The organism is Bacteroides mediterraneensis, assembly GCF_016900355.1.
Taxonomy (GTDB): domain Bacteria; phylum Bacteroidota; class Bacteroidia; order Bacteroidales; family Bacteroidaceae; genus Phocaeicola.
Genome location: NZ_JACJKA010000026.1, coordinates 1 through 55,302 on the forward strand (window position 1 = coordinate 1; position 55,302 = coordinate 55,302).

Annotated in this window: 50 protein-coding genes, 2 tRNA genes and 1 rRNA gene; 28 read left to right on the forward strand and 25 right to left on the reverse strand. The window is 45.8% G+C overall.

Annotated elements, in window-relative coordinates; translation table 11 throughout:
* The first annotated feature begins 1 nt into the window (after position 1).
* Positions 2-112 (forward strand): 5S ribosomal RNA (gene rrf, locus H6A28_RS12385).
* A gap of 298 nt (positions 113-410) precedes the next feature.
* Here the strand turns inward: rrf and nagA (H6A28_RS12390) are convergent.
* Positions 411-1,580 carry an N-acetylglucosamine-6-phosphate deacetylase gene (nagA, locus tag H6A28_RS12390; protein WP_204480647.1) on the reverse strand — a complete coding sequence of 390 codons (1,170 nt, stop codon included), beginning with the start codon at positions 1,578-1,580 and terminating at the stop codon, positions 411-413.
* Between the two features lie 23 nt (positions 1,581-1,603).
* The gene (nagA, locus tag H6A28_RS12395) at positions 1,604-2,770 is read right to left on the reverse strand and encodes an N-acetylglucosamine-6-phosphate deacetylase (protein ID WP_204473558.1); all 1,167 of its coding nucleotides are present in this window, start codon (positions 2,768-2,770) and stop codon (positions 1,604-1,606) included.
* 380 nt (positions 2,771-3,150) lie between these two features.
* Here nagA (H6A28_RS12395) and H6A28_RS12400 point away from each other — a divergent pair, with 380 nt between their 5' ends.
* The 13 genes from H6A28_RS12400 (at position 3,151) to H6A28_RS12460 (ending at position 13,537) form a co-directional block, all read left to right on the forward strand.
* Positions 3,151-3,687, forward strand: coding sequence for a YceD family protein (locus H6A28_RS12400; protein WP_204473560.1), 537 nt, complete (start codon positions 3,151-3,153; stop codon positions 3,685-3,687).
* Positions 3,688-3,703: 16 nt separating this feature from the next.
* Positions 3,704-3,889: a 50S ribosomal protein L32 gene (gene rpmF / locus H6A28_RS12405; RefSeq protein WP_007565939.1), complete on the forward strand. Its 186-nt coding sequence runs from the start codon at positions 3,704-3,706 to the stop codon at positions 3,887-3,889.
* A gap of 107 nt (positions 3,890-3,996) precedes the next feature.
* Complete coding sequence (locus H6A28_RS12410) at positions 3,997-4,998, forward strand: beta-ketoacyl-ACP synthase III (protein WP_204473781.1); 1,002 nt, start codon at positions 3,997-3,999, stop codon at positions 4,996-4,998.
* 75 nt (positions 4,999-5,073) lie between these two features.
* Positions 5,074-5,955: a GTPase Era gene (gene era, locus H6A28_RS12415; RefSeq protein WP_204473562.1), complete on the forward strand. Its 882-nt coding sequence runs from the start codon at positions 5,074-5,076 to the stop codon at positions 5,953-5,955.
* Positions 5,956-5,988: 33 nt separating this feature from the next.
* On the forward strand, positions 5,989-7,302 hold the full coding sequence (gene der, locus H6A28_RS12420) for a ribosome biogenesis GTPase Der (RefSeq protein ID WP_204473564.1): 1,314 nt from the start codon (positions 5,989-5,991) through the stop codon (positions 7,300-7,302).
* 136 nt (positions 7,303-7,438) lie between these two features.
* Positions 7,439-7,522, forward strand: a tRNA-Leu gene (locus tag H6A28_RS12425).
* A gap of 239 nt (positions 7,523-7,761) precedes the next feature.
* Complete coding sequence (locus tag H6A28_RS12430; RefSeq protein WP_204430216.1) at positions 7,762-8,670, forward strand: hypothetical protein; 909 nt, start codon at positions 7,762-7,764, stop codon at positions 8,668-8,670.
* A 234-nt stretch (positions 8,671-8,904) separates the two neighbouring features.
* A complete protein-coding gene (locus H6A28_RS12435) occupies positions 8,905-9,192 on the forward strand; it encodes a helix-turn-helix domain-containing protein (protein ID WP_204430215.1) in 288 nt (95 codons plus the stop codon).
* Between the two features lie 5 nt (positions 9,193-9,197).
* A complete protein-coding gene (locus H6A28_RS12440) occupies positions 9,198-10,271 on the forward strand; it encodes an AAA family ATPase (protein ID WP_204430214.1) in 1,074 nt (357 codons plus the stop codon).
* A gap of 163 nt (positions 10,272-10,434) precedes the next feature.
* Positions 10,435-11,364 carry a toprim domain-containing protein gene (locus H6A28_RS12445; protein ID WP_204430213.1) on the forward strand — a complete coding sequence of 310 codons (930 nt, stop codon included), beginning with the start codon at positions 10,435-10,437 and terminating at the stop codon, positions 11,362-11,364.
* 156 nt (positions 11,365-11,520) lie between these two features.
* A complete protein-coding gene (locus H6A28_RS12450; protein WP_204430211.1) occupies positions 11,521-11,904 on the forward strand; it encodes a MobC family plasmid mobilization relaxosome protein in 384 nt (127 codons plus the stop codon).
* The gene (locus tag H6A28_RS12455) at positions 11,870-12,799 is read left to right on the forward strand and encodes a relaxase/mobilization nuclease domain-containing protein (protein WP_204430209.1); all 930 of its coding nucleotides are present in this window, start codon (positions 11,870-11,872) and stop codon (positions 12,797-12,799) included. Before H6A28_RS12450 ends, H6A28_RS12455 begins: the two co-directional genes overlap by 35 nt.
* A gap of 6 nt (positions 12,800-12,805) precedes the next feature.
* Entirely contained in the window at positions 12,806-13,537 is a 732-nt protein-coding gene (locus H6A28_RS12460) for a hypothetical protein (protein WP_204430206.1), read from the forward strand.
* 92 nt (positions 13,538-13,629) lie between these two features.
* Here H6A28_RS12460 and H6A28_RS12465 read toward each other — a convergent pair whose 3' ends face one another.
* The 5 genes from H6A28_RS12465 to H6A28_RS12485 form a co-directional block, all read right to left on the reverse strand.
* On the reverse strand, positions 13,630-14,274 hold the full coding sequence (locus H6A28_RS12465; RefSeq protein WP_204430205.1) for a DUF4377 domain-containing protein: 645 nt from the start codon (positions 14,272-14,274) through the stop codon (positions 13,630-13,632).
* 119 nt (positions 14,275-14,393) lie between these two features.
* Positions 14,394-15,086, reverse strand: coding sequence for an SIMPL domain-containing protein (locus H6A28_RS12470; RefSeq protein ID WP_204430203.1), 693 nt, complete (start codon positions 15,084-15,086; stop codon positions 14,394-14,396).
* A gap of 20 nt (positions 15,087-15,106) precedes the next feature.
* The gene (locus H6A28_RS12475; RefSeq protein ID WP_204430201.1) at positions 15,107-17,269 is read right to left on the reverse strand and encodes an XAC2610-related protein; all 2,163 of its coding nucleotides are present in this window, start codon (positions 17,267-17,269) and stop codon (positions 15,107-15,109) included.
* Positions 17,270-17,530: 261 nt separating this feature from the next.
* Positions 17,531-18,673, reverse strand: coding sequence for a PDDEXK nuclease domain-containing protein (locus tag H6A28_RS12480; RefSeq protein WP_204430198.1), 1,143 nt, complete (start codon positions 18,671-18,673; stop codon positions 17,531-17,533).
* A 25-nt stretch (positions 18,674-18,698) separates the two neighbouring features.
* The gene (locus tag H6A28_RS12485; protein ID WP_204430196.1) at positions 18,699-19,928 is read right to left on the reverse strand and encodes a site-specific integrase; all 1,230 of its coding nucleotides are present in this window, start codon (positions 19,926-19,928) and stop codon (positions 18,699-18,701) included.
* Between the two features lie 317 nt (positions 19,929-20,245).
* On the opposite strand from H6A28_RS12485, the gene H6A28_RS12490 reads away from it, so the two are divergent.
* From H6A28_RS12490 to trxA, 6 genes are all read left to right on the forward strand, one after another.
* Positions 20,246-21,178 carry an acyltransferase family protein gene (locus H6A28_RS12490; protein WP_204473566.1) on the forward strand — a complete coding sequence of 311 codons (933 nt, stop codon included), beginning with the start codon at positions 20,246-20,248 and terminating at the stop codon, positions 21,176-21,178.
* Between the two features lie 104 nt (positions 21,179-21,282).
* On the forward strand, positions 21,283-21,768 hold the full coding sequence (locus tag H6A28_RS12495; protein WP_204473568.1) for a ferritin: 486 nt from the start codon (positions 21,283-21,285) through the stop codon (positions 21,766-21,768).
* Positions 21,769-21,927: 159 nt separating this feature from the next.
* Complete coding sequence (locus H6A28_RS12500) at positions 21,928-22,608, forward strand: hypothetical protein (protein WP_204473569.1); 681 nt, start codon at positions 21,928-21,930, stop codon at positions 22,606-22,608.
* Positions 22,609-22,638: 30 nt separating this feature from the next.
* A complete protein-coding gene (locus H6A28_RS12505; protein ID WP_204473571.1) occupies positions 22,639-23,208 on the forward strand; it encodes a cob(I)yrinic acid a,c-diamide adenosyltransferase in 570 nt (189 codons plus the stop codon).
* 63 nt (positions 23,209-23,271) lie between these two features.
* Positions 23,272-23,493 carry a DUF2795 domain-containing protein gene (locus H6A28_RS12510; protein ID WP_002558131.1) on the forward strand — a complete coding sequence of 74 codons (222 nt, stop codon included), beginning with the start codon at positions 23,272-23,274 and terminating at the stop codon, positions 23,491-23,493.
* 209 nt (positions 23,494-23,702) lie between these two features.
* Positions 23,703-24,182, forward strand: coding sequence for a thioredoxin (gene trxA, locus H6A28_RS12515; protein WP_204473573.1), 480 nt, complete (start codon positions 23,703-23,705; stop codon positions 24,180-24,182).
* 82 nt (positions 24,183-24,264) lie between these two features.
* Here the strand turns inward: trxA and H6A28_RS12520 are convergent, their stop codons facing one another.
* The 4 genes from H6A28_RS12520 to H6A28_RS12535 form a co-directional block, all read right to left on the reverse strand.
* The gene (locus H6A28_RS12520; protein WP_204480648.1) at positions 24,265-26,943 is read right to left on the reverse strand and encodes a 4-alpha-glucanotransferase; all 2,679 of its coding nucleotides are present in this window, start codon (positions 26,941-26,943) and stop codon (positions 24,265-24,267) included.
* A 158-nt stretch (positions 26,944-27,101) separates the two neighbouring features.
* Complete coding sequence (gene gyrB, locus H6A28_RS12525) at positions 27,102-29,066, reverse strand: DNA topoisomerase (ATP-hydrolyzing) subunit B (RefSeq protein ID WP_204473576.1); 1,965 nt, start codon at positions 29,064-29,066, stop codon at positions 27,102-27,104.
* 162 nt (positions 29,067-29,228) lie between these two features.
* Positions 29,229-29,483, reverse strand: coding sequence for a 30S ribosomal protein S20 (gene rpsT, locus H6A28_RS12530; RefSeq protein ID WP_072543621.1), 255 nt, complete (start codon positions 29,481-29,483; stop codon positions 29,229-29,231).
* A gap of 43 nt (positions 29,484-29,526) precedes the next feature.
* Positions 29,527-29,598 (reverse strand) — tRNA-Glu (locus H6A28_RS12535).
* A 422-nt stretch (positions 29,599-30,020) separates the two neighbouring features.
* Between H6A28_RS12535 and H6A28_RS12540 the strand changes: the two genes are divergently transcribed.
* Together H6A28_RS12540 and recO are read left to right on the forward strand one after the other, a co-directional pair.
* Positions 30,021-30,542 carry a hypothetical protein gene (locus tag H6A28_RS12540; protein ID WP_204473577.1) on the forward strand — a complete coding sequence of 174 codons (522 nt, stop codon included), beginning with the start codon at positions 30,021-30,023 and terminating at the stop codon, positions 30,540-30,542.
* Between the two features lie 28 nt (positions 30,543-30,570).
* Entirely contained in the window at positions 30,571-31,296 is a 726-nt protein-coding gene (gene recO / locus H6A28_RS12545; RefSeq protein ID WP_204480650.1) for a DNA repair protein RecO, read from the forward strand.
* Between the two features lie 82 nt (positions 31,297-31,378).
* Here recO and H6A28_RS12550 read toward each other — a convergent pair whose 3' ends face one another.
* From H6A28_RS12550 to rsmH, 13 genes are read right to left on the reverse strand one after another with little or no spacing between them, the layout of a single operon-like run.
* Positions 31,379-31,828 (reverse strand): GatB/YqeY domain-containing protein, encoded by a 450-nt coding sequence (locus H6A28_RS12550; protein WP_204473579.1) that lies wholly within the window; start codon positions 31,826-31,828, stop codon positions 31,379-31,381.
* Between the two features lie 40 nt (positions 31,829-31,868).
* Entirely contained in the window at positions 31,869-33,179 is a 1,311-nt protein-coding gene (gene ftsZ, locus H6A28_RS12555) for a cell division protein FtsZ (RefSeq protein WP_204473580.1), read from the reverse strand.
* Between the two features lie 24 nt (positions 33,180-33,203).
* Entirely contained in the window at positions 33,204-34,781 is a 1,578-nt protein-coding gene (gene ftsA, locus H6A28_RS12560; RefSeq protein ID WP_204480652.1) for a cell division protein FtsA, read from the reverse strand.
* A gap of 3 nt (positions 34,782-34,784) precedes the next feature.
* A complete protein-coding gene (locus H6A28_RS12565) occupies positions 34,785-35,522 on the reverse strand; it encodes a cell division protein FtsQ/DivIB (protein WP_204473582.1) in 738 nt (245 codons plus the stop codon).
* Positions 35,519-36,895, reverse strand: coding sequence for a UDP-N-acetylmuramate--L-alanine ligase (locus H6A28_RS12570; protein WP_204473584.1), 1,377 nt, complete (start codon positions 36,893-36,895; stop codon positions 35,519-35,521). The genes H6A28_RS12565 and H6A28_RS12570 overlap by 4 nt, the downstream gene beginning before the upstream one ends.
* The gene (murG, locus tag H6A28_RS12575; RefSeq protein ID WP_204480653.1) at positions 36,885-38,015 is read right to left on the reverse strand and encodes an undecaprenyldiphospho-muramoylpentapeptide beta-N-acetylglucosaminyltransferase; all 1,131 of its coding nucleotides are present in this window, start codon (positions 38,013-38,015) and stop codon (positions 36,885-36,887) included. The genes H6A28_RS12570 and murG overlap by 11 nt, the downstream gene beginning before the upstream one ends.
* A 38-nt stretch (positions 38,016-38,053) precedes the next feature.
* A complete protein-coding gene (locus H6A28_RS12580) occupies positions 38,054-39,304 on the reverse strand; it encodes an FtsW/RodA/SpoVE family cell cycle protein (protein WP_204473587.1) in 1,251 nt (416 codons plus the stop codon).
* 33 nt (positions 39,305-39,337) lie between these two features.
* The gene (gene murD / locus H6A28_RS12585) at positions 39,338-40,669 is read right to left on the reverse strand and encodes a UDP-N-acetylmuramoyl-L-alanine--D-glutamate ligase (protein WP_204473589.1); all 1,332 of its coding nucleotides are present in this window, start codon (positions 40,667-40,669) and stop codon (positions 39,338-39,340) included.
* A 4-nt stretch (positions 40,670-40,673) separates the two neighbouring features.
* Positions 40,674-41,942: a phospho-N-acetylmuramoyl-pentapeptide-transferase gene (gene mraY, locus H6A28_RS12590; protein WP_204473591.1), complete on the reverse strand. Its 1,269-nt coding sequence runs from the start codon at positions 41,940-41,942 to the stop codon at positions 40,674-40,676.
* Positions 41,943-41,960: 18 nt separating this feature from the next.
* Positions 41,961-43,418, reverse strand: coding sequence for a UDP-N-acetylmuramoyl-L-alanyl-D-glutamate--2,6-diaminopimelate ligase (locus H6A28_RS12595; protein WP_204480655.1), 1,458 nt, complete (start codon positions 43,416-43,418; stop codon positions 41,961-41,963).
* A 6-nt stretch (positions 43,419-43,424) separates the two neighbouring features.
* Positions 43,425-45,548, reverse strand: coding sequence for a penicillin-binding protein (locus H6A28_RS12600; RefSeq protein ID WP_204473595.1), 2,124 nt, complete (start codon positions 45,546-45,548; stop codon positions 43,425-43,427).
* A complete protein-coding gene (locus H6A28_RS12605) occupies positions 45,545-45,904 on the reverse strand; it encodes an FtsL-like putative cell division protein (RefSeq protein ID WP_204480657.1) in 360 nt (119 codons plus the stop codon). The genes H6A28_RS12600 and H6A28_RS12605 overlap by 4 nt, the downstream gene beginning before the upstream one ends.
* A gap of 2 nt (positions 45,905-45,906) precedes the next feature.
* The gene (rsmH, locus tag H6A28_RS12610; protein WP_204473599.1) at positions 45,907-46,821 is read right to left on the reverse strand and encodes a 16S rRNA (cytosine(1402)-N(4))-methyltransferase RsmH; all 915 of its coding nucleotides are present in this window, start codon (positions 46,819-46,821) and stop codon (positions 45,907-45,909) included.
* Positions 46,822-47,088: 267 nt separating this feature from the next.
* Here rsmH and H6A28_RS12615 point away from each other — a divergent pair, with 267 nt between their 5' ends.
* Both H6A28_RS12615 and H6A28_RS12620 read left to right on the forward strand, forming a co-directional pair.
* On the forward strand, positions 47,089-47,907 hold the full coding sequence (locus tag H6A28_RS12615; RefSeq protein ID WP_204480659.1) for a 1-acyl-sn-glycerol-3-phosphate acyltransferase: 819 nt from the start codon (positions 47,089-47,091) through the stop codon (positions 47,905-47,907).
* Between the two features lie 24 nt (positions 47,908-47,931).
* Positions 47,932-48,921 (forward strand): GNAT family N-acetyltransferase, encoded by a 990-nt coding sequence (locus tag H6A28_RS12620; protein ID WP_204473603.1) that lies wholly within the window; start codon positions 47,932-47,934, stop codon positions 48,919-48,921.
* A gap of 5 nt (positions 48,922-48,926) precedes the next feature.
* Here H6A28_RS12620 and H6A28_RS12625 read toward each other — a convergent pair whose 3' ends face one another.
* Positions 48,927-50,258: a deoxyguanosinetriphosphate triphosphohydrolase gene (locus tag H6A28_RS12625; RefSeq protein WP_204480661.1), complete on the reverse strand. Its 1,332-nt coding sequence runs from the start codon at positions 50,256-50,258 to the stop codon at positions 48,927-48,929.
* 139 nt (positions 50,259-50,397) lie between these two features.
* On the opposite strand from H6A28_RS12625, the gene dut reads away from it, so the two are divergent.
* The 4 genes from dut to H6A28_RS12645 are packed head-to-tail and all read left to right on the forward strand — an operon-like array spanning position 50,398 to position 54,767.
* Positions 50,398-50,832: a dUTP diphosphatase gene (gene dut, locus H6A28_RS12630; RefSeq protein ID WP_204473606.1), complete on the forward strand. Its 435-nt coding sequence runs from the start codon at positions 50,398-50,400 to the stop codon at positions 50,830-50,832.
* A gap of 13 nt (positions 50,833-50,845) precedes the next feature.
* A complete protein-coding gene (locus H6A28_RS12635; protein WP_204473607.1) occupies positions 50,846-52,633 on the forward strand; it encodes a tetratricopeptide repeat protein in 1,788 nt (595 codons plus the stop codon).
* Positions 52,630-53,463 carry a DUF4292 domain-containing protein gene (locus H6A28_RS12640; RefSeq protein ID WP_239465356.1) on the forward strand — a complete coding sequence of 278 codons (834 nt, stop codon included), beginning with the start codon at positions 52,630-52,632 and terminating at the stop codon, positions 53,461-53,463. The genes H6A28_RS12635 and H6A28_RS12640 overlap by 4 nt, the downstream gene beginning before the upstream one ends.
* A complete protein-coding gene (locus tag H6A28_RS12645; protein WP_204480663.1) occupies positions 53,460-54,767 on the forward strand; it encodes a murein hydrolase activator EnvC family protein in 1,308 nt (435 codons plus the stop codon). Before H6A28_RS12640 ends, H6A28_RS12645 begins: the two co-directional genes overlap by 4 nt.
* Positions 54,768-55,302 lie beyond the last annotated feature (535 nt).

The window sequence follows — 55,302 nt, forward strand, 5'->3', positions numbered from 1 at the left end:
TTAAGGTGACTATGGCGCGAAGGTTCCACCTCTTCCCATTCCGAACAGAGAAGTTAAGCTTCGCCACGCCGATGGTACTGCGTACAAGTGGGAGAGTAGGTAGTCGCCGTTTTAGATAGAGCCTCGAAGTAGAAATACTTCGGGGCTTTTTTTGTGCCCTGACGGGAACGGGAAACGGAAGGTTCCGAATGATGACCGAAGGAGTCCTCGGGCGGTGTGCGTCTGTCACGGCGCTACTGCCATTTCCTTTGGCCTGTATGGTTGGTACACTCTCTTCCCTGTGGGGACGTCCGATAGCCTTTAGAATGTGATTCTGTAGAATCTGAAGAGTGAAGGGGAAATAAGACATAAAAAAACTCCGGACTTCACAGCCCAGAGTTTTTACGATTGATTTCTATAATATAATTAGGTTAGTGAATCATTGTATTCGTGTCTTCTACAATTTTTCCATAGGAGAATACGCATCTTACATTGATGTCTTTGTCCAAGATGACAATGTCTGCATCTTTCCCTTTTTGTAGGGTACCTTTATAGGCTCCTATACCAATCAGGTTGGCTGGAGTTTCAGAAGCCATTCGTACGGCATCAGCCAAAGGTATAGCAGCTTTTTTCACCATGGTTTGAACCAATGTTTCCATCGTGGCCAAACTTCCGGCTAAAGAGGAATGATCGGCCAGTTTGCATACACCATTTTCTATGATGTATCTTGGGTCATTGAGCGGTTCTCCTGTGTAGGCTGCATATTTCAGGGCATCGGTTACCAGGCAGGTTTGCTCTACCCCTTTCAATTTGTAGACCAGTTTGAGAATCGTAGCTGGTAGGTGGATTCCATCGGCGATTACCTCTACACTCATTCCGTCGGTGAGGTACACACTTTCTACGGTGCCTTCGTATTTGTATTCACGGCGTTTGTGGAATCCCGGCATGGCATTATAGAAGTGAGCTGCATGAGTGAATCCGGCTTCGAAAGCTGCTTTGATTTCTGGATATTCTGCTTCGGTATGGGTGATTGCAGTCAGGATACCTTTTGAGGTAGTATATCTGGCAAAATCGTGGGCTCCTGGCAGTTCAGGACTGATGTCCCAGCGTTTGATGCATTGCGTACTTTCAAGTAACGGGATGTATTCTTCCGGATCAGGATCTTTCAGAAATTCTTCCCATTGTGTTCCTGCCATTTTCTTGTTCAAATAAGGACCTTCTATGTGCATTCCTTGTATGGTGCTTCCTTCTTCTTTCATCAATTCCTCGCATGTGGTCACTGCACGTCGGATATTTTCGAAGCTGGTGGAAGAAAGAGTGGGAAAAATGGAAGTAGCTCCATGTTTCAAATGAGCCTGTGTGGCTTTCTGAAAAGCTTCGACAGTTCCTTCTGTGAAGTCGTGTCCGCCACCTCCATGTGCATGCATGCTCACGAAGCCGGGCACGATGTACATACCTTTGGCATCGATGACGGTAGCACCGATGACAGCCAGGTCGCTGTTGGTGACTTCCAAAATTTTTCCGTCACTAATGAGTACGGAGCCATCTTTCATCCATCCTTGTGGAGTAAGAATATGGCCGTTTATAATTTGTGTCAGCATAATTGTCGAATGTTTTTAAGTGGTTAAAAAAGTGTGTTGGTACCTTCTACCAGTTTTCCCATCGCCCATACGGCACGTACATTGAGGTCTCGGTCGAGGGCCATGATGTCGGCATCTTTTCCTCTTTCAAGGGTACCTTTCCGGTCAAGCACACCCATAATGCGGGCTGGAGTTTCAGAAGCCATTCTGACCGCATCTTCCAAAGGAATCTCTGCTTTTTGAACCATGGTACGAATCAGGCGGTCCATGGTGGCGATACTTCCAGCCAGTGCAGAACGGTCGGCCAGTTTGCAAACGCCATCTTCGATGATGACGCGCGGGTCGAAGGCTTCTTTACTGTCGCTTGCGGCACATGCCAATGCATCGGTGATTAACGCAGTCTTTTCTACTCCTTTAATTTTGTGTACCAGACGCAGAATGGTAGGTGGTACATGAATGCCGTCGGCAACTACTTCCACGGTCATGTCGTCCATCAGGTAAATACTTTCTACAGTACCTTCGTATTTGTATTCACGGCGCTTATGGAATCCCGGCATAGCGTTGTAGAAGTGAGTGGCATGTGTATAACCTGCCTGGAATGCGGTATAGATGTCTTCAAATTCAGCTTGTGTGTGACCTACTGCAGCCAACACACCTTTTGATGTGATGTATTTACCAAACTGCATGGCACCCGGAAGTTCGGGAGCTGCATCCCAACGTTTGATGCAGTGGGTTTCTTCCAACAGTGGAATATATTCTTCCGGATCTGGATTCTTGATGTTTTCTGGCATCTGTCCGCCTGCCATTTTCATATTAAAATAATGTCCTTCCAGGTGAAGTCCGAGAACCGGGCTGTCTGGTTCACTCATTAATTTTTCCGTAGTAGCCGCTGCGGCACGGATCATCGGAATGGTAGAAGAAGAAAGGGTGGGGAAGATGCTGGTCGTTCCATGCTGCATGTGTGCCTTGACTGCAGTACGGAAAGCGTCTTCACTGCCTTCCATGAAATCGCGTCCGCCTCCTCCGTGCACATGGATTTCAACTCCTCCTGGTACGATATACATACCTTTGGCGTCGATCAGTGTAGCACCTACGATAGCCAGATCGCAGTTGGTTACTTCCAGAATTTTGTTGTCTCTGATTAGTACGGAACCGTCTTTCAGCCATCCTTGCGGGGTTAAAATACGGGCATTAATTATTTGAGTTAACATATTGAATAAGGTTTGATATCTTTGATATGTGCTGCAAATTTAATTAATTTGCTAATAAATTGTATGGCGGATAATATATTTATTTATGATTTAAGGGTTAATTAAATTAAAAGTGCATCTGATTTTCCGTCGTGCAGTAAAAAATGAATGGATTTGCGTCCGTTTCCCTTTTGTCAGGCTGATTTATGCATTTATTTATACCTATTTTTAATATAGAGAAATGGAAACTCGAAAGTGCGAAGTATGTTAAACAAGCATTTTTAATAAATAAAAAGCGGAAAGATTAGATGAAATGAATTATTATTTGTATCTTTGTCGCCCGATTTATATGGTATTGCGACTTGGGAAAACTTAGTACATACAAGATCGAATTAAAGAACATGACGGAAAACTCAGCTGATTATGAGTTCTCTTTGACCAATCAGTTCTTTACGGATATTGATGCTCCAGAAATCCACAAAGGAAAGTTGCAGGCGCAGCTGAACGTAAAAAAGACGATGGGGGTCTATGTCCTTACTTTCCATATCGAAGGTTCCGTAATTGTGCCTTGTGACCGTTGTCTGGATGACATGGAATTGTCGGTGGTGACAGACGATACCTTGAAGGTGAAATTAGGAGCTGCATTCTCGGATGAGGAGGATATGGTAATTGTACCCGAGGAAGACGGTTATATTAATGTCGCGTGGTTTATGTACGAGTTTATCGCATTGAGTTTACCGATGAAGCATGTACATGCTCCTGGACAGTGCAATAAAAGTATGATGGGAGCCTTGAACAAACATCTACGCACTTCGGCTGAGGAGGAAGGCGAGATGGATGATTTCCTCTTGGAGGAAGAAATGGATGAGGAATTGCCTGAATCCCGAGAAATAGATCCGAGATGGAACGAATTGAAGAAAATATTAGATAATAATTAAATAAAAGTTTAGAAAAATGGCACATCCTAAAAGAAGACAATCAAAAACGAGAACTGCGAAGAGAAGAACTCATGACAAAGCAGTTGCTCCTACGTTGGCTATTTGCCCGAACTGCGGTGCATGGCATGTTTATCACACAGTATGTGGGGCTTGCGGTTATTACAGAGGTAAGCTGGCTATCGAAAAAGAAGCTGCTCTTTAATAACTTGACGCTTTGCTGAACATCTTTGCATGTTCCAGGAAAATTAAAGCCGGAGAGCCATTTCGGCTCCCCGGCTGTTTTTTTATAGGCCACGAAATTAAGAAATGATGGAAAAAATAAATGCAGTAATTACCGGAGTCGGTGGGTATGTACCTGATTATGTATTGACAAACGAAGAATTGTCGAGAATGGTTGATACCAACGATGAGTGGATTATGACCCGTATCGGGGTAAAAGAAAGACGCATCCTGAACGAAGAAGGTTTGGGAACTTCATATATGGCTCGTAAAGCCGCTAAGCAGTTGATGCAGAAAACGGATTCAGATCCGGCTTCTATTGATTGTGTAATTGTAGCGACGACAACTCCTGACTATCATTTCCCTTCTACTGCTTCTATTCTTTGCGATAAACTGGGATTGAAGAACGCATATGCGTTCGATTTGCAGGCTGCTTGCAGTGGTTTCTTGTTTGCGATGGAAACGGCTGCCAGCATGATTCAGTCAGGCCGTCACAAGAAAATTATCATTGTGGGCGCAGATAAGATGTCTTCCATGGTGAACTATTCAGACCGTGCCACTTGTCCGATTTTCGGAGATGGTGCTGCGGCTTGTATGGTGGAAGCTACTACAGAAGATTATGGTATTATCGATTCTATCTTACGTACGGATGGTAAAGGACTTCCGTTCCTGCATATGAAAGCAGGTGGTTCAGTTTGTCCTCCTTCTTATTTTACCATTGACAACAAGATGCATTATTTGTATCAGGAAGGTAGAACCGTGTTCAAATATGCAGTGTCAAACATGTCTGATGTAACCGCTCAGATTGCGGAAAAACATGGTTTGACCAAAGACAACATTGACTGGATTGTTCCCCATCAGGCAAATTTGCGTATCATTGATGCGGTTGCTTCTCGTTTGGAAGTTCCATTGGATAAGGTGATGATTAATATCCAGCGCTATGGTAATACCAGTGCAGGAACGTTGCCCCTTTGCCTTTGGGATTATGAAAAGCAGCTCAAGAAGGGCGACAACATTATCTTCACTGCGTTTGGTGCTGGATTCACTTGGGGTGCCAGCTACGTGAAGTGGGGTTATGATGGAAATAAATAAACAAAGAATTAACACTACAGATAAAAAACGCATCCCAATCGATGCGTTTTTTTGTCTGTGAACGAATATTTACTTATGCACAAAGCCGGATTTGTGAATATTGTGGGTAATCCGAATGTCGGAAAATCCACTTTGATGAACTTGCTGGTGGGGGAACGTATCTCCATCACGACTTTCAAGGCTCAGACAACGCGTCACCGTATTATGGGAATTCTCAATACGGACGACATGCAGATTGTCTTCTCTGATACTCCGGGTGTATTGAAGCCCAATTACAAGCTTCAGGAGTCTATGCTGAACTTTTCGGAATCAGCGTTGGTGGATGCGGATGTGTTACTGTATGTCACCGATACAATTGAGAAACCCGATAAGAATGCGGAGTTCATGGAAAAGGTACGTGCTTTGAAAGTACCTGTTTTGTTGCTGATAAATAAAATTGACCTGACGAATCAGGAGAATTTGGTCAAGCTGGTGGATGAGTGGCACGAGATGTTGCCGCAAGCGGAAATTATCCCGATTTCGGCTATGGCAAAATTTAATGTCGATGTGGTGATGAAACGTATCAAGGAACTGCTGCCCGACTCTCCTCCTTATTTTGGAAAAGACCAGTGGACGGATAAGCCAGCCCGTTTCTTTGTGACGGAGATTATCCGCGAGAAAATTCTGCTGTATTACGACAAGGAGATTCCTTACTCCGTAGAAGTGGTGGTAGAACAGTTCAAGGAAGATGCCAAGAGTATCCATATCAATGCCGTGATTTATGTGGAACGTGAATCGCAGAAAGGCATTATCATCGGGCGTCAGGGAAAAGCCTTGAAAAAGGTGGCTACCGAGGCTCGTAAAACGTTGGAGCATTTCTTCCAGAAATCCATTTATCTGGAAACCTTTGTCAAGGTAGATAAGGACTGGAGAAGTTCGGATAAGGAATTGAAGAATTTTGGTTATCAATTGGATTAATATCGGCTGCGAAGCCGTAAATGAAAGATAATTATGGGAAATTTAGTTGCGATTGTAGGACGTCCCAATGTGGGAAAGTCGACACTGTTTAACCGTCTGACCAAGACACGTCAGGCGATTGTGAATGAACAGGCCGGTACAACCCGCGACCGACAGTATGGAAAGTCGGAATGGCTGGGAAAGGAATTCTCAGTGGTAGATACCGGTGGATGGGTGGTAAACTCGGATGATGTGTTCGAGGAAGAAATCCGCAAGCAGGTGATGCTGGCCATTGAGGAAGCAGATGTCATTCTGTTTGTAGTGGATGTGATGAACGGGGTCACTGACCTGGATATGGAAGTGGCAGAAATCTTGCGCCGTTCAAAGACACCGGTACTGCTGGTAGCTAACAAGACGGATAACAACGACTTGCAATACAATGCGGCCGAGTTTTATTCGTTGGGATTGGGAGATCCTTACTGTGTTTCGGCTTTGAGTGGAAGTGGAACAGGTGATTTGCTGGATTTGGTGTTGAGCAAGTTTAAAAAAGAAACACCGGAGATTCTGGATGAAGATATTCCTCGCTTTGCAGTGGTAGGGCGTCCGAATGCCGGAAAATCATCTATCATCAATGCGTTTATCGGAGAAGACCGGAACATAGTAACGGAGATTGCAGGTACTACACGCGATTCTATCTATACGCGTTACAACAAATTTGGATTCGATTTCTATTTGGTGGATACGGCAGGTATCCGTAAGAAGAATAAGGTGAGCGAGGATCTGGAATATTATTCAGTGATTCGTTCTATCCGTTCCATTGAGAATTCGGATGTATGTATCCTGATGCTGGATGCTACTCGTGGTATTGAAGGACAGGATTTGAATATCTTCTCACTGGTGCAGCGCAACCAGAAAGGATTGGTAGTAGTGGTCAACAAGTGGGACTTGATTGAAGAAAAGACAGCCAAGGTGATGAAGGGATACGAAGATGCTATCCGTAACCGTCTGGCTCCTTTTACAGACTTCCCGATAATCTTTACTTCTGCACTGACCAAACAGCGTATCTTGAAGGTGCTGGAAGCTGCGAAGGAAGTCTATCAGGCCCGTACGAGCCGTATTCCGACAGCACGTTTGAACGAAGAACTGCTTCCTTTGATTGAAGCTTATCCACCTCCTTCAAATAAGGGAAAATATATCAAGATTAAGTATATTACCCAGCTGCCCAATACACAGGTTCCGTCGTTTGTGTTCTTTGCCAATCTGCCTCAGTATGTGAAAGAACCTTATCGCCGTTTCCTGGAAAACAAGATTCGTGAACGGTGGAAATTGTCGGGAACTCCGATTAATATCTTCATCCGTCAGAAATAAGTGAAGAAATATAGTTCAAAGTTCCTTGTTGCTCTCAAAGTAGGAGCAATGAGGAACTTTTTTCATAAAAAATGTCTATTTACTTGCGGGTTCGGAAAAATGTGTTTACCTTTGCACACGCAAAACAAAAACAAATGCCCAGATGGCGGAATCGGTAGACGCGCTGGTCTCAAACACCAGTGGAGTAACATCCATCCCGGTTCGACCCCGGGTCTGGGTACTTAGAAAGGCTGATAATCGACTGATTATCAGCCTTATTCGTTTTATCGGGGCGTACTAAAAGCGTACTTCTTGACGAAAACAAAGGAAACGTGTACTTTCGTGGTTTTGGCACTCCTTATTTATGTTTTCTTAACGAAGATGCTGCATATTTCTTCCTTTCTCCTGCTTTTGTTTGCGCTGAAAACGGTATTCAAGCCTTATCTTTGCGACCTGAACCGATTTTAATGCACAATGAGTATGGAAGATATAAGAGAAGCCAATTTCAGAAAGATACAACAGATACTTGACCGATGCGTTGCGCATGAATATGGGATGAAAACCAGTGCGCTTGCCCTAAAACGCGAATACTTGACGGAAGAACAAATGAAAAACCACATCCGGCAGGAGATATTCAATGCTACAGACTACATTGTATCCTTATGCCAAAAGAACCGGGCTTTGCACAATATCCGCTTCGACATTCAGATGCCCGATTTCCTATGGGAAAGCGGATTCTTTGAAAACCTATCCTTTGACGGACGGAAAAAGTACATATCCTTCCAATGCTCCTCTTTCAATATAGATGAATACCTGCAATCACCGACCTGTTACGATGAACAGCTTCCGTTCTTTTCCTCCATTGTGCGCTTTGCCGTGCAAACCCAATATTTGGAATACCTCCAACAATTAGAAAACAAGTATGCCGTAACATCCGTACTTTCAACCGAGCAGGAAGGGGAGCCTAAGGAAGAAGTACAGGCACAATCCGAGCCAACCAAAATTGTAGGGAAATCCAATCCTTTCAAATCTGTCCTCACTCCGAAACAAATCAAACTGCTGGTTGAATGTATCAACGAAGCGCACATATTCACCACGACCGTTACTCAGAAAATCCTTTCGGACTTCTTCGCCTGCAAGCTGAACGGGGTATTGAAGTCCAACAACAACCGCCTGCTGGCTTATCTGATGATGCAGCTTAGCTGCTACAATTACATCGCTTACGAGTGGCAGTCCGTCATTGCCAACAACAAGTTGGTACTTGCCAAGATAAAGGACAAGCACCTCACCCGCAGCGACTTGTCGAGCGCGACAGACAACGTGAAGTGCATCTACCCGAAAGGATACGAAATCATAGACAAGTACATCAAGCAACTGAAAAAAGGTTGAGCATAGTCTGAGCGGTCAAACAAAGCTCAATTAGTCTTCATTTTCAAGCCCTTAACTTTGCCCCCCGTTAACAAAACGATGCGGCATGTCTGCATAGGTCAAAACAGAAAATATTTCACGTGAGTTACCCGTAACTTATGTGTCGATGTTTTGGAAGATGCCGATTTTTGCCCCATCAAAAAAGAAACGAGGGTGCGCACCTTCATATTGTATCACCGAAAAGTTAAAGACAGTATGGAAAAGACTTTGGAAATGCGAGTGGAAGAACTCGAAAGAATGTTGTTTATGACCAAGAATGTGCTTAGCTTCGATGAAGCGAGCGCATTCCTCTGCCTGTCGAAAAGCTATCTCTACAAGCTGACTTCAGGCAACCTGATTCCCCACTACAAGCCGCAGGGGAAGATGCTCTATTTCGAGAAGTCCGAACTGGAAGCATGGCTCCGCCAGAATCCGGTAAAGACCAAAACGCAGATAGAGCAGGAAGCGCAGAAGTATGTCCTTAACCGTCCCTTAAAGAAGTAAAGCCCATGGAAAACAAAAAAGGCATAGAGGCTAAAGGGGATGCCATCATGAAGAAGGAGGACTTCGCAGCTCTTTGGAAGAGCATCCGCCTGAAAGTGACAGATACCTACGACGTGCCGCCCGAAATCCTTTGGGTGAACGGCTCCACCATCGGGACTTTGGGCAATTTCAGCGCGTCCACAGGAAAGGCGAAAAGCAAAAAGACGTTCAACATCTCCGCCATCGTTGCGGCGGCGTTGACCAATGACGAGGTGCTGCACTATTCAGCGTGCCTGCCACCGGACAAACGGAAAATCCTTTATGTGGATACCGAACAGAGCAGATACCATTGTCATAAGGTGATGGAACGCATCCTGCGGCTTGCCGGGCTTCCGACCGACCAGGACAGGGACGACTTTGTTTTCATCGTGCTTCGGGAACAGACCCCTGACATGCGGAAGCGGATTATCGAGTATATGCTGGAGAACATGCCCGATGTGGGGCTGCTCATCATTGACGGCATCCGCGACCTGATGTATGACATCAACAGTCCCAGCGAATCAACCGACCTGATAAACCTGCTCATGCGCTGGTCAAGCGGGTATAACCTGCACATTCATACCGTGCTGCACCTGAATAAAGGGGACGACAACACGAGGGGGCACATCGGCACGGAACTGAACAACAAGGCGGAAACCGTCCTGCAAATCACCAAGAGTACGCAGGACGGGAACATCAGCGAGGTAAAAGCGGCACACATACGCGACCGGGACTTCGAGCCTTTCGCTTTCCGCATCAACGACAGCGCATTGCCCGAAGCCGTAGACGGCTATGTATTCCAGCAGCCCAAGCAGGAAAAAAGTTTCCCGCTTACGGAACTGACCGAGCAGCAGCACCGCACTGCATTGGAAAACGGTTTCGGGAAACGCACCGTGCAGGGCTATTCCAACGTCATACAGGCGTTGAAGCAGGGCTATGCAAGCATCGGCTACGAGCGTGGGCGTAATGTCCTTGTGGCGCTGAACACGTTTCTCGTGAACAAGCGTATGATTGTAAAGGAAGGAAAGGGATACCGCTACAATCCAGATTTTCACTACTAAAAACAGGTTTGGTTTAGTCCGGGTATATATGTAAGGGGAACAGACTTCCTGTTTCCTGTCACTTCCGGCAATCAAGTCCGGTACGGTACGGGCGTATATATGAAGGTCTAAACCGGACTGGCACACTTCCAAATTATTCATCACCCACTAAAAAGTTTGCATTATGAACATTGAAGAAGCAAAGAAAATACACATCGCCGATTACCTGCACAGTCTGGGATATTCACCCGTCAAGCAGCAGGGAGCGAACCTATGGTACAAATCGCCACTGAGGGAGGAACATGAAGCGTCCTTTAAAGTAAACACAGAACGGGAACAATGGTATGACTTCGGGGCTGGCAAAGGCGGCAACATCATCGCACTGGCACAGGAACTTTACTGTTCCGACCATCTGCCGTACCTATTAAACCGGATTGCAGAACAGGCTACGCATGTCCGCCCGGTCAGTTTTTCTTTTCGGCAGCAAAGGTCGGCACCGAGTTTCCAACATTTGGAAGTCCGTGACCTCACCCATCCGGCATTGCTCCGTTACTTGCAGGGGCGTGGCATTGACCTCACACTGGCAAAAAGAGAATGCAGGGAACTGCGTTTCACTTATGACGGCAAGCCCTACTTTGCCATCGGTTTCCCGAATATGGCTGGCGGCTACGAGGTGCGCAACTCCTTTTTCAAAGGCTGCATCGCACCGAAAGACATCACCCATATCCGGCAAGAGGGCGAACCGAGGGAGAAGTGCCTGGTGTTCGAGGGCTTCATGGACTATCTTTCATTCCTCACGCTAAGGACAAAGAACTGCCCTGTCATGCCCAACCTTGACAGGCAGGATTACGTCATACTCAACTCCACCGCCAATGTACAGAAAGCCATTGACGCATTGGGGCAGTATGAACGCATCCACTGCCTGCTCGACAATGACGGGGCAGGCTTCCGGGCAACGCAAGCCATCACAGCGGAATACTCCTATCGGGTACGGGATTTCTCGCACAATTACCGGGGATATTCCGACCTGAACGATTACCTGTGCGGCAGGAAGCAGGAACAGAAAAACGGACAGAAACTGCTGCTAAGGCAGAAGAAAGGCAGGGGAATCTAACCCGGCGGAGATAGACACTGTGAGCAACGGGCAGACGTTTCTTAGGGGAAGCAAGGTTATGTTTCGGTAGACCGAAACCGCCTTGCTTTGCTATCCGCAAAGGGAACCGCTCCCGTCGGTCGCAATTTTCAAGACAACTTCCAAAAACAAAAATGTATGACAGATACAAGGAACAAATCAGGCGGTCGTCCGGCAAAGAACCGGATAGACAGGCAAAGACGGGTGGTCAGCACGAAGCTGACCGAATTGCAGTATTACGCCATCAAGAAGCGGGCGGGTGAAGCCGGGCTGCGTGTCAGCGAGTATGTGAGGCAGGCAGTCGTGTCTGCTGAAATAACGCCCCGGCTGAACAGGCAGGATGCGGACACCCTCCGCAAACTGGCAGGCGAAGCGAACAACATCAACCAGCTGGCGCACCGGGCAAATGCCGGGGGCTTTGCAAAAGTGGCGGTCGAACTGGTGAAGCTCAAGAACAGGATAGTGGAAATCATAAGCCATTTGTCGGATGATTGGAAAAATAAGGAAAGGAAGCGGGTTTAAGGGCTGTGTGGGCTACGTGCTGGGCAAGGAGCAGGCGGTCTTGCTCCACGCGGACGGGGTACTGGCGGAAAGCAGGCAGGACATCGTCCGCAGCTTCCTCGCACAAGCCTCCATGAACCCGCACTTGGGCAAACCTGTCGGACACATCGCACTGAGCTATTCAGCAGCGGATGCGCCCCGGCTGACGGACGAGAAGATGGTGCAACTGGCGCAGGAATACATGCATGAGATGAAAATCACCGGCACGCAGTACATCATCGTGCGCCATCAGGACAGGGAGCATCCGCACGTGCATATCGTGTTCAACCGCGTAGGCAACGACGGCAAGACCATTTCTGACCGGAACGATATGTACCGTAACGAACAGGTATGCAAGAAGCTGAAAGCCAAGCACGGGCTTTATTTCGCCAAGGGGAAAGAGCGGGTGAAGCAGTATCGCCTGAAAGAGCCGGACAAGTCGAAATACGAGATTTATACGGCAGTAAGGAATGAAATCGGCAAATCCCAAAGTTGGAAGCAGTTGGAAAAGCGGCTGGCAGAAAAGGGCATCGGCATCCGCTTCAAATATAAAGGGCGTACAGGCGAGGTACAGGGCATCTCCTTCACCAAAGGCGCCTATACGTTCAAAGGTTCGGAAATAGACCGCAGTTTCAGCTTCTCCAAGCTGGATAAGCATTTTGGGAACGCAGGAATGGATGCCGCAGAAAATAGCCGGCAGCAGATAGTTCCCGCACCCATTTTGGAGCCTGAGCAAACACCGCAAAGGAACGACGGCCCTTCAATGGGCGGCTTGTTCAGCCTGTTTGATGTTTCGCTGTCTGTTCCATCTGACGAAGAAATCGACTGGAATCTGAGAAAAAAGAAGAAGAAAAAGAAAAGACAACTTAAACTGTAAACGGATATGGAAGAAAATTTGATTTTAGAGGGGCTTCTCTCCATGGTCACGGAACTGAAGGAGAAGCAGGAAGCGCAGGTAACGCCAGCCGGACGCGAGGAAACCCTTTCCCGGCTGGAGGCTATAGAACGGGCGTTGTCGGAGTTACGCAGAAACCCGGCAGTTCCTGAAAAAGAATTGCGAGACATATTGAACCAACTTGCAGACCTGCGAAAATCGGAGCAAGAACAGCGACAGTCCTTCGGAGATGTCAGAAAGTATGTGGTCGCCACTTTCGGCTGCCTCAAAGACATGCTGGAAATGCTGCAACGCTGTCATGAAGAGCGCACATCCGGAGGGGAGGAAGCTAAACCCGTGCCGCTTTATCAGCGGATTTACAACAAGGCTGCTTCATTAGTACGTCCGAGACTATTCCTTTTTTCGGCGGGACTGATTGTTTGTGCCACTTCCTTGTTCCTGAATGTCCGTTTGGCTGAACGGATGGGACGGTTACAGGAGAACGATATGAAATACCGCTATCTGCTGATGCTGGGACAGGCGGACGGCAGTACCCTTGAAAGGCTGGAAAACAAGTTCAAGTGGCAGCGTGACGAGCGTTTCATCCGCAACCTGACGGATTCGGTGCTGGATTTTGAGGAACGTTGCCGCAGGCAGGCGGAAGCCTTGGAACGGGCAAGGCTGCTCAATGAACAAGCTGAACAGTTGAAAAAAGAAGCTGACTGTTTAGGAAATCCTTAACGCTAACTAATAACAAAAGCCGGAGTAAAAAAGTGTAAACTGAACTTTTACTTCGGCTTTTGTTATTCGCACAAATACATTCTTCTTCTAACTTATTCAGGCGTTGTTTGAGAAATGATTTTCTGCAATACATATTGCGTGGTCTGACATCTTATATCTGTGGGGTGTGTCAAAATAACGATTTTCTCTACTTGCAATTCGTAAGCATATCCTTTTTCGTAAATAAAGCCTTCTATTTTATTGAACGGAACATTCATCCATGCATCTTCTTCAGATTCACGTATTTTCATGCAAGGTGCTTGAAGGTCATTATTTCTCCAATCGTCCCAATCGTAAAATCCTTCTTCAGCTGATACGAATAGATGGATGGTATCACGTGTACTTTCAGCTTCCTCCTTTGACAGTTCTTTTACTAATTTATAAGTATATCTGCTGGCATCTGCCGGAGGATTTCCCAATGTTGTTCGCTCTATCTGTAATTTATAGGCATATCCACGGTCATACTTGAATCCGGCTATTTCGTTGAAGTCCATGTACTCGAAATCAGCATTTCCAACCTTTACCCACATGCCTTCAATCGGGTAACTTGACATGACAGGACTGTCAATATAGGTCATGGGAGAAACCTCAGCATCCATCGTTTCCACTTTGTCTTTCGGCGTATCGTCATCCAGACAACCTGCCATCAGGAAACAGATTGAACATAACAGTAAAAATAATACACCATTCCTTTTCATAATCGCACTTTTATGGTTTTACTGCTGACAAAGGTATATAATTCCACTTCTGATAGATATCTTACTATATGGAATTTATCCGTTTTAAGAATATTTAGCTCACTAAACTCCAGATTTTATTATCTATCTGCAATCTCAAAGCGCACCAGCATGGAATAGTTCTTCTTAATGGTACGGAAGTTGTCGAATGAAGCGGCATCGGATGCCAGAACGTTGCTTTGCGCAAATGGAAAAGCATTGCTGCTCCCTTCTTCCACAATGCGTATCACGTTGCCCAATTTCTTGCCTAATGCCTCCACCAAATAAGTAGCTTTCCGTTGGGCAGCTTTCAATGCTTCAATCTTTCCCTTTTGGTGATAGGCAAGCATGTCTTTGTTTTCCAATTCGCCGATGCGCATGGTGTGGATGCCTTTCGTATCTATGTGCTTGATTATCTCATTTATCTGATTGAAGTCAGTCAGTGTGATGTCGAATTTCTTGGAAACTAAAAAGTCCTGCCCTTGTTGTCGCCAATAGTCGCCGATTTCTTGTGTACGGATAGCGTTCTGCGGAATGCCTGCTTGGGCGAGAGCTTCCCTTAGTCCTTGTTCTATCTGTGATAAAGGCACTTTGGTACGGTATTCTTCGGGCTTCGATTTACCATCGAATTCTTCCTCGAAGTATTCACGGATTTCAATCAGATAATGGATTTTGTCGGGCACGATTTCGATTTCCGATGTGCCTGTCACTTCGATGTAACGCTCGTTGGTTTGCGCTTGCAAGGAAAAAACCATTAACAAGCTGATAGCTGACAGTAATACTTTCATTCTCATATTCTCATCTGTTTAGGGTGTTATTTCATTATGATTGACAACCAATCATGGCTTATCTTGCCGATTGAAACATCTTTGTGCAATGTTACCCAGCCCTTGCTTTTTACATATTGTTTTTCAGTGAATAAAGGCGGTTGTTTAGAAGCCCTGAAAGTTTGGTTCAAAGCTGCTGTCTCCACAAACCGCCCGTCAATAAACTCAAAACGTTTGTAGCTGTAAGACGCAGCCGAGATACGCGATGAAGAAAACACACATCTCTTCTCGTTGTTTATTTGTGGATTTTCTATCTGCCTAAAACTTTCATCTTTTACAAATTGCCCCTTTGTTTCATCCCACACAAGGCAATCATAATATTGTATCATTTGATTGCCATATTGACCAAGATTGACAAGTATATCGTCTTTACCATCAAAACTAACGTCTTGTAAGTTAACCCAAACATCGAGATTATTGGCAAATTCAATGTCAGGAGGATAGGAATAAGATATTTCTTGGGTCGTTTTTCCCTGTTTGTCAAATAGGATGATTTGCAATCCTTTCAAGTCCGTACCGTTTCTGACAGCCGTATATCTCATCATTTTAGTTCCATTATGCCCAACAAGGTTCCATTCGTCAGATGCCCAAAAAGAATGTTCTCCGTCATCATTGGCTTTCCCGCTTGTCGTGGTTTGAGCTTTCCCATTTTCAAAAGGTGTAGCAAACTTGAATTGGGGCTTAATAACTACATTACCTAATGTATCGGCAAACCCTATCAGTCCGTTCTCATCCATGATGCGGAAAAGTCCTTCACGGACATAATCGGGGCCGTTATCATATTTGAACACATAAAACAATTCTTTCCCTTGATTATCTATACAAATAATCCGTGCGTCCTGCTTGTTCTCATACACAAAACCTATGTTCCGTATGGTATCCGTTTGGCAGAACTTGTATTTACCGTATGGCACAATGGTATCGCCTTGTTCATTCAAATAGCATACGGGAACGCCGGTTTCAAGGTGACTTTCAGTTGTATGGGCAATCAGACTCCCGTTCCTCTTAAAAATTACGGGTATAGTCCACACGGATTCCCGGTATTCTCCTTTGCCATAATAATTGATGGTAGGTGTCCAACGAGGCATCTTTCTGATGATTCCCAATACTTGGTTGTCCCAATCCTGTATGCCGCAGCTTCGTAAGACTTTGGCTTCATATACTTCTCCATACGAATCAATCCGTATCGTATAGATGCCTCTCACTTGTTGTTTATCACCCAATAACTTAGGGTCATACTTCAGGTGTAGGGTGATGTAGTTTTGCGCAGACCACGGCTGTCCTTCTTGAAAAGAAGCAACTGCTTCCCATTCCACAAAACAGTGTTTCTGTTCTTCTTCCGCGATACTGTCTGCCTTCACCCTGTCTCGATAATGTTGGGGCAGGAAAGGCACATAGACTGCATAGTAACATTTCATCCGCTTGTCATCCTTGTCCCTGCATGGCAAGCAATGCGGCAATTCTTTGGTCAGTCTGATAACTTCTTTGTCGAACTCCTTATGTATGGTGGTCAAGATATTGATACCGTGAGGTAACCCTAAGGTATCGATAGAGAACATGACTACGGAATATCCGGCTTGGTTCTTTTTCAACAACTCTTCGGGATATACCATTTGGGAAGTATAATACTTTTCTAAATCGTAATTCCATTTTGCCCACCGGGGTGGTTCAATGGTTGATAAGTCTTTAATTGGACTCCCCGACATATCCAGAACACCTATGTTCCAACCTATTTCCGCACGCCAAATGCTGTCCAAGCGATTCTCATTCTCTCGTTGTCCTTGCAGGCTGTTGTCAGTCACGCATCTGACTACGCCAATGGTCAGAGAGTCGGGTAGATACTGAAAAATCAATGTGCTGTCGGTCAGTTCTTGGATAATGTAATTTTTCCTCGATTCAAAGACTTTGATTGTATCTCCGCATAAAGAATAAGAATAAAAAGTTTTTTTCCTTTTGCCATCATACAAAAAGACGCTTCTCCACCCTGCATCACGAAATTCCATTTCCATAGCATATTGCTTGTCTTGGGGTAATTGCACTTTCCATACTTTGTTTTCCAGCAATGCGGACATATCTGCACATTTATTGTTTTGGGCAGAAAGTCCGCCTATTACAACCCATGCAAGCCATATGAACAGAAGTTTCTTCATAACTTATCATCTTAATAGCACTCAAAGATAGCGAAAAGAAATAACCTAATCAATTATTAGACAATTCCTTTCCCGTTAGGTTTAAGCAAATCAACTCTTATGATGAAAATAGCACCTTAAAAATATCTACAAGTTTAGTCTGTTCCTTTGTCTATATACCCAAACCAACCTAAACCTATTCTTGTTGGCAGTAATAAACGTACTGGCAAAAAGAGAACAGAATGTATTTTTCTTCTCTTTTCGCCAGTAGTGCTTTTATCGCTAATAGTTTGTAGTCGAAATAAACTTCTTGATTTCTTCCTCACTTGGCAGTTCTATCATGTACTTCTGCACAAAGATGTTCGGGTCTAATCCGGCGGTAGCATACTTTACCAACGTGTCGCCCTTCTCGGTGCAAAGCAGGATGCCGACAGGCGGATTATCGTCGGGCTGCATCACTTCCGCCTTGAAGTAGTTAAGGTATAGGTTCAGTTGCGAAGCGTACTCGTGGCGGAATTTGTCTATCTTCAATTCTACGATGATATGGCATTTCAAAATGCGGTGGTAAAACACAAGGTCGGCAAAGAAATAATCTCCATCTATCAGGATTCGCTTTTGACGCGCTTCGAAGCAGAAGCCATGCCCCATTTCCAACAGGAAGCGTTGCAGGTTGTCGAGAATGGATTGTTCCAAGTCGCTTTCAGTGACCAAGGCACGGTCGTTCAATCCCAAGAACTCCAACGTAACAGGCGTGTTGATAACATCTTTGGGCTGCAATTGTGCGGCTTGTTGCTGCACTAAGGCAGATAGAGCTTCTTTGTTTTTAGATAGTCCGCTACGCTCGTAATAGAGGGAGTTGATTTGACGTTCCAGTTCTTTATACGACCAACATCCACGAATGGTTTCCATTTCATAAAAGGCTCTTTTTACTGGGTTGTCAATCGTGGATATAAGCATCAGATTAGAATATGTGAGCCTGTTAAAGAGTTTGTCAGCCGGAATCATCCATCTTTTTGCATCATCCAATTCGGCGGACGGCATCCGCCGAATGTTTATCGCAGATTCGGCGGATGGCAACCGCCGAATTGGTTCTATGAATTCGGCACTCAGCGTATGCCGAATTTGGCTTTGCGAAACAATGTATTGTGCGATAGGCTCTTTCAGTTGTGGATAAACGAGGTACAACCGCCGGAACTCACGAAACCTGCGCTCGTTCAGTCCTTTGACATTCAACCGCTGTTCCAGTTTTTTCAACAGTTGTTCGCCGTATGCGGCACGGTCTTCACCGTTTTGTTCAAACTCCACGATATAGCGGCCCATGAGCCAGTTGCGGGCAGTCAAGGCGAGGTTTACAGCGTGTGCGGCTTGCGCCTGCAACGTGCTTTGTATCGTGCTGATATGTTTTACTAATGCTTCAAAGTCCATAGTTGCAAAGGTAAGTCTTTTATGGTTAAAACTTTAATTCCGGCAGGCTGTTTATTGCATCCTCTTTCAATTTGTCCACCGCACGGGTGTATTTCTCCGTATGTTTCAGTCCGCTATGCCCTAAAAGGCTGGCAACCGTCTTGATGTTTGCCCCATTGTTGAGGATATTCACGGCGAACGAATGGCGGGCACAATGCCAGCTGATGTGCTTGTCTATCCCAGCTCTTTTTACCCAACGCTTGACTGATTTACAGCAACTTTCATAAGAGGGAAGATTAAAGATGAGAACATCCTTATTACCGTTTGTTGGTGGTTCTCCCACAAGCGAAAGAAGCCCGTTATTAAGTGGGATGACCACACCACTATTGGCGGAATGTCCTTTAGTTTTGGTCTGTTCAAACTTCAACAGCTTATTGGAATAGTCTATGTTCCGGTAAGTAAGGTCTTTCACGTCACAGAAGCGCAAGCCGCAATACAGGCAGAAGATAAACGCACGCCGTACATTGGGGTTCTCGTTGTCATAATGGCACGCTATCAACTGTTGGATTTCTTCCGGCGAAAGCACGTCCTTACGCAAAATCTGACCGTCCACCTTGCAAGTAACGCCTTTGCACGGGTCTTTCAACATCACGTCATGGTCAATCGCATAATGGATTACCTTCTTGAAACGCTGGAAGATGCTTTTGGCTCCTTCGCCCACACTTCGCGATTGCAAATAAGCCACAAACTGCTCCATCATGTCCTTTGTAATAAGTTCGGGCTTGATGCTGAACTCATACATCGGATAATGTTCCTTCAAAAAATCCTTGAATCGGCTGAGCGCGATTTGCACCATCCGAATGTCCTTCTTAGTGTAGTCATTGATATAGGCTTGAAAATAATCCAAGAAATTTACATTTCGGTCTTTTTTCAGGCGATACCCCAACATACTTTCCTTGAATTCCTGTTCACGTTCCGCACGTATCCTTACGGCAAGCTCCAACATTTCCTTGTTCTGCTGACGTTCCGCAGGGGTACGGGGCTTGTCTATCAGATACAGGCTGAGGTTCTCTTTTCGTCTGTGATGCTTGACGGAAAACTTGGGTTTCCCCTGCATCTTGCCGCTATCATAATACACCTGATTACCGTTTTCATCCAATACAGGCTTTTCCTCCCTACCCAAATAATACTCCAGATACAGGCTGATTCTGCCATCCGAAAGTTTATTTTGCTCCAACTTGGGGTTTTCTTTCGTTTTATTTTCTAACTTTGCCATTGTTTAGAGGTTTTATCCCGATTTAGGTACCGTAACCGGGTGATTACACTAAATGATTGATTTTCTTTTGTTTTCCGATGTTGCAAAGGTACAAAAGAAAATGGAATTTCAAAGTGTACTAAAAGTGTACTGAATAACAGAAAATGGGCAAAATATGGCAAAAATGGAGAATATAAGAAATTTGCAAGTTATTGATAATAAGGAAGATAAATTCTTTTATTTTCCCATGATTTCTATGCCTTGTACCGGGTCTGGGTACGAAGAGGTTGACTTGATAAAGTCAGCCTTTTTTTATTTACAAACCAATCTTCCGCTCCATGAAAAATCGTATTGCAGAGCTCGATTACTTGAAAGCCGTATTTATTCTGCTGATGATAGTGTTTCATTTGGCTTATATCGGTGACAAGTATCCCTACGCCAAATCGCTGGTGTACACGTTTCATATGCCTGCGTTTCTCATCATTTCAGGTTATGTGATGAATATCGCCAAGGGAGTCCGTCCGTTTCTTCGGAGCATGGGATGGATTTTTGTGCCCTATGCCGTGATGGAGACCGGTTACGTGGTGATGTCTGCGCTGTTGCCGGTCCGAGAATCGGTGGATCATCTGACGGTTTCTTTGTGGCTTGACAAGTTGTTTCTTCATCCGTTGGGGCCTTACTGGTATTTGCATACCTTGATGTTGTGTGGATTGACTTACCTTGGAGTGGATAAATTTTTGGGGCGATGGAATCAGACAGTGTCTGTATGGATTTTGTTGGCTCTGTGTTATGCCGTATTGTCAGTTTTGGGAGTGCTATCCTTAGTCAATGCGCTGTATTTTATGGCAGGGGCGGTCTTGAAACGGACAGAAGTGGACTTCCGTTCTTTTTTTACTCCTTCTTTTTGGGCCGTGGTACCCGTGGTATGGCTGGCATGTGATGAAGCTAACTTGAACAAGGGAACTTTGTCGGGAGTGGCCATGACCTACCTGGTCGTAAGTCTGTTGTTGGCCGTGTTCCGTCATCTTCCTGAAAGAATAAAGCATCCGATGAATTACATTGGCTCGCATACCTTCATTCTGCTGGTTTTCTCGCCTGTGTTTACGATGGCTGTCAAGCCGCTGGTGAAAGTGTTTGCCTTCGACGCCACCGGAATGATGTTTCTTCTTGTGTCACTTTTTATCTGTGTGCTGGGTTCTTTCGGCATTGCCTGGTGTCTGGATCGTCTGCATCTGTCACGCTTTTTCTGGGGGAAATCCCGCATGCTCTAACTTTTAGTAGTGAACTGTGACATCTTGTCATCTTCTGAGATTATGGCATTGATTTTGTACGTAAAAGAGTAGATGTTGAATTACTTAATAAAATACATAGAACTATGATCTCAGAAAAATTACAGAATGCTATCAACGAGCAGATTACTGCTGAAATGTGGTCTTCTAACTTGTATTTGTCCATGTCTTTCTATTTGAAGAAAGAAGGTTTCGACGGTTTCGCTTCTTGGATGAGAAACCAGTCACAGGAAGAATTGCAGCATGCATACGACTTGGCTGATTATTTGGCTAAACGTGGGGGTGCAGCAAAGGTAGACAAGATTGATGTCGTTCCACAAGGCTGGGGCAGTGTACAAGAAGTTTTTGAACATGTGTATCAGCACGAATGCCATGTTTCTGAACTGATTGATGAATTGGTCAATGTGGCTTCTGAAGTGAAAGATAAAGCTTCACAAGATTTCTTGTGGGGATATGTCCGTGAACAAGTTGAAGAAGAAGCTACTGCTCAGAACATCCTTGAAAAGATTAAGAAATGCGGTGATGCTGCCGGTATCCTTTATTTGGATGACAAACTGGGACAGCGTAAATAATCACGCCTGTTTTTCATGAAATATTAATCCTGAATGAAAGTCTGGAGTTATTTAGACTTTCATTCAGGATATTTTGTATCATAATCTTCCTATCCTTTTTGTTTTTCCACTATAAACTTTATCTTTGCCTGTTGAAATAAACATAGAATCCGAGTAAAAATGGGGGATATAATATTAAGGGGGTGGAACTGGTGTCGCCGCTTCCGGCATCGTTGCGGGTATGGAGTTCATTCTCCGGCCGATTTCTTTTTTATCACGTTCGTGATATACGAACGCTTGCCTTTTTATGCCTACGGGCCGTTGCATCATTTGCGGCGGGTGGTAGCTTTTCTGCCTCATTACCGGGAAAAAGTAGATAAGTTTTTGTTTCGGCTGGTCAATTATCTTCGTCCTTCCGTATTGTGGGAAATCGGAACGGGGAGCGGTATGAGCACCCGTTATATGGCTGAAGCCCATACGGATATGCAGGTCTATACTTTTGCGAACGAACGGGAAGATGCCGTGAAACGAATCCTTTCTGGAAAATCCTCTATTGAATATGTGACGGGTGACTGTGATAAAGAGATGAGAAGACTGGTAGCCGAAGGAAAGAAGCCCGAGGTTGTGCATATTGCGCATACCGATGCGTACAAGGAAGTATATGAACAGCTGCTGCCGCTGACGGACAAGAATACCTGTTTTGTCATAGGTAGCCCTTATGCTACGCAGGAGAAAAAGAAATGGTGGAAAGAAGTGATAGCAGATCCGCGAACGGGAATCACTTTCGACCTGTATGATGTGGGGCTGGTATTTTTCGATAAGGAACGTGTGAAAGAGCACCGCATTGTGAACTTTCTTTGAGTATAACAGGAACCTTAAATTTAAAACGATATGAAACTGACTAAAATTTATACCAAAACGGGAGATAAGGGTACGACGTCACTGGTTGGAGGCGTACGGGTTTCCAAGTCGGACGTGCGTCTGGAAGCGTATGGTACGGTAGACGAACTGAATTCTACGCTCGGACTGCTGATTTCGGTGATGGACGATGCGGAGAGTGAAAGACTGCTTCGGTTTGTGCAGCATAAACTTTTCTCACTGGGTTCTTATCTGGCCACGGACATCGAAAAAATGGAACGCCCGGTAGAAAGTTCTATTTCCGAAGAGAACGTACATCGGCTGGAACAAGCCATTGATGAGATAAATGCATCGTTGCCTTCTTTAAAAGGTTTTATCCTTCCGGGAGGGAGTTATCCGGCTTCTGTCTGTCATGTGTGCCGTACGGTTTGTCGCCGGGCAGAAAGGCGGATTCAAGCTTTGGAAGACACGCTTTCCTACGAACTGGATGTGCAGGTGAAGTGTTTTATTAACCGATTGTCTGATTATTTGTTCGTTTTATCTCGAAGGTTAAATAATTTAACAGGAAAAAGCGAAATTTATTGGGATAAGCGTTGCGAGTGAGAGAATTTGTTATACATTTGTGACTCAATAAAACGGAAGTAAAACTGTTTAAAATTATATACTATGTATTGGACATTGGAATTGGCCTCAAAGCTGGAAGATGCTCCTTGGCCAGCAACTAAAGACGAGTTAATTGACTATGCAATGCGTTCGGGAGCTCCTTTGGAAGTCATCGAAAACTTGCAGGAAATGGAAGATGAAGGGGAGATTTATGAAAGTATAGAAGATATCTGGCCTGACTATCCGAGTAAGGAAGATTTCTTCTTCAACGAGGAAGAATATTAAACAGTAAAATAGTCAAGAAGAACTTTTTGATGAGTCCAGGCAATATCAGCTAAGTCTGATATTACTTGGACTTTTTTCTGAACAAACGTTATATAAGGCCGGGTGTCAGTAACTTGTTTCATTCAAAATTTGTTCTTATTACAGAAGATATTATTTTTGCAAAATAAGAAGATAAGGAAAATTTGATAACCCCTCATTATTTTGATTTTATGAAAAGAATATTATTGATGCTCCTGACAGCAGCCATGCTGACACCGGCTTGTGGAAGCAATGCCGCGAAAGACAGTCAGGCAAAGGCACAGGAGAGTACAGCGGAGCAGAGCAACGTGGTTCACTTGACTAAAGCTGAGTTTCTGACTAAGGTGTATAATTACGAAAAGAATCCCAAGGAATGGAAATATGAAGGCAAACTGCCGGCTATCGTCGATTTCTATGCCACCTGGTGCGGTCCTTGCAAGATGGTGGCTCCGATACTGGAAGAACTGGCTGGAGAATACAAGGGAAAGATTGTAGTGTATAAGATTGATACGGACAAGGAACCGGAACTTTCTGCAGCTTTCGGTATCCGCAGCATTCCGACGTTGCTGTTCATTCCGGCAGAAGGCACGCCGCAGGTTTCTCAGGGTGCCATGCCGAAGGATGCACTGAAGAAGGCCATCGACGAATTCCTGTTGGGGAATAAGAAATAAACTCCCGGTGTGGGAAAAATGAAGCGTCCCCGAAGCCAGCAAATAAAAGCTTCGGGGACGCTTCTTTATAATAAGTTGTCTATTACTCTCTGTCACTGTCTTCAATCAGTTCGCGGATGGTCTGGTTGAGTTCATCCTCTTTAAGCAGTTCTTCCAGAGTGAGGTGCATGCGCCAGCGCCAGTAATGCCGCGGATGGGCTGGAATATTGATGCGTTCGGCTTCCACATTCGGATTGCGCAGGCGTTCATTGATGCTCATCCAGTCTTGCCAGGCCAGTATGCAGAGCAGGGAAGGACTCTTCAGGTGATTGAATACAATGTCTTTGCAGAGCCATCCGGGAGCAGGCGAAGGAGTAGCTCCCATGTGGTGCATTTCATTGTGATAGAAACGTTCGGTACGTGCAGGGTCTTCTTCCCACCAGCCGCGCAGGGTAGACATATCGTGCGTACCGATGGTACATACCGACAGGAACGGATAGTTTTCCGTGTGTCCGAATTCCTCGTTCATCTCTTTGGGCATGCGCTGTATTTCGAGCGACAGAATCTGCAGTTGTTTCATGACCCAAGGCACACATCCGGGTACCATACCGAGGTCTTCGCCGCAGACCAGCATCGGAGTGGACTGGGTGAGTACCGGCAGTTTCTTCATGGCTTCCTGATACCAGAATTCGTTATGCCGCTGATAGTAGTAGTGGTTATACAGGTGGTTGAAGGCTTCTTGGTCTTTAGGGCTCAGCTGCTGGAACACGAAATCGTGTTGTATGGCAATGCGCGGATGATATTTTTCCGGATCATGGTGGTCTGGGATGAAGAGTACGTCACTGATGAGGCTGTAGAGTCCTTCTTTCAGTTTCAGGCTTTCTTCGTCGTGCTTGTCACCGAACCAGGCTTCCACTTTCCGCTGGGTATCAAACTCCGGACGCATGGCGTAGTGTCCTTCTGCCATTGGTTCGATAAAGGTGTTCCGCACCATTTCGCTTTGTGCCCCGAACAGTTTCTCCAATACCGTGTCGTCTATGAAAGGACGGGTCATGAGCTCGGGGTCGAAATGGAGTCCGAAACTCTTGATTTCGTCCACACTGAGCGGAAGGGACGGTGAGAATTGTCCGAGCAGTCCGTGTACGGAATGGTCGGGGATTTCCCAGATACGGAAGAATCCCAAGATATGGTCGATGCGGTAGGCCGTGAAATATTCGGCCATTTTGGCAAAGCGGCGACGCCACCAGCGATAGTTGTCTTTTTCCATGGCTTCCCAGTTGTAGGTAGGGAATCCCCAGTTTTGTCCGTTGACGGAGAAATCATCGGGAGGAGCGCCGGCCTGTCCGTTGAGGTGGAAGTAATGCGGTTCCACCCATGCTTCCACGCTGGTACGGCTGATGCCGATGGGGATGTCCCCTTTCAGCAGGATGCCCTTCTGACGCGCATAGGTGCTCACTGCCAGCAGTTGCACGTGGAGCAGGTATTGCAGGTAGTAGTAAAAGGCAATCTGCGGATAAGCTTTGTGCTCGGCCGTACACAGCTGGGCGATTTCGTCGGGCTGGTAGGTACTGTAAGCCGGCCATTGGTTGAAATCCGGAGTGCCGTATAAGTCGCGCAGGTAGCAGAAAGCGGCGTACGGGCGCAGCCATTCTTCGTTGCGGCGGAAGAAATCCAGAAAATCTTCTGAAGCCAGTGTCTTTTTGCCTTCCTGTTTGTAAATCTGATGCAGGTAATTCAGTTTCAGCTGGGTGGACTGTTCATAATCCATCATCGAGAAAGAGTTTACCTTGAGGCGTTCCTTCTCGAAGGCTTCGGCAGCTTTTTTGTTTTTGAGTGCCGGAAGCTGGCGAAGGTCGATGTACATCGGATGGAACGCGTAGATGGAGATGCTGTTATAGGGATAAGAGTCGGTCCATTTTCCCGTCAGTGTGGTATCGTTGATGGGTAGAATCTGGATGGCTCTCTGCTTGGTCTGGCAAGCCCAGTCCATCAGCATCTTCAAGTCGCCGAAATCGCCCATGCCGCAGCTTCCTTCCGAGCGGAGAGAGAATACGGGAATGGCGCATCCGGCAATCCGGTGAGGGGTATCTTCGAAGAACACCTCCGTTTCTATGGGCAGGTAAGTTTCGCCGCGTTGGAGTGGCTGGAGGGAAAAGGTCCGGTTGGGACGTGTTTCCCATTTCTCCACGGCACCGCTTTCTTCCTGCAGGGCCACGAACTTGTACTCAAACGGGAATTGCAGGGTGGAGGCATCCAGTGTCAGGTGCCATACGTTGGGCTGTACTTCCTTCATACGGAGCGGACGGCAGTATTCCCAGTTGCCTAAGGCCGCGCAGCTGCCGATGATTCCCAACTGTTGTTTCCGGTTCCGCAGTCCCGGACAGAGCGCCCGGAAGGTGATGCAGCGTCCGGCGTCGTTGGAGAGTTTGGTCGGCTGTTGCGGTATATATGCGTGGTTGAAGGCCGAAGTGTAGAGATAGGCATTTTGCGGCAGGTCTCTCCAGCAGTCTTCAATCAGGTAATGGTGCTGTTGTATGTTGCCCGGGTAGAAAGAGTGGGGAATGGCTCCGAATTCTTTCCGTGTCACCTTTCCGTGCAGTTTGACGGCATAGCGGTAAGTGATGGGTTCGGAGGAAAGGAAGTCGCAATCTGCCACTCCTGTCCATTCTTCTCCGTTGCGGGTAGTCATTTCTACGGCGTGTTGTATCTGTTGCTGGTGGAGGAAGACACAGAGGCTTTCTCCCCAGACCGTACGGTATTGTATGCGAAAAGTAATTTTCATATCGTATGTATTAGTTTGTGGCTTTTTGTTTTGCTCAAAAGTAATGAATCTGATGGAGTTGTGCAAATAAAAAACTCCGGATGTCCTTGCGGAATCCGGAGTTTCCCTCTGTAAGATGTGAGGCTGGATTTAAAATAATGAATTAAGAAAAAATTGAATCATGCGTCGATATTTGCATACGTCGCATTCTTCTCGATAAATTCACGTCGTGGACCTACATCGTCGCCCATCAGCATGGAGAAGATGTAGTCGGCTTCGGCCGCATTTTCAATGTTCACTTGTTTCAGGATACGGGTTTCCGGATTCATGGTGGTTTCCCACAGCTGTTCCGGGTTCATTTCACCCAAACCTTTGTAGCGCTGGGTGTGGATGCCTTGTTCGCTTCCGTCACCGTATTTCTGGATGAAAGCCTGACGGGCTTCGTCTGTATAGCAGTATTCACTGATTTTTCCTTTGCTGCATTTGTACAACGGCGGAGTGGCGATGTACAGGTGTCCGCCCTGGATAACCTCGGGCATGTAGCGGTAGAACAGTGTCATGATCAGGGTGTCGATGTGAGAACCATCGACATCGGCATCGGTCATGATGATGACTTTGTGATAGCGCAGCTTGTCGATGTTGGCTTTCTTGCTGTCTTCTTCTCCGTCCACTCCGAAGCGTACGCCCAGTGCCTGGATGATGTTGTTCACTTCGTCGCTTTCGAATGCCTTGTGCCACATGGCTTTTTCGACGTTCAGAATCTTACCGCGCAGCGGCAGGATGGCCTGGAACTGACGACTTCGCCCCTGTTTGGCAGAACCGCCGGCCGAATCACCCTCGACGAGGAACAGCTCGCATTCTTCTGCCACACGGCTGGAACAGTCGGCCAGTTTGCCCGGCAGTCCGCCTCCGCCCATCGGGCTCTTGCGCTGTACCGATTCGCGGGCCTTGCGGGCAGCCACACGTGCGGTGGCAGCCAGTACCACTTTGTCGACAATGATTTTGGCTTCTTTCGGATGTTCTTCCAGGTAGTTGGTCAGGGCTTCGCCTACCGCCTGGTTCACGGCACCGCTCACTTCGTTGTTGCCGAGCTTCGTCTTGGTCTGACCTTCGAACTGCGGTTCGGCTACCTTGACGGAAATTACGGCAATCAGTCCTTCACGGAAGTCCTCTCCGGAGATTTCCACTTTGGCTTTTTCAAGTGCCTTGCTCTCTTCGGCATATTTTTTCAGTACACGGGTCAGGGCCATACGGAATCCGGCCTCGTGCGTACCACCTTCAATGGTGTTGATGTTGTTCACATACGAATGCAGGTTTTCGCGGAATCCCGTGTTGTACATGATGGCACACTCGATAGGAATTCCCTGTTTTTCCGTGTTCAGGTAAATTACGTCGTCAATCAGCGGTGTATTGTTGGAGTTCAGGAAACGTACGAACTCTTTCACTCCTTCTTCGGAGTGGAACACTTCCTGCTTGTAAGAACCGTCGTCTTCCTTCACACGCTTGTCGGTCAGCGTGATGGTGATACCTTTGTTCAGGTAAGCCAGTTCGCGCATACGCGCCTGAAGGATGCTGTATTTGTATTCAGTGACCGTGAAGATGCTGGCATCGGGCCAGAACGTCTGTCGGGTACCGGTGAGGTCGGTGGTGCCCACTTCCTTGACCGGATAGAGCGGCTTTCCGCAAGCATATTCCTGCTGGTACACTTTCCCGTTGCGGAAGACGTTGGTAATCATGTGGGTAGACAGGGCGTTTACGCATGAAACACCCACTCCGTGCAAACCTCCGGATACCTTGTAAGAACCTTTGTCGAACTTACCTCCGGCATGGAGTACAGTCATTACGACTTCAAGGGCTGATTTTTTTTCTTTCTGGTGGAAATCGACCGGAATACCTCGACCGTTGTCTTGTACGGTAATCGAGTTGTCTTCGTTGATGGTTACTTCTATATGTGTACAATAACCGGCAAGGGCTTCGTCAATGGAGTTGTCTACTACCTCGTAGACCAAGTGATGCAAGCCTTTTTCGCTGATGTCGCCGATATACATGGCGGGGCGTTTACGAACGGCCTCCAGTCCTTCCAGCACCTGGATACTGCTGGCCGAGTAGTTGCTTCCGCTGTTCTGTGTCAGTTCTTCACTCATGTTTTTTCTTTGTTTTTTTAAGCTTTCAAAGATACTAAAAAAACTGGTATAAACCGATTTTCAGCACTCTAAAAATCGTGAAAAAGACATGAGGCAGGTAGATACGACAAAAGGCCAGATGACGACATCCAGCCTTAATATCTTTTTACGTCAAGCGTAAACTTAAGCCAATTTGCTGATATAAGCAGCCAGTTTAGACTTCAAGTTAGCAGCTTTGTTCGCATGGATAATGTTGCGCTTAGCCAGCTTATCCAACATTTTCTGTACACTAGGATACAATGCAACAGCTTCAGCTTTGTCTGTAGTTGCACGAAGTTTCTTCACTGCATTGCGCATTGTCTTCGCATAATATCTGTTGTGAAGTCTTCTTTTTTCTTCCTGTCTGATTCTCTTAATAGATGATTTGTGATTTGCCATCTCGACTAATCTTTAATATTGTTCGTGATTTCTGTTTATTATGTAGCCCGTGGGGGAATCGAACCCCCCTTTCAAGAATGAAAATCTTGCGTCCTAACCGATAGACGAACGGGCCATCCTTTGTCTCAGGAAGACCTCCTGATTCTTTACAAGGATACTTATCTCTCGTTTGCGGATGCAAAGGTAGGAAGAATTTTCTAAACTCCAAAACATTCCTGATTTTTTTTGTTTGTTCCGACGTGATTTTCCGTTTAAACCGGCCGGATTGAGGCTGGAAGGAAGGGGAAAGTGGGTTTAAGTCGGCGTGGCTGGAGATTTTTTGGAAGGCCTATGCGTATTCTTCCGTATGCAGTGAGGTATTCTCTGTCTCACAGTGCGGGATTTGTGTTCCACACTGTGGGATATGTATTTCACACTGTGGTTTTTGTATCCCACACTGTGGGACAGAGAAATCTTTATAGATTTTGTTTGTTTAGTATAAGTACTTTTTCTATCTTTCGCCTTTAAAAACGGATATTATATAAGGTAGATTGAGAAATGAAGGACTATAAATTGAAGTCTGTAGGCGTTTACAACGGGAGTGTGTGTGTGGCGTCGTTGGACGGAAAGAGTGGAAAATTCGTTCCATGTGAAAAATTGGAATCCTGTAAGGAGTTGGTTTATATGCGTTTGCGTACATTGGAGGCAGTGGCTTCTTTTCGTTTTCTGGAGCGCGCGATAGGGGTATTGACCCAGCATGAGATGCCTGTTTTTGCCATGGCTTCTTCCGCCGGCAGTTTTTCCGTAGTGACGGGAGGTGGGCATGACAGTCTGGAAAAGGTCTTCAAGGAGCTTTCTTCGTTTGCCGAGGTGGAACTGGAGCACAATGTGGAGGTAATTTGTGTGCAGGAGGATACAGACACATACGGCAAGAAAGCGGAACAGAACTTGGTGTCGTTGCTGAAAGATATTCCGGTATTGATGGTTTCTTCGGAAGAAGGAGCCGGACGTGTGACATTGACTGTGCGTCGGGAAGATCGTGAGAAGGTGATTCACCTGTTCCAGGAAGTGTGTGAATGACGATGCACCATGCTAATTCTGAAAAAATATGCTGCAAAGATTGGAAGGGGTAGTGCTGCACGTAGTGAAATACAGCGACAAATCAAACATCGTACATATCTATACGCGTGAGAACGGGAGCATGTCGTTCCTGATACCGGCGGCGCGTTCGCGCAAATCGTTGGTGAACGGGGTGTTGTTTCGTCCGCTTTCGTTGGTGGAAGTGGAGGCCGACGTGCGTTCACGCACGGCTCTTCCTTCGGTGAAGGAAGCCCGGCTGGCTTATCCGCTGGAGTCTGTGCCTTATGATCCGTATAAGCTGGGTATTGCCATGTTTTTGGCAGAATTCTTGTCGCATGCGTTGCGCGAGGAGGGAAAGAACGAACCGCTTTTTGCCTATTTGTCGTCTTCCATCCGCTGGCTGGATGCCTGTCGGGCAGATTTTGCCAATTTCCATTTGGTGTTTTTGATTCGTCTGTCTCGCTTTTTAGGGTTCTATCCCAATCTGGAAGATTACCGGGAGGGCGACTGGTTCGATATGCTGAATGCGTGTTTCGTACCGGAAAAGCCTCTGCATGGCATGTCGCTTTCACCGGAAGAGGCTTCACACATCTGTCAACTGGCCCGTATGAATTACGAGACCATGTTTCTCTTCGGCATGCACCGTCTGGAACGTCAACGCTGCCTGTCGGTCATGATGGAATATTACCGGCTGCATCTGCCGGATTTTCCGGAACTGAAATCGCTCGATGTATTGAAAGAACTGTTTGGTTGAGGTTGTACATGGATGCACAAAAAAACGGGATGTATTCTCGTTTGTAGAAAATACATCCCGTAGAAAATTTTATGGGAGGATTTTATCCCAACAATTCTTTTACTTTGGCAGAAATGGCACGTCCTTCAGCCAGTCCGGCCAATTCCTTGGAAGCTACGCCCATTACTTTTCCCATGTCTTTACCGCTGGTAGCACCTACACGGGCAATGATGTCTTTCAGTCTGGCTTCCAGTTCTTCCGGAGAAAGCTGTTTCGGCAGATAAGTTTCGATGACACGAACCTGAGCCATTTCTTCTTCTGCCAGGTCGGCACGTCCTTGTCCTTCGTATACGGCAGCTGAATCTTTGCCTTGTTTTACCAGTTTCTGCATGATTTTCAAGGCTGCATCGTCTGTCAGGGTATCGTTGGCTCCCGGAGCAGTTTTTGCTTCCAGAAAACATTTCTTGATGTTACGCAAGGTTTCCAGTCTTACCTTGTCTTTGGCCTTCATGGCCTCTTTGATATCGTTGCTGATTTGATCAAATAAATCCATATTCGTAATATATTATTTTAAAATGTCATTCATTTTGGGGTTAGAAGGTAATAGTCATGGAACCGGAAGCATTGGTGGTCTCTGGTTCTGGTTTGACTTTTTCTTCTGTAGTGGCTTTGGAACGGATGTTTTCCAGTTCCATTTTGGTACGCTTGTAAGTCGGAGTGGTTTCTACCATGCTGATGATGTCATCATTGGCAAGGTCTTCCTGACTGAAGATGTAAATGTTCGGACGTTTCTTCCGCATGCTGCTTTTCAGGATGCTCTTTCCGTAGTAGTCGCTTCGGCGTTCGTCCTTCTTCTGTTCTTCTTCTTCCAGGTCGTCCAGGCGTTTCTGTTCTTCCAGTGAACGTTGTTTGAGCACGTTGTCCATGCCCGGTACGTCTTTGATGCCGAATCCTGTGGCCAGAATGGTGAACTTCACCTGGTTTTCCAGCGTTTCGTCGGTATAAAGACCCCACTTGGTTTCTACGTCCTTGCCGAACTTGCTCATGAATTCGTGGATTTCATCCATTTCACCCATCATCAGTTCACTGTTAGGGCTGTAGGTGATGACGAACAAGACTTTCTTTGAATTGAAGATGTCGTTGTTGTTCAGCAGCGGAGAGTGGAGGGCATCGGTAATGGCTTGTGTCACTCTTCCTTCTCCTTCACCGTATCCGGTACTCATGATGGCTACTCCACCGTCTTTCAACACGGTCTTCACATCGTTGAAGTCCAGGTTGATGATACCTCTCAGGGTAATGATTTCAGCAATGCTCTTGGCGGCGATGGACAGGGTGTCATCGGCCTTTCCAAAGGCATTCATGACACTGATGTCGGAATACACATCACGCAGACGTTCGTTGTTGATGACCAGCAAGGCATCTACGTGTTTGCTCATTTCTTCCACACCATCGAGTGCCTGGTCAATTTTCTTGTTGCCTTCGAACAGGAATGGGATGGTTACGATACCTACGGTCAGGATTCCCATATCCTTGGCCGTTTTGGCGATGATAGGAGCGGCACCAGTTCCGGTTCCACCTCCCATACCGGCTGTGATGAATGCCATGCGGCATCCGTCATTCAGCATATTCTTGATGTCTTCAATGCTTTCTTCGGCAGCTGCCCGTGCTTTTGCCGGACGGTTTCCGGCTCCCAGTCCTTCACTACCTAATTGCAGTTTACGGAGTACGGGAGATTCTTCCAAAGCCTGGTTATCCGTGTTGCAGACCACGAATGTCACATCATGGATACCTTCTTTGTACATGTGGTTGACGGCATTGCCACCACCGCCACCCACACCAATTACTTTGATTATATGTGGAGAGTCTTTCGGAAAATCGAAAGGTACCATTGTTTCGTCTGACATAATTCTATCTATTTATGTGAGTAATCAGTTGTCTTTTAAAATCTCGTCGGAAAGGTTGGTTACTTTTTTGGTGAAGATGTCGATCCAACTGTTTTCTTTCTTTTCTTTATTGACTTTAGCTTGTAGTTCGTTCAACTCTTCTTCCTTTTCGGCAAGATGCATACGCCGTGCATTTTCAATTTCTTTCAATGCAGCCTTGTATTTCTTCTTGCTCAATTGCAACCGGGCCTCTTTTACATAAATGTTATATTCCTCCAGCCGTTTGCGGTTGCGCTCCTCTTCCTGACGTTTCTTTTCTTCATTGATTTTCCGGATACGTTCTGCTTCCTCTTCGGCTTTGCGTTTTTCCTCTTCTGCCTTGAGGCGTTCTGCTTCTTTCCGTTTGGCTTCTGCTTCTTGTTCCGCCAGATCGTTGATGAAGTCCAGCTGGTGGCCTTTCCGTGGGTCTATCTTAAGGCAGTTTTCCTTGCCTTCTACCAATAGGCCAATCAATGTGTTCTTTGTGCCGTTCTTGGGTAACTGAATAGCGCCGTCCAATGCGATGTTACAGCCTTTAGCGATACGGATTTTTTCAATTTTAGTAATCTGCTTGAAGGCTTCATCAATGTTCGGCATGTTGGAGGCTCCTCCTGTAAGCACCAAACCAGCCATCAGCTTATCGCCGTAATCGGAAACCATAATCTGGTTCCACACGTTGGAGATGATTTCATTGACACGGGCTTCCACGATGTATTCCAGCTTGTGGGCTGGAACGGTACATTTCCCTTCGATGGAGTATTCCTGTTCGTGGGCCTGATCTTCGTCCTCTGCGGGCGGGGTAAGGGCACATCCGTAGCGAATCTTCAATTGTTCGGCATCCTCTTCTTCTATTTGCAGGCTGCAAATATCTTTTGTGATGTTGTTGCTTCCCAAAGGAATGACAGCCAGATGGCGTAGAATATTGTTTTTATATACGGCTACAGTGGTTGTATCCGCTCCTAAATCTACGAGGGCACAGCCGGAACGTCTTTCACTGTCGGTCAGTACCACATTGGCTGTGACTACCGGTGAAAGTAAATAGTCTGCTATTTCATATTTTGTTTGCTTGAAGCATTGAGCTATTCTGGCTTTCAGGGTATGATTGGCAATGATATTCAGGTAATGTCCTTCAATGCGGTCGGCCGAGATTCCGACTGGTTCAGTCAGGAGATTATTCCCCACCTTGTATTCTTGAGGCTCTACACCCAGAATTTCTTGGTCTACCAATGAAATCTCACGGTTGTTTTCCATGAGCGACTCAATCAGTGCTTGTGAGATTTTCGTATCTTCTCCTAATTGTTTGGTAACGTTGTTGCGTATACTTCTGATAGATTGTCCGCCGATTCCTACATAGACTTTCTTGATGGAAGCCTGCAAATCGTTTTCCAGTTTCTGGATAACAGAAACCAGTATCTGTGTGGTTTTATCTAAATTGAAGATAGCTCCTTTTTTGATACAATCTGATGAAGGGGCATTGGCATAGGCAAGAATCTGGATACTTCCATCAGCATTCTTTTTACCGGCAATCCCTGTGATATTGGTCGAACCCAGTTCGATAGCTGCTATAAAATCTGTTACTGCCATATGTTAGTTTTCTTTTCTTGTTCCGATAATTTGGTTGTTAAACTCAATGCTGATCCGTTCGTATTTGTTCCAGCCGATACGGTTTAGCACTTTACTGTAAAACGTTTGCAATTTACTGAATTTTTCTTCAAAATCAGTGGCTTTTCCTAAAAAAAGAATATGGTCTCCCACTCGTGGAACAATTTCGAGTTCTTTTTTGGGAGTTACATTGATTTGTTCCACTTGAGCGTTCCAAAAAGGGCTGTGTTGGAGATACAGTCCTAATTCGTACAACTCTTTTTGGGCAAATTTCCGGTCGATAAATCCTGTGGCGACGGCTACATGAATGGGTTTGCCGGTGGCATTCATGATTTTGCCGGACTGGTCAATATAGTAATTGTCGCCATTGCTGCTCATCACTCGGAGAATGGGGATACGTTGGTAGACTTCAATGCCCACTTTACCGCCGGAGGTAAGATAACATTCTGCTTTGTTGATAAAGGGATGTTTGGACAATGTTTCCTCCAGCCGGCGGACATTGATACTGCCGATGCGTTTCTTTTCTGGGTACAGATTCTTCTCCTTAAGTAGTTTTTTTACCTCTGCTTCAGTGATAAAGCCATAGTCAATGCTGTCTTTGACAACCAATTTCATACCCTTGCAGACCTGATTTTCAGGTTGCCGGTTGAATACAGTAACGGCTACCACCAGGTAGGCCGAAACCACTAACAGAATACAGAGTATGAAAATTCGTTTAATCATCTATCTTTCAGCAATTCATAAATTTGTGGAACGAAATTGTCTATATCACCGGCTCCGAGTGTGATGAGCACATCCAGTTTCTTGTGTTTCAATACGTCGAGCAGTTCTTCTTTGGTACACATGCTCTTCTCAATGCCGGGGCGCAGGTTGTCATAAATGAGTTGACTGGTGACTCCCGGTATGGGGGCTTCACGGGCCGGATAGATATCCAGCAGGATGACTTCATCCAGCAGAGACAGGCTCCTGGCAAAATCCTGATAGAAGTCGCGGGTACGCGTATACAGATGAGGCTGGAATACGGCAGTGATTTTCCGGTCTGGGTACAGGCGGCGAATGGAAGTCACGCTTTGGCGGATTTCTTCCGGGTGATGCGCGTAATCGCTCAGGAACACGATGTGCGAATTCTTTATCTTGAAATCAAAGCGGCGGTCTACTCCTCTGAATTGTGGCATGGCAGCTTTTATCTCTTCCGGAGTGGCTCCTCCGATTTGTGCCAGTGCCATGGCTGCAATGCCATTTTCAATGTTGACATACACAGGTACACCCAACTGGATATCCGCAATATTGCCCAATGGAGAGATATAGTCGAAATAGATTTCTCCTTCGTGGATACGGATATTCTCTGCATGGAAATCACCTTTGTCTACAGAATAGGTATAGACGGTAACTCCCGGTTGGACATCCGGTTTCAGTTCCAGTCCCTCTTTCATAATCAGGTAGCCGTCCGGACGGATGAGGGAAGTGTATTTGCGGAAACTTTCCAAATAGGCTTCGTGGGTACCATAAATGTCCAAGTGGTCAGAATCCGTAGCGGTAATCACTGTGGCATACGGAGTCAGCCAGTGGAAAGAACGGTCAAACTCGTCTGCCTCAATTACCACGTACTCGCTTTTGTCCGACAACAGCAGATTGGTGTGATAGTTTTTGGAGATACCTCCTAAAAAGGCATTGCATCCCACATGCGAATGGTCCAGCAAGAAGGCAGCCATGGTGGAAGTAGTGGTCTTTCCATGAGTACCTGCTACACACAGACCTTTCTCGGTCTGGGTTAACATGCCCAAGACTTGTGCACGTTTGTGGATTTCAAAATGATGTTCCTGGAAATAAACCAGTTCTTTATGGGTAGCCGGGATGGCAGGTGTAAATACCACCAAGGTGGTTTTCGGGTGTAAAAACTCTTCCGGAATTAAGGCTACATTTTCTTCATAATGAATCAGGGCACCTTCTTCAATCAACTTTTCAGTCAATTCGCTCGGGGTACGGTCATAACCGCCTACTTTTTTCCCTTTTGAGAGGAAGTAGCGAACCAAGGCACTCATTCCAATGCCTCCGGCTCCAATGAAATAGACCGCTTTTATCGTATTAATGTTCATGACTTTCTTGGTATTTTAAAGCCAGCTTGCAGACTTCTTTGGCAATGATGGTTGCAGAGTCTTTGATGGCCAGCTTTTTAATGTTCTTACTTAATTCTTCCAGTAAATCCGGTTTACGTACGGTGTCGATAGCTGTATCCAGCAGCTTTTGTGTGGCTTCACTGTCTTTGATGTAAAGAGCTGCCTCTTTGTTTACGAGGGCCAGGGCATTTTTCGTTTGATGGTCTTCAGCTACATTGGGCGAAGGAACCAGAATAACCGGTTTGCCTAACAGACAGAATTCAGAGATAGAACCTGCTCCAGCACGGCTGATAACGAGGTCGGCTGCACTATAGGCCGCAGCCATATCTGAAATGAAGTCAGTAGTGTACAACATGGGCAAGTTGCCATAATTCTGGACAGCCTGTTTGGCTTCATTGATGTAGATCTTACCAGTCTGCCAGATGAATTGTACACCGGATTCTTTTATCTTGTCAAATCCTTGCATCATGCAGTTGTTGATGGTACGTGCTCCCAGGCTCCCTCCGATAATCAGGATGGTTTTCTTGTTCGGATCCAGTCCGAAAGAACGGATGGCATCTTCTCGGGAAATTTTTTCATTTAACAGACCTTGACGGACAGGGTTGCCGGTAAGAATGATTTTATTTTTGTCGAAGAAACGTTCCATGCCTTCGTAGGCCACACAAATCTTTTCTGCTTTCTGTGCCAATAGTTTGTTGGTCACACCGGCGTAAGAGTTTTGTTCCTGTATTAGAGTTGGGATACCCATCATGCCGGCTACTTTTAATGTAGGTCCGCTGGCATAACCTCCCACTCCCACAGCCGCATGAGGCTTGAAGTTCTTGATGATTTTTCGTGCCATCAATTGGCTTCTGAACAATTTGATGAGTACGCTGATGTTTTTCAACAAATGTTTTCTGTCGAATCCAGCCACCGGGAGTCCGATAATCTTATATCCGGCAGCCGGTACCCGCTGCATTTCCATTCGTCCTTCAGCCCCGATGAACAAGATTTCAGCTTCCGGATGCAGTTCTTTAATGGCGTTGGCGATAGAGACGGCTGGGAAGATATGTCCTCCCGTTCCCCCTCCACTTACTATGATGCGTAAATTTTCTTTCATATCGTTGTGTTATTTCCTGCAAAGTTAAAAATAAACTTTTAAACAGACTCTTCTTGTGTAGTGATATTGCTGGCTGGGGTAATAGCCTCTGTTTGTCCAGCTTGTTGTGCCAGTGCTTCTGCTTCCTGACGTTGCTTCAGGTCGTTCACATAGCGGCTGATACTGAGGATGATGCCGATGTACACACTATTTATCAATGTGGCAGTTCCTCCCTTACTGATGAGAGGAAGAGGTTGTCCTGTGACGGGCATGATACCTACAGCCACCAGCATGTTGAACGTGGCTTGCATGACCAGTAGAATTCCAATGCCTGTAATGAGGAAGACGTAGTAGGATTTGTCACAGCTTCTGGCTATTTTCCCGATTCTCATCAACAGAAGGATATAAAGGGCGGCCACAAAGGCGCCTCCCACAAGTCCTAATTCTTCGATGATGATGGCATAGATAAAGTCTGAAAAGGCTTGTGACAGGAAATCTCGCTGAACACTGTTGCCGGGGCCTTTTCCTATGATGTTACTGCTGGCAATGGCAATATTGGCGTGAGCAATCTGCGCATCGTTGTTGATATCGAATTTAGCTGCCGGAATTTCACTTTCGTCGAAATGATTGTTCAGACGGCTCTGCCAAGTAACCATACGGTGTAATCCGATTTTATCCCATGCTTCTCCCGGTACATATTTAATGGTAGCTACTCCGATGAAGATACAGACTATTCCTGCACCTGCCAGCATGCCAAGCTGTTTGAAGGGTACTCGTCCTACAAACATTAACAGGAATACACTTCCAGCTAAGAGAACGGCGGTCGACAGGTTTTCCGTTACAATCATTCCACAAGTGAAGGCTGTAATGATACATATATACTTGAAGGCCTTTTTGTTAGCTCCGTTTTCTTCTTGCATACGCGATAGGATGAAAGCTACCGTGATGATTGTACCCATCTTGGCTACTTCAGACGGCTGGAACTGGATGAATCCCAAGTCAATCCATCGCTTGGCTCCGTTGGTGAGTGAACCCAGAATAAAAACGGCTGCCAGTAATACCCAGGAGATAGGCAACAAGATAATGAAGGTTTTGAACCAGCGACAGGGAATATTGTGCACAATCCAGACCGCGATGGTACCTACCATCAACAACGTCAAGTGGTTGGTGATGGGGCCCCAGTGATCCCCACTTTTATAAGTAAGGGTACTGGATGCGCTGAATACTTCCACGATGGATATCAGGCAAAGGAATAAGTAAATAATCCAAATTGCCTTGTCGCCTTTAAAAAAATTCTTTAGCAAATCCATATATACTTGTGATTTCTATCTCCGTAAGTTATATTATAAGTTTCTGACACATTCTTTGAACTGGTCGCCACGGTCTTCATAGCTTTTGAACAAGTCGAAGCTGGCGCAGCAAGGGCTGAGCAGTACAGTTTCTCCTTTCTTGGCCATTTTGTAAGCTGCATCCACTGCATCCTTCATGCTTTGTACGTCTGCAATCGGCAGTCCGAATCCATCGAAGAAGGCATGCAGTTTCTCATTGTGGAGACCCAGGAAAATCAAGCCGGTACATTTTTCTTTTACGAGGTCCGCGATTTCGTTGTAGTCATTGCCTTTATCCTTTCCACCCAGAATCAGGACGGTCTTGGTTTTCATGCTCTGCAAGGCATACCAGCAGGAGTTCACGTTGGTAGCTTTGGAGTCGTTGATATAGTCTACGCCTTTTACACGGGTTACTTTTTCCAAACGGTGTTCTACGCCTTTGAAGTCGTGCAAAGCTTCGCGAATGCATTCTTTGCGTATGCCTGCGATGTTGGCGGATATGCCGGCTGCCATGGAGTTGAATAGATTGTGCGTTCCTGTCAAAGCCAGTTCCTCCTCTTCCATGTTGAAGGCGATAGGACGGGTGAAATATACCTTATCTTTTTCCGTGAAAGCAGCTACTCCTTCTTCGTTCTTCTCGGCGAATGGGAAATATTGTCCGTGGATGCCGTACTTGTGAAGTTCTCTTTGGATGATAGGATCATCGTTCCAGAAGATGAAGGCATCGTCGTTGGTTTGGTTCTGGATAATTCGGAACTTGGCGTCCACATAGTTCTGCATTTCGTAGCCGTAACGGTCCAAGTGGTCGGGTGTGATGTTCATCAGTACGGCAATGTTGGCATGGAACTTGTACATGTTGTCAAGTTGGAAGCTGCTGAGTTCAATCACGTAGTAATCGAAGTTACATTCAGCCACCTGGTATGCCAGACTTTGTCCGATGTTACCAGCCAGCCCAACATTCAGCCCGGCTTTCTTGAATATGTGGTAAATCAGGGAAGTGGTAGTGGTTTTTCCGTTACTTCCCGTGATGCAGATCATTTTTGCATTCGTATAGCGTCCTGCAAATTCAATTTCCGAAATGATGGGAGTTCCTTGGCTTTTCAGTTTCAGGATCATCGGTGCATCATTGGGGATTCCCGGACTTTTGATTACTTCGTCCGCGTTCAGAATCAATTCTTCAGTGTGTTTACCTTCTTCCCATTGAATACCTCTTTCGTTCAACATCGCTTTGTACTTGTCCTTGATGGTGGACATGTCTGAAACGAATGTATCGAAACCTTTTTTCTGTGCCAGGACAGCGGCACCTGTTCCGCTTTCTCCTGCTCCTAAGATGACAATTCTTGCCATGGCTTTATCTGATTTTAAGTGTAATTATCGTAATTGCTGCTAATACAATGGTCACAATCCAAAAACGGACTGTAATCTTGGATTCATGAAATACGCTGTGAGGGCGTGTGATCAAATACGTACAATTCGGGTCAAGTTGTGCCAGTGTGGTACGGAAATGGTCGTGAATTGGCGTACGTTTGAAGATACGCTGTTTGACTCCTTTTTTCTTTCCTTTCTGATAATACTTGACCTGTAGGATAACCGAGAGGTTTTCCACCAGAAAGATACCGCATAAAATCGGTATCAGTAACTCTTTGTGTATGATGATGGCAAATACGGCAATTATACCTCCAATGGTGAGGCTGCCTGTATCACCCATAAATACCTGTGCCGGGAACGCATTGTACCACAGGAAACCAACCAAGGCTCCAATGAAAGCGCAGATAAAGATTACCAGCTCTTCACTTCCGGGGATGTACATGATGTTCAGGTACTCGGCATATTCTATGTGGCTGGACACGTAGGCCAATATGCCGAGGGTTACCCCTATGATGGCCGAGTTTCCAGCTGCCATTCCATCCATTCCGTCGTTCAGGTTCGCTCCGTTTGATACGGCTGTCACCACAAAGATAGTCACCAGTACAAATACAATCCAGCCTGCTTCTTTCGCATGGTCTCCTAAGAAACCAACAAAGTCTGCATAGTCCAAGTTGTTGTTCTTGAAGAAGGGGATGGTCGTTTTGGTAGATTTCTCATCTACTTGCTTGTGAACCACATCTACCACCCGGCCGTCCTGCTGGATTTCAATGTTTTCACGAATCACCACGTCCGGGCTCAAATAGAGGGCCAGTCCTACGATGAGGCCCAGTCCCACTTGGCCTATAATCTTGAATTTCCCGTGAAGTCCTTCCTTGTCTTTTCGGAATACCTTGATGTAGTCGTCCAGAAACCCGAGTGTGCCCAACCAGATGGTAGTGACCAGCATCAGAATCATGTAGATGTTGTGCAGCTTACCCAACAGCAGGCAGGGAATCAAGATGGCTACGATGATGATGATACCTCCCATGGTAGGAACACCGACCTTCTTTACGTTGAATGGGTCGATGGAAGCGTCACGCTGCGTTTCCGTAATCTGTTTCTTTTTGAGCAGGTTGATAAAGTATTCTCCGAAAATGGCAGAAATCAGCAATGACAGGATTACGGCCATTAACGAACGGAACGAGACGTAGCCAAACATACGTGCGCCCGGAAATCCGAACTGCTCCAAATATTGAAATAGATAATATAACATTGTTTCTTTTCTGTTTTTTTATTGTTCTCCTTTGAATATCTCGTCCAAAACTTCCTTGTCATCAAAATGTGATTTGACTCCTTTGACATCCTGATAAGTTTCGTGTCCTTTTCCGGCCACCAGAATTACATCTTGCGGCTGGGCCAGCATACATGCCGTACGAATTGCCTCTTTACGGTCAACAATGCTGATCACTTTTTTCATCTCTGCTTTGTTCAGTCCATTCAACATGTCGTTGATGATATCTTGTGGCTCTTCGAATCGGGGATTGTCTGAAGTGATAATCACTTTGTCGCTCCGTTTTACAGATTCCTGGGCCATCAACGGACGTTTCCCTTTGTCACGATTGCCGCCGGCTCCTACTACCGTGATTACATGACCTCTGCCTCTCAGTACCTCATGAATGGTCTCCAACACATTGACCAAGGCATCCGGAGTATGGGCGTAGTCTACGATGGCGGTATATCCTTTCGGAGAACGTTTGGCATCGAATCGTCCGCAAACTGGACGCAGCGTGCTGAGTTTCAGCAATACATCTTCCGGTTTCTTGCCCAGCAGGCAGGCGGCTCCATATACGGCCAGCAAGTTGGAAGCATTGAAGCGTCCGATGAATTGTACGTTCACTTCCCGGTTATTGATGTCCAGGAGCATACCGTCGAAGCTGTCCTCCAGCACTTTCCCTTTGAAGTCGCACATGGTGTGCAAAGAATAAGTAGCCACTTTGGCTTTAGTATTCTGAGTCATTACCAGTCCGTTCTTATCGTCTGCATTGGTCAATGCAAATGCCTGTTTCGGGAGTCCATCGAAGAATGCCTTTTTGGCTTTCAAGTAATTTTCGAAAGTCTTGTGGTAGTCCAAGTGGTCACGGGTAATGTTGGTGAAGATACCTCCCACAAATCTCAGTCCGCTGATACGTTTCTGCACTACAGAGTGTGAGCTGACTTCCATGAACGCATATTTGCATCCTTCATCAGCCATACGGCCTAATAGCTGGTTCAGCGTGATAGGGTCGGGGGTGGTATGTTCGGTAGGAATGGCCTCTCCGTCGATATAGTTGCATACGGTAGAAACCAGTCCGACTTTGTACCCGAAGGAACGAAACATATTATATAATAAGGTAGCAATGGTGGTCTTTCCATTGGTTCCGGTCACTCCGATTAAGTCCAGTTTTGAGGTTGGATCTCCGTAGAAGGTAGTTGCCAGTTTTCCCACAGCATCTTCCGTATCGGCAAGTTGTACATAAGTGATGTGTGTTTCCTGTTTTTCAGGCAATTGCTCGCAGACGATGACCGTTGCCCCGTTCTCAATGGCTTTGGGGATGTAGTTGTGTCCGTCAGCTTGCGTGCCTTTTACCGCCACAAACATGAAGCCATTTTTCACCATGCGTGAATCCATGTGGATTCCAGTTACTTCCAGGTTTTCATCACCTATGACTTGGAGCGGGCTAACCGCCTTCAGGATATTCTCTAATTTCATCTCTTTTTAGTCTAATGTTAATGTTATAGTTTGTCCTTTATGTAAATATGAGCCTGCGTTGAGGCTTTGTTTGATTACTTTTCCTGTTCCGGAGAGGCGGACACGAAGTCCTTGGCTTTCCAGCAGATATACGGCATCTTTGGCGCCCATTCCTCTTACATTTGGCACCAGATGTTTGTCTGTATGGGTCTTTTTCAGTTCTGCATACGTATCTGTACAATTGGCTTTTCCCCAAATTGGTGAATTGCCGACAGGTATGCTGGTACTGTTGCTCTTGATGTTCAGGTCTCTCAATATGTAAGACGTTTCACGTAAGTCTCCGTTTTTGATTTGAGGAATGAACACAGAGGTTGAATCCTTGGCCGATGCTAAATTCTGATACAAGTGTTTGGCATAAATACGTTCTGCAATCCGGCTGAACACGCTTCCTGCCTGCAAACCACCGGATGCCGGACCGTGAGGAATCTGGATGGAAACCAGGCAGCTGTACTTGGGCGCTTCGGAGGGGAAATATCCGCAGAAGCTGACCAGGTAACTGACGCCTCCTGCCTTGTAACCTGCTTTACCTTGGGAAATCTGGGCTGTACCAGTCTTGCCGGATACATTGAACTGCTTACTTCCTGCCGGTTTAGCCAGTCCTTCTGAAACCACTTTTCGTAAGATTCCCTGAATCATGGTGAGGGTTGTATCCGAACAGATTTTAGGGTTTACCACCTCTGTAGGAAATTCCTTGATGATTTCTCCATCTTTTGCAATCGCTTTTACGAACTTGGGTTTTACCATGGTACCGTTGTTGGCTATGGCATTGTAAAAGTTCAATATATAAATAGGAGGAATCATCGTTTCATATCCGATACTCATCCAGGGAAGTGTTGTCTTGGCAAAGTAGCGTTCTTTGGGACCCAGTATGCGCGGACTTGCTTCTCCTACAAATCCCAAGTTCAATGGCTTGTCAATGCTCATTCGTCTCAGACCATCGATAAATTTCTGGGGGTTACGTCCGTAGAACTTGTCGATGATGGTAGATACACCCACATTTGAAGATACTTCCATGATGCGGGTTACATCTATTTTCCCATATCCACCCTTATACCAGTTCCAGTCTTTCATGTTACTGCCGTGCATGTTGACCACACCGTTTCCGGTATCTACCATGTAGTCAGGGGTGATGTATTTATCCTCCAGGGCTACCATAATGGAAGCAGTTTTAAAAGTAGAACCCGGCTCCATCAGGTTGCTGACCGCAGTATTTCTCATTTCATAATAATTCCCGTCGCCAGCCCGTGTCATATTGACGTTGGCTTTCACATCTCCGGTAGCTACATCCATTACAATAGCCACTCCGAATACCGCGTCGAGTGTCTTCAACTGATCCACGAGGGCTTTTTCTGCAATATCTTGCATATCCACATCGATGGTAGTGATGATATCACAGCCGTCAACAGCCGGTTTGTCTATGATGTTCAGGTATTTGTTCATCACCTTCTGGCGATGGGTGATACCATCTTGTCCACGAAGGATGGAATCGTAAGTAAGTTCAATGCCATTCTTGGCACCTAATTCCATATCCGGATACATGTCGCCCAAGGTACGGGCAGCCAATGAGCCAAACGGCTTCTTTCGCTGGTTGAATGCCAGTTCATGGAATCCCCCTTTGTATTTGCTGAGGTTGAACACTGGCAATTGTTTGGCTTCTTTGTATTCAATGTAGGAAATACGTCGGGGATAAAGCAGATAGTTCCGGCTTTTTAGTCTTCTTCCTTTCAAGATATGCTGTCTGAATTCTTTGGCACTTTTGTCTGGGAAAATTTGGTGCAGGCCTTCGCAGATTTCTGTCAAGTGATTCATCAGCATGGTATCTTTCTTTTCTCCTCCCGCTTTGAAATCCATGTAAATCTTGTACTCAGGCAGGCTGCTGGCCATCAGTTTTCCATCGGCTGAAATAATGTTGCCTCTGGTGGGATGGACGATGACGTTTTCCTTTACGAAGCGGTCGGCCACATCCTTCCAGTATTGTCGTTCGGCAAACATGATGATGGCGGCCTTTGCAATGATTGCAATGGCCAGCAATGCCATGACGAATACGATAAGTGTATAGCGTAAAATGATATTTTTCTGTCCGGGTATCATTTTTCAGTATCCTCCTTTTTGATTAAATAGGGTGGGGTGGAAGCTGTTTTCAGAGGGGTGCCTTCTACAGAGATGTATTCTTCAATGCGCGACTGGCGGCTACGTTCTGTCAGCTCGGATGAGATGGTCAGGGCATCGTATTTTGTATCAATCAGCTCTTTCTTGAGGCGGTCTATTTCAATCATTTCCTGTTGGCTTGAGTAGCGGTTGTCTATGTATAAAATCACCAGAATCATAATCAGGATAATCAGGTTGGCCTGTTTCTTCATCAGGTGTACCAGTACTTCTCCTCCTAATATGCTTCTCCATGTGATATGCGGAGCCTCTTGGGGCGTATGATTTTCTTGTGGTTCCATTGTCATTTCTTTTCTGCAATTCTTAATTTAGCACTGCGTGAACGCGGATTGCGTTGTACCTCGTCATCGCAGGGAGTAATTACCTTATTGTTGATCAGCTTGAACGGAGTCTGTATGTTTCCGAAAAAGTCTTGTTCTGCTTTTCCTTCTACATTTCCTGTCTTCATGATGTTCTTGACCATTCGGTCCTCCAGCGAATGATAAGTAATCACGACCAGCCGTCCTCCGGGTTTCAAGGCCTCGGTAGCTGCATAAAGCATTTCTTTCAAGGCCTCCATTTCCTGATTTACTTCTATGCGGAGTGCCTGGAATACTTTGGCCAGCTCTTTCTTCTCTCTCTCTTTCCCGTATAGAGGTTTGATAAGGTCGATAAACTCTCCAATCGTTTTTACCGGTTTCGTGCTCCGGGCCTTCACAAGGACGGAGGCCAGCTTCCGGCTGTTCTTCAACTCTCCGTACAGGTAAAATACGTTGGCCAGTCTTTCCTCTTCGTATGTGTTGACAATATCGGCCGCAGTGATGCCAGCCCGTTTGTTCATGCGCATGTCCAGTTTCCCGTCGAACCGGAAGGAGAATCCTCTTTCAGAGTCATCAAAATGATGGGAAGAAACTCCCAGGTCAGCCAAGATGGCATCTACTTTTTCCACGCCATAATAGCGAAGGAAGTTGTGTAAGTAGCGGAAATTGCTTCTTACAAAAGTAAACCGTGGGTCGTTGACAATATTTTTCTCGGCATCAGGGTCCTGGTCAAAGCTGAACAGCTTGCTGTTACTGTCCATTTGGCGTAAGATTTCTTTGGAGTGTCCTCCTCCTCCGAAGGTTACGTCCACGTAGATACCTCCGGGATGGATGTGCATGCCTTCGATACTTTCGTGCAATAATACAGGAATATGATATGTCTGTTCAGTCTGTTCCATGCGGTTTTGATTATGAATTCACCTTATTATATATTCAAGCTGTAAAATTAGATATTTCCATAGAATCAATCACTATGTTTCTGGTAGAAAATTTAAAGAAGTTATCAACAGGTTGTTTAAGGGTTGGATATTTTTCAGGTATGTTTCCAATTTGTATGCAGATTCGAGGCTGGAGAAATTTTTTTTGTGTGGATAAGTGTATTTTTTGTGGTAAAATGAATGTGGTTTCAAAAGATACGTTACTTTTGCAAGGTAAACTTTTGTAGAATGGGTGAAAATTCCATATTTTTAATTGATATTGATAAAGTATTAAGGGACAAGGCCGGCAAAAAAGCCGATCGGATACCACGTTTTTTGGTGTCTTATCTGAAGCGTATTATACATCAGGACGAGATGAATTCTTTTCTGATTCGTATGTCCGATAAGACGGGGGTCGATTTTTTGGAAGCTTGTATGGAATATCTGGATATTAAGCTGGAAGTAAGCGGATTGGAGAATCTTCCATCCGACCGTCTGTGCACGTTTGTCTCCAATCATCCGTTGGGAGGACAAGATGGAATTGCTTTAGGATATATGTTAGGCAAGCATTACGACGGACACATCAAATATCTGGTAAATGACCTGCTGATGAATCTTCATGGCTTGGCTCCCTTGTGCATCCCTATCAATAAAACCGGTGCCCAGTCGCGTGACTTCCCCAGAATGGTAGAAGTTGGTTTCCATTCAGATTCCCATATTATCATGTTTCCGGCCGGAATCTGTTCCAGAAGACAGAAAGGAGTGATAAAGGATTTACCCTGGAAAAAGACATTTGTGACCAAGAGTGTGGAAACGCACCGGGATGTGGTGCCTATACATTTTGAAGGGCGTAATTCCAATTTCTTTTACAATCTGGCCAATGTATGCAAGTTCTTGGGAATCAAGTTTAATATAGCCATGTTGTATCTGGTAGATGAAATGTATAAGAATCGGCATAAGACATTTAAAGTGACAATAGGAAAGCCTATTCCGTGGCAGACATTCGACAAGTCGAAGTCATCGGCAGAGTGGGCGGATTATGTAAGAGAGTTAGTATATAAACTGTGAAAATACGATTTAATCATAGAGATTATGGAAGATATTATTGCTCCGATTGACAAGGAAGTGCTCAAGTCGGAACTGACCGAGGATAAGCGCTTGAGATTCACGAATAAGAGCAACAACGAGATTTATATCGTTACATGGAAAAATGCTCCGAACGTCCTGAAAGAAATCGGCCGTTTGCGTGAAATCGCTTTCCGTGCTGCTGGTGGGGGAACAGGACAGTCGATGGACCTGGATGAGTATGATTTGATGGAAAATCCATACAAGCAGCTGATTGTCTGGAATCCGGAAGCCGAAGAGATTTTAGGTGGTTACCGGTACCTGCTGGGAGATGAAGTAGAGTTTGATGCCGAAGGAAAACCGGTGTTGGCTACCGCTCACATGTTCAATTTCTCCGAAAAGTTCCTGAAAGATTATCTGCCTACGACCATTGAGCTGGGACGTTCCTTTGTGACATTGGAGTATCAGTCTACCCGTGCTGGTTCCAAAGGTTTGTTCGCACTGGATAATTTGTGGGACGGCTTGGGGGCATTGACGGTAATCATGCCTCAGGTGAAATATTTCTTTGGCAAAATGACCATGTACCCCAGCTACAATCGTTTGGGACGTGACATGATTCTTTATTTCCTGAAAAAACATTTCAATGATAAAGATGGTTTGATTACTCCGATGCAGCCGTTGCAGATTGAGACTGACCCGAAGGTGCTCGAAAAGATATTCTGTTACGATACCTTCAAGGAAGATTATAAGGTGCTGAATACGGAAGTGCGTAAACTGGGATACAATATTCCGCCGTTGGTCAATGCCTATATGAGTTTGTCACCGACCATGCGTATGTTTGGTACGGCCATCAATTATGGCTTTGGCGATGTGGAAGAAACCGGTATCCTGATTGCCGTCGACGAGATTCTGGAAGAAAAACGCGTGCGTCACATCGAATCTTACCTGCGTGAGCATCCGGAGGCTTTGCATATCACTTCTGGGGCCAATCCGGTAGTCAGCAAGATACATAAATAATTTGATTATAAAGCAGGCAGGCTGTTCCCGTTTATTTTCCGGTAGAGGTCGAGGGCATATACATCGGTCATCCCGGAAATGTAATCGAGTACAGCCTGTATTTTTTCGTATAAGGTAGGAGCTTGAATATAATATTGGCTGGATACCCGGTTGATCAGAAGCTGTGAATAAGCTTTTTCCGGATAGCGTACGGCTTCAATCATCAGGTCGATAAGCGTGGTAATCACTTGATAACCGGCCAGTTCAATGTCTACCACATCCTTGGAACAGTAGATTTTCTCAAAAGCTGTATGCGAACAGTTTTCGTAGGCTCCTCTCACTCTCGGACTCAGTTGTTGAATCAGTGTCCCTTGGAAGGTACCGTCAAGAATGGCTTTCTCGTTTTCAATAAATGTACGTACACACTCATTGATTAAGACTCCGATGGCCGATGAACGCAGGTAGGCAATCTGTTCGTTGGTATCGTCCACCATCTTGCAGATGGATTGGATGTGGTCCATCTTTTCAGGAGCAAAAAAGCGGAGGTACAGCTCTTTGGTTTCCTGCGTGGTGAGTATTTTCAGTTTGTGCGCATCCTCGATGTCCATCATCTGGTAACAGATGTCGTCGGCGGCTTCTACCAGATACACCAGCGGGTGACGGCAAAATCGTAAGGGCTCTCCTTCCTTGCTGAGCTGTTTGAGTCCCAGTTCTTGTGCAATCTTCTTGAAACCGTCTTCTTCACTGAGGAAAAATCCGAATTTTTGTTTGCTTCCAGCCAGTTGCGAAGAGAACGGATACTTTACGATGGAAGCCAGTGTGGCATAGGTCAGTACGAAACCGCCCGGACGTCTTCCTTGAAACTGGTGTGTCAACAGGCGGAAGGCATTGGCGTTTCCTTCAAAGTGGGTGAAGTCATCCCATTCTTTGGCAGAAAATTCTTTTTGCAGGCTTCGTCCTTTCCCTTCCGAGAAATAGGTACCGATGGCTTTCTCTCCGGAATGCCCGAAAGGAGGATTTCCCAAGTCGTGTGCCAGGCAGGCGGCTGCCACGATGGAGCCGATTTCAGAAATATGAGTATGCTGTAGTTCCGGATGCAGTTTCAGTAATTCTGTCGAAATCTTGTTTCCCAATGAACGTCCCACGCACGACACTTCCAGACTGTGAGTCAGTCGGTTATGGACAAAGATACTTCCCGGAAGCGGAAATACTTGTGTCTTGTTCTGTAAGCGTCGGAAGGGGGCGGAGAAAATCAGACGGTCATAGTCGCGTTGAAATTCTGTACGGTCTTCTTTACGGTGTTCGTGAAGGTTTTCCAGCCCAAATCGTTTATTGGATAGTAATTGTTCCCAGTTCATGGCGTAACTCCTTTGTGATGTGACATTTAATTTTAAAGAAGCTCTAAAAGTTAAGTGCAAAAATATAAAAAAATGGTAAACGTAACTATTAATTCGGTGGATTGTGTAACTTCGCAACTTTATAAAGGATATAAATAAGATGAAAATACAGATTATAAATACTTCCCGGCATCCGTTGCCGCAATATGCTACCCCCCAGTCGGCGGGAGTTGATCTTCGTGCTAATCTTGCAGAGCCTATCGTACTGAAGCCTTTACAGCGTTGTCTGGTACCTACGGGCTTGTTTTTGGCTCTTCCGAAAGGTTATGAAGCACAGGTACGTCCCCGTAGCGGACTGGCTATCAAGAAAGGGATTACCGTGCTGAACTCTCCGGGTACGATTGATGCCGATTATCGTGGAGAAATCAATGTGATACTGGTCAACCTGTCGGCTGATGAGTTCGTGATTGAAGATGGAGAGCGCATCGCTCAGATGGTCATTGCCCGTCACGAACAGGCAGAGTGGGAAGAAGTGGAAGTGTTGGATGAAACGGAACGTGGGGCAGGAGGATTCGGTCACACGGGAACGGTATAAATCTTGACTGGGTATGAGAAAATTAATAGGAATCATCGGAATGGTCCTGTTGCTTGTGGCTTGTGGAACTACAGGAAGGCAGCAGGCCGCCAAGCATAACCTGGCAAATGAGGACAAAGATCCTTTATCTTATGAACAGCGCAGGAAGTATGATTATTTTTTCCTGGAGGCTGTCCGTTTAAAACAAAAAGGGGATTACGATGCAGCCTTCGAACTTTATAAGCATTGTCTGGACATTTATCCCAATTCGGGACCTGCTTTGTATGATATCTCCCGGTTTTATATGGTACTGGGGCAAGAAAAGAAAGGCGAAGAAGCACTGAAGAAGGCTGTTCGTTCGGATGAGTCAAACTTCTGGTACAAGCAGACATTGGCCGCCTATTACCAGCAGAAACGTGACTGGCCCAAAGCCATTGCCGTGTATGAAGATATGGCACATCAGTTCCCTGCCCGGCTGGAACCGCTTATGGCGCTGGTGGATTTGTACAACCAGACCAAGAGTTATGACCAGGTAATTACGGTGTTGAACCGTCTGGAAGAACTGGATGGGAAGTCCGAGCAGATCAGTATGGAGAAGTTCCGGATGTACTTGCTGATGGACAATCAGGAACAGGCCTTCAATGAAATTGAAAGTCTGTCGAAGGAATATCCGTACGACTTGCGCTATCAGACTATTTTAGGTGATGTGTATCTGAACAACAACAAACCCGACGAGGCGTATGCGGTTTACCAGAAAATCTTAAAGGAAGAACCGGGCTATGCACCAGCCCTGCTGTCAATGGCTTCTTATTACAAACAGTTAGGGAAAGACAGCCTGTACCAGCAACAGCTGGATACCATTTTGCTGAACGATAACGTGGAGTCGGATACCAAAATGAACATCATGCGGCAGCTGATTCTCCAATCGGAACAGACCACAAAAGACAGTACGCAGATTGTGGCCTTGTTCAAGAATATTTTGGCCCGTCCGCAGCAGAATGCTGATTTGTCGATGCTTTGTGCGCAATATATGATTACCAAGCACATGGATAAGGAGTCTGTGCCGGTGTTGAATCAGGTGTTGTCGCTCGATCCGGAGAACAAACCGGCCCGTCTGCAACTATTGAGTTATGCCATCCGTGACAATGATTTGGATGAGGTGATTCGTGTGGCGACTCCGGCCTTGCAGTATAATCCGGATGCGATGGAATTCTACTACTACCTGGGATTGGCCCATTATCAGAAAGAGGAAACAGACAAGGCATTGGAAATCTTCCAAAAAGGATTGAAACAGGTCAACGAAAAGAGTGACAAGATGATTGTCTCCGATTTTTATGCTATTTTGGGCGATTTGTATCATTCCAAGGAAATGAAGGCTGAGGCCTATGCGGCTTATGACTCTTCATTGGTGTACAATCCGAATAACATCGGTACGCTCAACAATTATGCTTATTATTTGTCTGTGGAACGGACGCATCTGGACAAGGCGGAAGAAATGAGTTACAAGACCGTAAAGGCAGAACCGGAGAATTCCACTTACTTGGATACGTATGCGTGGATTTTGTTTGAAAAGAAACGTTACACCGAGGCTCGCATTTATATTGATCAGGCCATGAAGAATGGAGGAGATAGCAGCCAGGTCATTGTGGAGCATTGTGGTGACATTTACTATATGTTAGGCGAGAAAGACAAGGCCTTGGAATACTGGAAGAAAGCCGATGGTATGGAGGTTAAGGAAGGAAATGGAGAAACTCCTCGGACAGAGGCCGAATTGAAGCGCCTGAAACGTAAAATCGCTTTGAAAGAATACATTGAAGAATGAAACAGCTGATTCATTGGTTATATATTGTTTGCCTTGTGGCACTGATGTCTGCCTGCGGTACTTCACGTCATGCGGAGCGTGTGCCGATGATTGGAGGACTGAAGGGGGAGGAATATCAGGAGAAGGTGATTGCTGGTTTTCCACAATGGAACTGTGTGACCGGAAAAGTGGCCTTGAATTTGCAGACAGGAGGTAGCAAGAATACGAAACTGTCGGCTACGCTCCGAATGAAGAAAGGGGAGGTGATACAATTGTCGGTGGCCCCATTGTTGGGCATTGAAGTGGCGCGGCTGGAGATTTCTCCCGAACGTATTCTGGCAGTCGACCGGCTTCATAAGCAATATGTGGAACTTTCGTTCAGCGAACTGAACCGGATGACCAACCTGAATTTGAGCTTTAATGTGTTGCAGTCGTTGTTCCTGAATGAGATTTTCCTGCCCGGCAAAGACCAGGTGGAAGTGTCCGACCTGCACCGCTTCCGGATGACCGCAGAGGGAACACGTGCGCTGTGGGAGGTGAAGGACAGCAAGAAACTGGCTTATCGTTTCTGGACGACGGCCGACAAAGGCTGGCTGGAAACCACTTCTGTATCGCTTTCGGGGACGGCCTATGCCTTGAAATGGACGTACGAAGATTTCACCAAGTTAGGTCCGGGATATTTCCCCCAGCACATTTTGGCGGAACTTCAGGGTGCCGGAAAGGAATATAATCTGGACATGCGCCTGTCGCGGATGTCTGTCAATGAAGATTGGGAAACTCGTACGGAGTTGTCTTCCAAGTATAAGAAAATGGAACTGGTAACCTTGCTGAAAATGTGGTTAGGGAAATGAAGCGTCTGATAGTCATATTCTGTATTTGCCTTTGTATGTGTACGCTTTCTGCACAGACTACGCGCAAGATTCGGCAGCTGGAGAAGCAGCGGAATGAGCTGAAACAGCAGATTGCCGAATCGGAAACCTTGTTGCAGTCTACCAAGAAAGACGTGAAAAGCCAGTTAGGTAATCTGGTTTTGATTTCCGGACAGATAGAGGAACGTCAGAAATACATTCAGACCATTGAAAGTGACGTGAACAGTATCCAGCAGGAAATAAACCGTCTGGAGAAAGATTTGGTACGGCTTCAGAAAGAACTGGGCGAGAAACGCCAAAAGTACGAGCAGTCTGTGAAATACCTTTATCGCAACAAATCCATACAAGACAAGCTGATGTTTATTTTTTCGGCTGAGAACTTCGGGCAGATGTACCGTCGTTTGCGCTATGTACGTGAGTATGCAGATTACCAGCGTTTGCAGGGCATTCAGGTGCAGCGGAAACAAAAGCAGGTGACCGAGAAAGCTATTTCTTTGAAAAACAGCCGGAAAGCAAAAGAAGATTTGCTGAAACAGGGAGAAGCCGAGAAGGCTAAACTGGAAGCACAGGAACAGGAACGTAAGCAGATTCTGTCGGGTTTGCAGAAAAAACAGCGCAGCATCCAGTCGGAACTGGCCAAGAAACGCCGTTCGGCCGATAAGCTGAATGCACAGATTGACCGTTTGATTGAAGAGGAAATTGAAAAGGCCCGTAAGCGGGCGGAGGAGGAAGCACGCCGGAAAGCGGAAGAAGCCCGGAAAGCAGCTGAGGCCGCGAAAGGAGCGTCCGGCACTTCTGCAGCCAAAACGGAGACCGGCAAGACCCCTGTAGAGAAATTGGAGGCCTATAAAGTAGATTCGGAAGACCGGCGTTTGTCCAGTGTCTTTGAAAAGAACAAGGGCATTCTTCCGGTGCCGATTACCGGTCCCTACGTGGTGGTAGGGCATTACGGCCAATATCAGGTGAAAGGGCTCCGCAATGTGAAGTTGGACAATAAAGGAATGGATATCAAGGGAAAGGCCGGAGCCAATGCACGTGCCATTTTCGATGGGGAAGTATCGGCTGTTTTCCAGTACAACGGACTGACCAATGTGTTGGTAAGGCATGGAAGTTATATCTCCGTGTATTGTAACCTGTCTACCGTGCGGGTCAAGAAAGGCAGTCTGGTACGTGCCCGTGACGTACTGGGAGAAGTGCATACCAATGCCGACGGAGAAACTATTCTGCATTTCCAGCTCCGCAAGGAGACGGTGAAACTGAATCCGGAACTTTGGATACATCGTTAAAGAACTCTTTTTTATACTTTATGCAAAAGCTCCAGGTGGCTGTGCTGCCTGGGGCTTTTTTTTGTGTGGAAGGTCTTGCAATAAAGTTTTCAGGACAAGTACGAATTCTTTTCTTTTGCTTGATAATTTCTCTGTTCCACACTGTGAGATTTGTATCCCACAGTGTGAAATACATATTCCACAGTGTGGTTTATGTATCCCACACTGTGGAACAGAGAAATTATGCTTGTCTATTGCCTTATCTTCTTTTGCATTGGGAAGAAATGCGGAAAAGGTTTGGCAGGTTTTCTGCTGTTCAGCATTGGGGAAGGTATCGGGATGGTATGTGGGCAGATGAATGGTTGAGTGTGGTGAATGTATGTCATAAAAAAGAGGCCGTCTCAAAATTGAAATAAAATTTGAGATGGGCTTTTTTGTGTCTGCAAAAAAATCGGGCAAGCCCAAACTTCGCTCAGTCAGGACTTGCCCGTCTCCCTAATTTTTCGTATCTTAGGGAATCAAGCAATATATCCCAAAGATAATGTTTAAAAACTAT

What these genes read in the sequence shown, in the direction of transcription:
- H6A28_RS12615 (WP_204480659.1), top strand. Translation starts at nt 47,089, where the DNA reads ATGGGTGAAAATTCCATATTTTTAATTGATATTGATAAAGTATTAAGG.
- H6A28_RS12470 (WP_204430203.1), bottom strand. Translation starts at nt 15,086, where the DNA reads ATGAGAATGAAAGTATTACTGTCAGCTATCAGCTTGTTAATGGTTTTT.
- era (WP_204473562.1), top strand. Translation starts at nt 5,074, where the DNA reads ATGCACAAAGCCGGATTTGTGAATATTGTGGGTAATCCGAATGTCGGA.
- H6A28_RS12645 (WP_204480663.1), top strand. Translation starts at nt 53,460, where the DNA reads ATGAAGCGTCTGATAGTCATATTCTGTATTTGCCTTTGTATGTGTACG.
- H6A28_RS12410 (WP_204473781.1), top strand. Translation starts at nt 3,997, where the DNA reads ATGGAAAAAATAAATGCAGTAATTACCGGAGTCGGTGGGTATGTACCT.
- H6A28_RS12480 (WP_204430198.1), bottom strand. Translation starts at nt 18,673, where the DNA reads ATGGACTTTGAAGCATTAGTAAAACATATCAGCACGATACAAAGCACG.
- H6A28_RS12595 (WP_204480655.1), bottom strand. Translation starts at nt 43,418, where the DNA reads ATGAAATTAGAGAATATCCTGAAGGCGGTTAGCCCGCTCCAAGTCATA.
- H6A28_RS12550 (WP_204473579.1), bottom strand. Translation starts at nt 31,828, where the DNA reads ATGGATTTATTTGATCAAATCAGCAACGATATCAAAGAGGCCATGAAG.
- H6A28_RS12485 (WP_204430196.1), bottom strand. Translation starts at nt 19,928, where the DNA reads ATGGCAAAGTTAGAAAATAAAACGAAAGAAAACCCCAAGTTGGAGCAA.
- H6A28_RS12520 (WP_204480648.1), bottom strand. Translation starts at nt 26,943, where the DNA reads ATGAAAATTACTTTTCGCATACAATACCGTACGGTCTGGGGAGAAAGC.
- H6A28_RS12580 (WP_204473587.1), bottom strand. Translation starts at nt 39,304, where the DNA reads ATGGATTTGCTAAAGAATTTTTTTAAAGGCGACAAGGCAATTTGGATT.
- trxA (WP_204473573.1), top strand. Translation starts at nt 23,703, where the DNA reads ATGAAAAGAATATTATTGATGCTCCTGACAGCAGCCATGCTGACACCG.
- H6A28_RS12635 (WP_204473607.1), top strand. Translation starts at nt 50,846, where the DNA reads ATGAGAAAATTAATAGGAATCATCGGAATGGTCCTGTTGCTTGTGGCT.
- gyrB (WP_204473576.1), bottom strand. Translation starts at nt 29,066, where the DNA reads ATGAGTGAAGAACTGACACAGAACAGCGGAAGCAACTACTCGGCCAGC.
- recO (WP_204480650.1), top strand. Translation starts at nt 30,571, where the DNA reads ATGCTGCAAAGATTGGAAGGGGTAGTGCTGCACGTAGTGAAATACAGC.
- murD (WP_204473589.1), bottom strand. Translation starts at nt 40,669, where the DNA reads ATGGCAAGAATTGTCATCTTAGGAGCAGGAGAAAGCGGAACAGGTGCC.
- rpmF (WP_007565939.1), top strand. Translation starts at nt 3,704, where the DNA reads ATGGCACATCCTAAAAGAAGACAATCAAAAACGAGAACTGCGAAGAGA.
- rpsT (WP_072543621.1), bottom strand. Translation starts at nt 29,483, where the DNA reads ATGGCAAATCACAAATCATCTATTAAGAGAATCAGACAGGAAGAAAAA.
- H6A28_RS12445 (WP_204430213.1), top strand. Translation starts at nt 10,435, where the DNA reads ATGAACATTGAAGAAGCAAAGAAAATACACATCGCCGATTACCTGCAC.
- H6A28_RS12625 (WP_204480661.1), bottom strand. Translation starts at nt 50,258, where the DNA reads ATGAACTGGGAACAATTACTATCCAATAAACGATTTGGGCTGGAAAAC.
- H6A28_RS12640 (WP_239465356.1), top strand. Translation starts at nt 52,630, where the DNA reads ATGAAACAGCTGATTCATTGGTTATATATTGTTTGCCTTGTGGCACTG.
- H6A28_RS12430 (WP_204430216.1), top strand. Translation starts at nt 7,762, where the DNA reads ATGGAAGATATAAGAGAAGCCAATTTCAGAAAGATACAACAGATACTT.
- H6A28_RS12465 (WP_204430205.1), bottom strand. Translation starts at nt 14,274, where the DNA reads ATGAAAAGGAATGGTGTATTATTTTTACTGTTATGTTCAATCTGTTTC.
- H6A28_RS12495 (WP_204473568.1), top strand. Translation starts at nt 21,283, where the DNA reads ATGATCTCAGAAAAATTACAGAATGCTATCAACGAGCAGATTACTGCT.
- mraY (WP_204473591.1), bottom strand. Translation starts at nt 41,942, where the DNA reads ATGTTATATTATCTATTTCAATATTTGGAGCAGTTCGGATTTCCGGGC.
- H6A28_RS12475 (WP_204430201.1), bottom strand. Translation starts at nt 17,269, where the DNA reads ATGAAGAAACTTCTGTTCATATGGCTTGCATGGGTTGTAATAGGCGGA.
- murG (WP_204480653.1), bottom strand. Translation starts at nt 38,015, where the DNA reads ATGAAAGAAAATTTACGCATCATAGTAAGTGGAGGGGGAACGGGAGGA.
- H6A28_RS12570 (WP_204473584.1), bottom strand. Translation starts at nt 36,895, where the DNA reads ATGAACATTAATACGATAAAAGCGGTCTATTTCATTGGAGCCGGAGGC.
- H6A28_RS12450 (WP_204430211.1), top strand. Translation starts at nt 11,521, where the DNA reads ATGACAGATACAAGGAACAAATCAGGCGGTCGTCCGGCAAAGAACCGG.
- H6A28_RS12435 (WP_204430215.1), top strand. Translation starts at nt 8,905, where the DNA reads ATGGAAAAGACTTTGGAAATGCGAGTGGAAGAACTCGAAAGAATGTTG.
- ftsA (WP_204480652.1), bottom strand. Translation starts at nt 34,781, where the DNA reads ATGGCAGTAACAGATTTTATAGCAGCTATCGAACTGGGTTCGACCAAT.
- H6A28_RS12500 (WP_204473569.1), top strand. Translation starts at nt 21,928, where the DNA reads ATGGGGGATATAATATTAAGGGGGTGGAACTGGTGTCGCCGCTTCCGG.
- H6A28_RS12540 (WP_204473577.1), top strand. Translation starts at nt 30,021, where the DNA reads ATGAAGGACTATAAATTGAAGTCTGTAGGCGTTTACAACGGGAGTGTG.
- H6A28_RS12490 (WP_204473566.1), top strand. Translation starts at nt 20,246, where the DNA reads ATGAAAAATCGTATTGCAGAGCTCGATTACTTGAAAGCCGTATTTATT.
- H6A28_RS12620 (WP_204473603.1), top strand. Translation starts at nt 47,932, where the DNA reads ATGGAAGATATTATTGCTCCGATTGACAAGGAAGTGCTCAAGTCGGAA.
- H6A28_RS12565 (WP_204473582.1), bottom strand. Translation starts at nt 35,522, where the DNA reads ATGATTAAACGAATTTTCATACTCTGTATTCTGTTAGTGGTTTCGGCC.
- H6A28_RS12400 (WP_204473560.1), top strand. Translation starts at nt 3,151, where the DNA reads ATGACGGAAAACTCAGCTGATTATGAGTTCTCTTTGACCAATCAGTTC.
- nagA (WP_204473558.1), bottom strand. Translation starts at nt 2,770, where the DNA reads ATGTTAACTCAAATAATTAATGCCCGTATTTTAACCCCGCAAGGATGG.
- H6A28_RS12460 (WP_204430206.1), top strand. Translation starts at nt 12,806, where the DNA reads ATGGAAGAAAATTTGATTTTAGAGGGGCTTCTCTCCATGGTCACGGAA.
- H6A28_RS12440 (WP_204430214.1), top strand. Translation starts at nt 9,198, where the DNA reads ATGGAAAACAAAAAAGGCATAGAGGCTAAAGGGGATGCCATCATGAAG.
- H6A28_RS12455 (WP_204430209.1), top strand. Translation starts at nt 11,870, where the DNA reads ATGATTGGAAAAATAAGGAAAGGAAGCGGGTTTAAGGGCTGTGTGGGC.
- H6A28_RS12510 (WP_002558131.1), top strand. Translation starts at nt 23,272, where the DNA reads ATGTATTGGACATTGGAATTGGCCTCAAAGCTGGAAGATGCTCCTTGG.
- ftsZ (WP_204473580.1), bottom strand. Translation starts at nt 33,179, where the DNA reads ATGTCAGACGAAACAATGGTACCTTTCGATTTTCCGAAAGACTCTCCA.
- nagA (WP_204480647.1), bottom strand. Translation starts at nt 1,580, where the DNA reads ATGCTGACACAAATTATAAACGGCCATATTCTTACTCCACAAGGATGG.
- dut (WP_204473606.1), top strand. Translation starts at nt 50,398, where the DNA reads ATGAAAATACAGATTATAAATACTTCCCGGCATCCGTTGCCGCAATAT.
- H6A28_RS12600 (WP_204473595.1), bottom strand. Translation starts at nt 45,548, where the DNA reads ATGATACCCGGACAGAAAAATATCATTTTACGCTATACACTTATCGTA.
- rsmH (WP_204473599.1), bottom strand. Translation starts at nt 46,821, where the DNA reads ATGGAACAGACTGAACAGACATATCATATTCCTGTATTATTGCACGAA.
- der (WP_204473564.1), top strand. Translation starts at nt 5,989, where the DNA reads ATGGGAAATTTAGTTGCGATTGTAGGACGTCCCAATGTGGGAAAGTCG.
- H6A28_RS12505 (WP_204473571.1), top strand. Translation starts at nt 22,639, where the DNA reads ATGAAACTGACTAAAATTTATACCAAAACGGGAGATAAGGGTACGACG.
- H6A28_RS12605 (WP_204480657.1), bottom strand. Translation starts at nt 45,904, where the DNA reads ATGGAACCACAAGAAAATCATACGCCCCAAGAGGCTCCGCATATCACA.